This window comes from Streptomyces sp. GLSS-08, assembly GCF_056387915.1.
The window spans coordinates 110115-167785 of record NZ_JBWJAQ010000007.1; the positions used below are offsets into that span (position 1 = coordinate 110115).

The 57671-nt window shown below is 71.8% G+C and carries 45 protein-coding genes and 2 tRNA genes (1 of these 47 only partly in view); 12 read left to right on the top strand and 35 right to left on the bottom strand.

Annotation, left to right across the window (positions count from 1 at the left end):
* Window positions 1–647 carry the start of a catalase gene (locus tag AC0ZLC_RS14545; protein WP_476752357.1) on the bottom strand. Its footprint begins 805 nt before the window's first position, so the window shows 647 of its 1452 coding nt (coding positions 1–647); the start codon lies at window positions 645–647; its stop codon lies off the left edge, out of view.
* A 144-nt stretch (window positions 648–791) separates the two neighbouring features.
* Between AC0ZLC_RS14545 and AC0ZLC_RS14550 the strand changes: the two genes are divergently transcribed.
* Entirely contained in the window at window positions 792–1208 is a 417-nt protein-coding gene (locus AC0ZLC_RS14550; RefSeq protein ID WP_121405873.1) for a Fur family transcriptional regulator, read from the top strand.
* A 108-nt stretch (window positions 1209–1316) separates the two neighbouring features.
* On the opposite strand, the gene AC0ZLC_RS14555 is transcribed toward AC0ZLC_RS14550, so the two are convergent.
* Window positions 1317–1390 (bottom strand) — tRNA-Met (locus tag AC0ZLC_RS14555).
* A 36-nt stretch (window positions 1391–1426) separates the two neighbouring features.
* Between AC0ZLC_RS14555 and AC0ZLC_RS14560 the strand changes: the two genes are divergently transcribed.
* Window positions 1427–1555, top strand: coding sequence for a hypothetical protein (locus AC0ZLC_RS14560; RefSeq protein ID WP_476752358.1), 129 nt, complete (start codon window positions 1427–1429; stop codon window positions 1553–1555).
* 300 nt (window positions 1556–1855) lie between these two features.
* Here the strand turns inward: AC0ZLC_RS14560 and AC0ZLC_RS14565 are convergent, their stop codons facing one another.
* The 3 genes from AC0ZLC_RS14565 to AC0ZLC_RS14575 all read right to left on the bottom strand — a co-directional run bounded on the left by AC0ZLC_RS14565 (window position 1856) and on the right by AC0ZLC_RS14575 (window position 7109).
* On the bottom strand, window positions 1856–3670 hold the full coding sequence (locus AC0ZLC_RS14565) for a sel1 repeat family protein (protein WP_476752359.1): 1815 nt from the start codon (window positions 3668–3670) through the stop codon (window positions 1856–1858).
* Between the two features lie 364 nt (window positions 3671–4034).
* Window positions 4035–4108, bottom strand: a tRNA-Met gene (locus AC0ZLC_RS14570).
* A gap of 43 nt (window positions 4109–4151) precedes the next feature.
* A complete protein-coding gene (locus AC0ZLC_RS14575) occupies window positions 4152–7109 on the bottom strand; it encodes a UPF0182 family membrane protein (protein ID WP_476752584.1) in 2958 nt (985 codons plus the stop codon).
* Between the two features lie 137 nt (window positions 7110–7246).
* On the opposite strand from AC0ZLC_RS14575, the gene AC0ZLC_RS14580 reads away from it, so the two are divergent.
* The gene (locus AC0ZLC_RS14580; protein ID WP_476752360.1) at window positions 7247–7789 is read left to right on the top strand and encodes a PPA1309 family protein; all 543 of its coding nucleotides are present in this window, start codon (window positions 7247–7249) and stop codon (window positions 7787–7789) included.
* Between the two features lie 112 nt (window positions 7790–7901).
* Here the strand turns inward: AC0ZLC_RS14580 and AC0ZLC_RS14585 are convergent, their stop codons facing one another.
* The 4 genes from AC0ZLC_RS14585 to AC0ZLC_RS14600 form a co-directional block, all read right to left on the bottom strand.
* Window positions 7902–8999, bottom strand: a complete 1098-nt coding sequence (locus AC0ZLC_RS14585) for a YlbL family protein (protein ID WP_476752361.1) — start codon at window positions 8997–8999, stop codon at window positions 7902–7904.
* A gap of 67 nt (window positions 9000–9066) precedes the next feature.
* On the bottom strand, window positions 9067–9231 hold the full coding sequence (locus tag AC0ZLC_RS14590; protein ID WP_355781820.1) for a hypothetical protein: 165 nt from the start codon (window positions 9229–9231) through the stop codon (window positions 9067–9069).
* Window positions 9232–9476: 245 nt separating this feature from the next.
* Window positions 9477–9938 carry a molybdenum cofactor biosynthesis protein MoaE gene (locus tag AC0ZLC_RS14595; RefSeq protein WP_358850156.1) on the bottom strand — a complete coding sequence of 154 codons (462 nt, stop codon included), beginning with the start codon at window positions 9936–9938 and terminating at the stop codon, window positions 9477–9479.
* Between the two features lie 184 nt (window positions 9939–10122).
* Entirely contained in the window at window positions 10123–11235 is a 1113-nt protein-coding gene (locus AC0ZLC_RS14600; protein ID WP_476752362.1) for an SDR family oxidoreductase, read from the bottom strand.
* Between the two features lie 192 nt (window positions 11236–11427).
* On the opposite strand from AC0ZLC_RS14600, the gene AC0ZLC_RS14605 reads away from it, so the two are divergent.
* Window positions 11428–12933, top strand: coding sequence for a zinc-dependent metalloprotease (locus AC0ZLC_RS14605; protein WP_476752363.1), 1506 nt, complete (start codon window positions 11428–11430; stop codon window positions 12931–12933).
* Complete coding sequence (locus tag AC0ZLC_RS14610; protein ID WP_476752364.1) at window positions 12930–13451, top strand: NUDIX hydrolase; 522 nt, start codon at window positions 12930–12932, stop codon at window positions 13449–13451. The genes AC0ZLC_RS14605 and AC0ZLC_RS14610 overlap by 4 nt, the downstream gene beginning before the upstream one ends.
* Window positions 13452–13527: 76 nt before the next feature.
* On the opposite strand, the gene AC0ZLC_RS14615 is transcribed toward AC0ZLC_RS14610, so the two are convergent.
* From AC0ZLC_RS14615 to AC0ZLC_RS14630, 4 genes are all read right to left on the bottom strand, one after another.
* Window positions 13528–14283: an AIM24 family protein gene (locus tag AC0ZLC_RS14615; RefSeq protein ID WP_476752365.1), complete on the bottom strand. Its 756-nt coding sequence runs from the start codon at window positions 14281–14283 to the stop codon at window positions 13528–13530.
* 16 nt (window positions 14284–14299) lie between these two features.
* Window positions 14300–14980, bottom strand: coding sequence for an AIM24 family protein (locus tag AC0ZLC_RS14620; RefSeq protein WP_476752366.1), 681 nt, complete (start codon window positions 14978–14980; stop codon window positions 14300–14302).
* A gap of 11 nt (window positions 14981–14991) precedes the next feature.
* Entirely contained in the window at window positions 14992–16692 is a 1701-nt protein-coding gene (locus AC0ZLC_RS14625) for a TerD family protein (protein ID WP_476752367.1), read from the bottom strand.
* Window positions 16693–16831: 139 nt separating this feature from the next.
* Complete coding sequence (locus AC0ZLC_RS14630) at window positions 16832–17428, bottom strand: M48 metallopeptidase family protein (RefSeq protein ID WP_476752368.1); 597 nt, start codon at window positions 17426–17428, stop codon at window positions 16832–16834.
* 218 nt (window positions 17429–17646) lie between these two features.
* On the opposite strand from AC0ZLC_RS14630, the gene AC0ZLC_RS14635 reads away from it, so the two are divergent.
* Together AC0ZLC_RS14635 and AC0ZLC_RS14640 are read left to right on the top strand one after the other, a co-directional pair.
* Entirely contained in the window at window positions 17647–18939 is a 1293-nt protein-coding gene (locus tag AC0ZLC_RS14635) for a TOMM precursor leader peptide-binding protein (protein WP_476752369.1), read from the top strand.
* On the top strand, window positions 18932–20305 hold the full coding sequence (locus AC0ZLC_RS14640) for an ABC1 kinase family protein (protein ID WP_476752370.1): 1374 nt from the start codon (window positions 18932–18934) through the stop codon (window positions 20303–20305). Before AC0ZLC_RS14635 ends, AC0ZLC_RS14640 begins: the two co-directional genes overlap by 8 nt.
* Window positions 20306–20311: 6 nt before the next feature.
* Here AC0ZLC_RS14640 and AC0ZLC_RS14645 read toward each other — a convergent pair whose 3' ends face one another.
* From AC0ZLC_RS14645 to AC0ZLC_RS14665, 5 genes are all read right to left on the bottom strand, one after another.
* Window positions 20312–20536 carry a hypothetical protein gene (locus AC0ZLC_RS14645; RefSeq protein ID WP_476752371.1) on the bottom strand — a complete coding sequence of 75 codons (225 nt, stop codon included), beginning with the start codon at window positions 20534–20536 and terminating at the stop codon, window positions 20312–20314.
* Between the two features lie 115 nt (window positions 20537–20651).
* Window positions 20652–20975, bottom strand: coding sequence for a hypothetical protein (locus tag AC0ZLC_RS14650; RefSeq protein WP_476752372.1), 324 nt, complete (start codon window positions 20973–20975; stop codon window positions 20652–20654).
* Window positions 20972–21340 carry a WhiB family transcriptional regulator gene (locus AC0ZLC_RS14655; RefSeq protein WP_476752373.1) on the bottom strand — a complete coding sequence of 123 codons (369 nt, stop codon included), beginning with the start codon at window positions 21338–21340 and terminating at the stop codon, window positions 20972–20974. Before AC0ZLC_RS14655 ends, AC0ZLC_RS14650 begins: the two co-directional genes overlap by 4 nt.
* Before the next feature lie 175 nt (window positions 21341–21515).
* Complete coding sequence (locus tag AC0ZLC_RS14660) at window positions 21516–21836, bottom strand: hypothetical protein (RefSeq protein ID WP_476752374.1); 321 nt, start codon at window positions 21834–21836, stop codon at window positions 21516–21518.
* A 163-nt stretch (window positions 21837–21999) separates the two neighbouring features.
* On the bottom strand, window positions 22000–24195 hold the full coding sequence (locus AC0ZLC_RS14665) for an ATP-dependent DNA helicase UvrD2 (RefSeq protein ID WP_476752375.1): 2196 nt from the start codon (window positions 24193–24195) through the stop codon (window positions 22000–22002).
* 225 nt (window positions 24196–24420) lie between these two features.
* Here AC0ZLC_RS14665 and AC0ZLC_RS14670 point away from each other — a divergent pair, with 225 nt between their 5' ends.
* Complete coding sequence (locus AC0ZLC_RS14670) at window positions 24421–24663, top strand: mycoredoxin (RefSeq protein ID WP_476752376.1); 243 nt, start codon at window positions 24421–24423, stop codon at window positions 24661–24663.
* A 148-nt stretch (window positions 24664–24811) separates the two neighbouring features.
* Here AC0ZLC_RS14670 and nudC read toward each other — a convergent pair whose 3' ends face one another.
* The 5 genes from nudC to AC0ZLC_RS14695 form a co-directional block, all read right to left on the bottom strand.
* Complete coding sequence (gene nudC / locus AC0ZLC_RS14675) at window positions 24812–25762, bottom strand: NAD(+) diphosphatase (protein WP_476752377.1); 951 nt, start codon at window positions 25760–25762, stop codon at window positions 24812–24814.
* A 107-nt stretch (window positions 25763–25869) separates the two neighbouring features.
* Entirely contained in the window at window positions 25870–27282 is a 1413-nt protein-coding gene (locus AC0ZLC_RS14680) for a dipeptidase (RefSeq protein ID WP_476752378.1), read from the bottom strand.
* Between the two features lie 10 nt (window positions 27283–27292).
* Window positions 27293–30862, bottom strand: coding sequence for a UvrD-helicase domain-containing protein (locus AC0ZLC_RS14685; RefSeq protein WP_476752379.1), 3570 nt, complete (start codon window positions 30860–30862; stop codon window positions 27293–27295).
* A 309-nt stretch (window positions 30863–31171) separates the two neighbouring features.
* Window positions 31172–34753, bottom strand: coding sequence for an ATP-dependent helicase (locus tag AC0ZLC_RS14690; protein WP_476752380.1), 3582 nt, complete (start codon window positions 34751–34753; stop codon window positions 31172–31174).
* Window positions 34754–35079: 326 nt separating this feature from the next.
* Complete coding sequence (locus tag AC0ZLC_RS14695) at window positions 35080–35445, bottom strand: MGMT family protein (protein ID WP_476752381.1); 366 nt, start codon at window positions 35443–35445, stop codon at window positions 35080–35082.
* Between the two features lie 185 nt (window positions 35446–35630).
* Here AC0ZLC_RS14695 and AC0ZLC_RS14700 point away from each other — a divergent pair, with 185 nt between their 5' ends.
* From AC0ZLC_RS14700 to AC0ZLC_RS14710, 3 genes are all read left to right on the top strand, one after another.
* Entirely contained in the window at window positions 35631–38378 is a 2748-nt protein-coding gene (locus AC0ZLC_RS14700; protein WP_476752382.1) for a lysylphosphatidylglycerol synthase transmembrane domain-containing protein, read from the top strand.
* A gap of 159 nt (window positions 38379–38537) precedes the next feature.
* Window positions 38538–40085 (top strand): alpha/beta hydrolase, encoded by a 1548-nt coding sequence (locus AC0ZLC_RS14705; protein WP_476752383.1) that lies wholly within the window; start codon window positions 38538–38540, stop codon window positions 40083–40085.
* Between the two features lie 116 nt (window positions 40086–40201).
* Entirely contained in the window at window positions 40202–41758 is a 1557-nt protein-coding gene (locus AC0ZLC_RS14710) for an alpha/beta hydrolase (RefSeq protein ID WP_476752384.1), read from the top strand.
* Between the two features lie 110 nt (window positions 41759–41868).
* On the opposite strand, the gene moeZ is transcribed toward AC0ZLC_RS14710, so the two are convergent.
* The 12 genes from moeZ to AC0ZLC_RS14770 form a co-directional block, all read right to left on the bottom strand.
* A complete protein-coding gene (gene moeZ, locus AC0ZLC_RS14715; protein WP_476752385.1) occupies window positions 41869–43047 on the bottom strand; it encodes an adenylyltransferase/sulfurtransferase MoeZ in 1179 nt (392 codons plus the stop codon).
* A gap of 99 nt (window positions 43048–43146) precedes the next feature.
* A complete protein-coding gene (locus tag AC0ZLC_RS14720; RefSeq protein WP_476752386.1) occupies window positions 43147–43896 on the bottom strand; it encodes a spherulation-specific family 4 protein in 750 nt (249 codons plus the stop codon).
* On the bottom strand, window positions 43884–44843 hold the full coding sequence (locus AC0ZLC_RS14725; RefSeq protein ID WP_358850182.1) for an NAD-dependent epimerase/dehydratase family protein: 960 nt from the start codon (window positions 44841–44843) through the stop codon (window positions 43884–43886). The genes AC0ZLC_RS14720 and AC0ZLC_RS14725 overlap by 13 nt, the downstream gene beginning before the upstream one ends.
* Before the next feature lie 142 nt (window positions 44844–44985).
* On the bottom strand, window positions 44986–46473 hold the full coding sequence (locus tag AC0ZLC_RS14730; RefSeq protein ID WP_476752387.1) for a hypothetical protein: 1488 nt from the start codon (window positions 46471–46473) through the stop codon (window positions 44986–44988).
* Window positions 46473–48311 (bottom strand): DUF3492 domain-containing protein, encoded by a 1839-nt coding sequence (locus AC0ZLC_RS14735; RefSeq protein WP_476752388.1) that lies wholly within the window; start codon window positions 48309–48311, stop codon window positions 46473–46475. Before AC0ZLC_RS14735 ends, AC0ZLC_RS14730 begins: the two co-directional genes overlap by 1 nt.
* 172 nt (window positions 48312–48483) lie before the next feature.
* A complete protein-coding gene (locus AC0ZLC_RS14740) occupies window positions 48484–50340 on the bottom strand; it encodes a dipeptide ABC transporter ATP-binding protein (RefSeq protein ID WP_476752389.1) in 1857 nt (618 codons plus the stop codon).
* Window positions 50337–51353, bottom strand: coding sequence for an ABC transporter permease (locus tag AC0ZLC_RS14745; RefSeq protein WP_476752390.1), 1017 nt, complete (start codon window positions 51351–51353; stop codon window positions 50337–50339). Before AC0ZLC_RS14745 ends, AC0ZLC_RS14740 begins: the two co-directional genes overlap by 4 nt.
* Complete coding sequence (locus AC0ZLC_RS14750; RefSeq protein WP_476752391.1) at window positions 51350–52342, bottom strand: ABC transporter permease; 993 nt, start codon at window positions 52340–52342, stop codon at window positions 51350–51352. The genes AC0ZLC_RS14745 and AC0ZLC_RS14750 overlap by 4 nt, the downstream gene beginning before the upstream one ends.
* A gap of 4 nt (window positions 52343–52346) precedes the next feature.
* Window positions 52347–54068, bottom strand: coding sequence for an ABC transporter substrate-binding protein (locus tag AC0ZLC_RS14755; protein WP_476752392.1), 1722 nt, complete (start codon window positions 54066–54068; stop codon window positions 52347–52349).
* 170 nt (window positions 54069–54238) lie between these two features.
* Complete coding sequence (locus AC0ZLC_RS14760; protein ID WP_358850189.1) at window positions 54239–54331, bottom strand: Ms4533A family Cys-rich leader peptide; 93 nt, start codon at window positions 54329–54331, stop codon at window positions 54239–54241.
* 56 nt (window positions 54332–54387) lie between these two features.
* Complete coding sequence (locus tag AC0ZLC_RS14765; protein ID WP_476752393.1) at window positions 54388–56031, bottom strand: DUF3152 domain-containing protein; 1644 nt, start codon at window positions 56029–56031, stop codon at window positions 54388–54390.
* Between the two features lie 8 nt (window positions 56032–56039).
* Window positions 56040–57065, bottom strand: coding sequence for an alpha/beta fold hydrolase (locus AC0ZLC_RS14770; protein WP_476752394.1), 1026 nt, complete (start codon window positions 57063–57065; stop codon window positions 56040–56042).
* A gap of 310 nt (window positions 57066–57375) precedes the next feature.
* On the opposite strand from AC0ZLC_RS14770, the gene AC0ZLC_RS14775 reads away from it, so the two are divergent.
* Window positions 57376–57594, top strand: a complete 219-nt coding sequence (locus AC0ZLC_RS14775; protein ID WP_476752395.1) for a hypothetical protein — start codon at window positions 57376–57378, stop codon at window positions 57592–57594.
* Window positions 57595–57671 lie beyond the last annotated feature (77 nt).

Genomic DNA, 57671 nt, shown 5'->3' on the forward strand with positions numbered 1-57671 from the left:
TTGAAGTGGTACTTGACCCAGAAGGCCTCGCCCGCCTCGTTGTTCCACTGGTAGGTGTGCGAGCCGAAGCCGTCCATGTGGCGGTACGAGGCCGGGATGCCGCGGTCACCGAAGAGCCAGGTCACCTGGTGGGTGCTCTCCGGGCTGAGGCCCCAGAAGTCCCAGACGTTGTCCGCCTCCTGCGAGCCGGTGTACGGGTCGCGCTTCTGGGTGTGGATGAAGTCGGGGAACTTGATGGCGTCCTTGATGAAGAACACCGGGGTGTTGTTGCCGACGAGGTCGTAGTTGCCCTCTTCGGTGTAGAACTTCAGGGCCCAGCCGCGGGGGTCGCGCACCGCGTCCGCGGAGCCGAGGTTGCCCGCCACGGTGGAGAAGCGCAGGAAGGTCTCGGTCCGCTTGCCGACCTCGGAGAGGAACGCGGCACGCGTCCACTGCGAGACGTCACGGGTGAGCGTGAAGGTGCCGTACGCCCCGGCGCCACGGGCGTGCACGACGCGCTCCGGTATGCGCTCGCGGTTGAAGTGGGCGAGCTTCTCGAGGAGCAGCTGGTCCTGCACGAGGACGGGCCCGCCGACGCCCGCGGTCTCGCTGTTCTGATTGTCGGCGACCGGCGCGCCGGCCTCCGTCGTGAGCGGTCCCTGCGTCACGTGCGCCTCCTGCGTCATACCTGTCTGTTCCTGTCCCTGGGCCAATGCCGAACTCGATCCTACAATAGACAATGTCTAAGTCAAGGGATCTTCCAAAGTCACACCTGTTCGGGATCTGGTCCGCCGGCTGTTAGGCTGGTGCGCATGAGTGACCTGCTGGAACGATTGCGTGGACGCGGCTGGCGCATGACCGCGCAGCGCCGTGTCGTCGCCGAGGTCCTCGACGGCGATCACGTTCACCTGACGGCCGACGAGGTGCATGCCCGGGCCGTCGCGAAGCTGCCCGAGATCTCCCGGGCCACCGTGTACAACACGCTGGGTGAGCTGGTCTCGCTCGGCGAGGTGCTGGAAGTGGCCACGGACAAGCGCGCCAAGCGCTACGACCCGAACGCCCACCGGCCCCACCACCACCTGGTGTGCGCCCAGTGCGGCGCGATCAAGGACGTCCACCCGGGCGGCAACCCCCTCGCCGACCTCCCCGACTCCGAGCGCTTCGGCTTCACGGTCTCGGACGTCGAGGTGACGTACCGCGGCGTCTGCCCGAACTGCGCGGCAGCCTGACCCACCGGCTCACGCGAAAGCCCCGGCACCGATGGGCGCCGGGGCTTTCGCATACGAACACATACACCGAAGGCCCGGAACCATTGGTTCCGGGCCTTCGGCCTTCAGTAGCGGGGACAGGATTTGAACCTGCGACCTCTGGGTTATGAGCCCAGCGAGCTACCGAGCTGCTCCACCCCGCGTCGGTGAAATGAACACTACGTCAACCGTGTGCACGCATGCAAATCACTTCTTATTCCGGCGGGCTGGACGCCCAGCCCGTCCCGTCCGGCACCGAGGACGCGGCCGACCCGGCCCATCCGGTGCCTGACAAGTACGCAGGCCGATCCAGCCCGTCCGGCACGTGAGGACGAGGCCCCAGGCCAATCCAGCCCGTCCGGCACGTGAGAACGAGGCCACAGGCCAATCCAGCCCGTCCGGCGCTTGAGGACGAGGCCGCAGGCCGATACGGGGGTCTGGGGGCGGAGCCCCCAGGAACGGGACGGGAAGGGCGGAGGGGGCGTACAACCCCCGTCACACCCCCGCGGTGATGCCGGCCCCGCACCACCGCCGGCACCCCCCGTAGCCAAGACGGGCACCGCACCCCACACACCCGACGTGGCTCACGCGGGCCACGCACCCCTCGCGGCTCACGCAGACCACGCAACTCACGCCGTCAGCTCCTGCCGCAACGCATCCCGCAACCGAGCCGCCCGCTCGGACACCTCGGCCGGCCCCAGCGACACCGCACGGTCCGCCCACCGCTGCCCCTCCGCAAGCTCCCCACGACGCGCGTAGACGAGCGCGAGCCGAAGCGCGGCCCGCCCGTGCCCCGCGTCGGCCGCCCGGGTCCACCACAGCGCCGCCTCGGGCTCACTCCCCTCACGCGCCAGCAGCAGCCCGAGGTTGAACGCCCCGTTCCGCGACCCGGCCTCCGCGGCCTCGCGGTACCACCGGGCCGCCTCCACGACATCGCCCCGCGCGGCGGCCAGCATCCCGACGCGCACCTGCGCCCGCCGGTGCCCCTGGGAGGCCGCCCGCTCGTACCACTCCTCGCACTCGCTCTTCTCGTACGCCGGCTCCCCCAGCTCGTGCGCGGGCGCCGGCGGCCGCCGGGCGTCGAGCACGGAGGCGAGCCGGTAAGCGGCCTCCGCGCTGCCACCGCCCGCGGCGCACCGCAGATGCCGCTCCGCGGCCGGCTCGTCGCCCTCCCGCAGCCGCGCGATGGCGACCTGGAGCGCCGCCTCGGTGTGCCCGGCGGCAGCCGCCCGCTCGTACCAGCGCAGCGCGGCGGCCTCGCCCTCCTCGCCGCCCCGCCCCGCGTGCAGGATGCCCAGATTGAACGCGGCGTCCACGCTGCCCGCCTCAGCCGCCTTCGAGAACCAGGGCTCGGCCCCGGCCGCGTCGCCGACCTGGAGGAGCAGGATGGCCAGCGCGTTCGCCGCCTCGCGGTGCCCGGCGTAGGCGGCCCGCCGGTACCACTGCTCGGCCTGCGCCGTGCGTCCCTGCTCGGCGCAGAGCAGGCCCAGGTTGTACGCCCCGTTGACGTCACCCGCGTCCAGGGCCGCCCGGTACCACCGCTCGGCGGTCTGGTGCTCGCCGCGCTCGGCGTGCAGCGCGCCCAGGGCGTTGGCCGCGTTGCCGTCGCCGTCCTGGGCGGCCCGCAGCCACCACACGGCGGCGCTCTCACTGTCGCCCGCGTCCCGCAGCAGGAATCCGAGGGCGCAGGCGGCCCGGGCCTCACCGTCCTTGGCGGACGTCAGGTACCAGCGCCCGGCCTCCTTGAGGTCGCCGCGCTTCTCCAGGATCGCTCCGAGGTGTAGCGCGGCCCGCCGGTGCCCGCGCGCGGCGGCCTGCCGGTACCACTGGGCGGCCTCCTCCCCACCTGCGCCGATGACACCGTTGTCGGCGCCGACCTCGCCTGCGTCGACGGCCCTGCGGTCCAGGGTGCGCGCCAGCCGGTAGGCAGCCTCGCGGTGCCCCCGCTCCGCGGCGGCCCGCAGCCACCGCTCGGCGCCGACGTCGCCCCGGTGCTCCAGAAGGTCCGCGAGCGCGTACGCGCCCAGGGCGTGGCCCTGCTCGGCAGCCTGACGCAGCCAGTACTCGGCGGCGGGCTCGTCACCCCGCTCGCGGTGGTGACGCCCGAGCGCGTGCGCGGCGGCGGCGGAGCCGGCGACGGCGGCGATCCGCCACCAGCCCGCGGCCTCGTCGGCGTACCCGCGCTGATGCAGGAGGACACCCAGATTGTTGGCGGCGGCGCGGTCCCCGGCAGCGGTGGCCGCGCGCAGCTGAGGCTCGGCTCCGTCGAGATCACCACGGCGCAGCAGCATGGCTCCGAGGACGCTCATCGCCTCGACGTCGCCGGCTTCCGCGGCGAGCCGCTGACGTGCCTCCTCGACAGCTTCGCCGGTTTCGTCCCGGCCGGAAGGCTGCACAAAACGCCCTGTATCCAACAGAGTTGCCTTGTCCCCCATAACGTCCATCGTCGCACCACCTGCAACCTGGGTACACCTGGTATACCGCAGTCAGTGAGGTCACTTCAGCGTTTTGTCGACATGCCCACAGAGAGACAAGTCAAACACAGATCGGCCAACTCGCAGCACAGGAAGCGGCCTTCGCGCGCGTCGACAGCCAACTCCGTACGTACGTCCACATCTTCCGCACGCGCGTCCACGAGGCGCCCGTACAGGCACCCGACGGCCGCGCGCACGTCCAAGCGCACCTGCCCCGCCTACGCCCGGTCACGCGCACGTCCCGGAGTCCGGGCACGCCCGCTCCCCGCTCCCGTGCGCGCACGCACACACAGCGAAGGCCCGGATCCATAGGATCCGGGCCTTCGCCTTTCAGTAGCGGGGACAGGATTTGAACCTGCGACCTCTGGGTTATGAGCCCAGCGAGCTACCGAGCTGCTCCACCCCGCGCCGTTGTGTTGCAACCGTACCACGGCGCGGGGAGGGCTTCGGTTCAGCCGCCCCCGGGGTTCTTGTCGCTGCTCTTGTCGCCGTCCTTGGATGTGTCCTTGGATGTGTCCTTGTCGGCGCCGCTGCCGCCCGTGCCGCCGGCCTTGTCGGCCTTGGCCTGCGCGTCCTCGGCCTGTTGCAGCGCGTCCCCGAGATCCTTCTGCGCCTTGCCGTACGCCTCCCAGTCACCCTTCTTGAGGGCGGCCTGGCCGTCGTCGAAGGCCTTCTGGGCGTCGTCGAGGGCCTGTTGCACCGTCGGGTCCTGCGACGTCGGCGGCTTGGTCCCCTCACCCTCGCCCGGCGGCTCCTGGGTCGCGCCCTCGGATCCGAAGACCTTGTTGAGCGCCTCGCCCAGCGTGTCCTCGAAGGCCGTGGCGCCGCCGTAGGTCACCAACACCTTCCGCAGCAACGGGTACTTGAGGCCACCACCGCGTACGTAGACCGGCTCCACGTAGAGCAGTCCTCCGTCGAGCGGCACCGTCAGCAGGTTGCCGTACTCGACTTCCGAGTCACCACCTCTGAGAAGCCTGATGGACTCGGCGATGGACGGCTCGGAGTTGAACTGGCTCTGCACCCGCTTCGGTCCGTCGACCGTTCTGCCCGTGGGCAGTTTCAGGATGCTGATCTTGCCGTACTCTTCCGTGCCGGCCTCGGCGTTGACGGACATGAAGGCGCTCAGGTTGTCCCGGCCGTTCGGCGTGAGCGTCGTCGTCAGCGAGAACGCCTGGGAGTCCTTGCCGGGCAGCTTCATGCTCAGGTAGTACGGAGGCACGGCGTTGCCCGACTTGTTGGTCGGGTCGTCCGGGACCTGCCACACCTCACTGCCGCTGAGGAACGTCTGGGCGTCCTTCACGTGGTACCGGGTGAGCAGCTCGCGCTGGACCTTGAACAGGTCCTGGGGATAACGGAGATGGTCCATGAGGGCCTGCGGGATGTCCCCCTTCGACTTCACCGTCCCCGGGAAGGCCTTCTTCCAGGTCTTCAGGACCGGGTCCTTGGTGTCCCACTCGTAGAGCGTCACCTTTCCGGTGTACGCGTCGACGGTCGCCTTCACCGAGTTGCGGATGTAGTTGACCTGGTTCTGCTGGGCCACCACCGCACGCTGGTTGTTGGCGGCGGTCAGCGAGTCGGCCGTCGTGTCGCCGAGGGTGGTGCGGGAGGCGTACGGATAGCCGTTGGTGGTCGTGTACGCGTCGACGATCCACTGGATCCTGTCGCCGACGACCGCCGGGTAGGCGTCACCGTCGATGGTCAGCCACGGGGCGACCGCCTCGACGCGCTCCTTGGGCGTGCGGTTGTACAGGATCCGCGAACCCTCCCCGATCGCACCGGAGTAGAGGATCTGCGGTTCGCTGAACGCCACCGCGTACGCGGCCCGGTTGACCGGGCTGGAGAGGTTGACCCCGCTCTTGCCCTGGTAGCTGGTCGTCTTCTCGCCGTTGTCGTCGGAGTAGTCGATCTCCTTCTGCGGCCCGCCGACGATCGAGTACTGGGTGGTCTTCTCGCCGTAGTAGACCCGCTGCTGGTACTCACCGAGGTTGCCCTTGGACGGCAGGTCGTACTCGGTGAACTCCGGGCGGCCCTCGGCGTCGGCCGCGGTCCCCTTGGCGGCGACCACGCCGTACCCGTGGGTGTAGCGGAAGTGGTCGTTGATCCAGTTGTTCTTCGGGATGCCCTGGAGATTCAGCTCGCGCAGACCGATGACCGTGTCCTGGTCCTTGCCGTCCTTGCTGTAGCGGTCGACGTCCAGGTTCGACGGGAACGCGTAGTAGTTGCGCACCTGCTGTAGCTGCTGGAACGTGGGCGAGACGACGTTCGGGTCCAGCAGACGGATGCTCGCGGCACCGTCGGCGTCCTTGCGCAGCTTGCTCTTGTCGTCGGTGTCGCTGCGGCCCGCGTACTCCTTCACCTGGGCGCCGTCGATGCCGTAGGCCTCGCGGGTCGCCTGCAGGTTCTTCTCGACGTACGGCGCTTCCTTGGCCTGCTCGTTCGGCTGGACCTGGAACTTCTGGACGATCGCCGGGTACAGCCCGCCGATCAGGATCGCCGAGAGCACCATCAGGCCGAAGCCGATGACGGGCAGCTGCCAGGTGCGCCGCCAGAGGGTGGCGAAGAACAGCACGGCGCAGATGACGGCGATGCAGAACAGGATCGTCTTGGCCGGCAGGTACGCGTTCGCGTCGACGTACCTGAGGCCCGTCCAGTTGCCCGTGGCCTTGAAGTCACTGGACTTCACGGCGAGCCCGTACCGGTCGAGCCAGTACGCGACGGCCTTCAGCGCGACGAAGATGCCGAGGAGCACCGAGAGGTGCCCGGTGGCCGCGGCCGTGGCACGCGCGCCGGGGCTGGTGATCCGCAGGCCTCCGTAGAGGTAGTGCGTGAGCGCGGCGGCGATCAGCGAGAGCACCGCGGCGGCGAAGCCGAAGCCCAGCAGGAAGCGGTACCACGGCAGGTCGAAGGCGTAGAAGGAGACGTCGAGGTGGAACTGGGGGTCCTTCTGGTGGAAGGGGACTCCGTTCACCCACATCAGCCACGTGCGCCACTGGCCCGCGGCGGACGCGCCCGCGATCAGCCCGACGAGCGAGGTGACCCCGAGGAGCAGCCACCGCTTGTAGGGCGCGATGCCCATGCGGTACCGGTCGAGGCTCTGCTGCTCCATCGACATGGCGCTCAGCGGCGGGCGCAACCGGTGTGCCAGCCAGACGTTCACCCCGACCGCGGCCGCCATCAGCAGGCCGAAGACGAAGAAGAGCCCGATCTTGGTCCACAGCGTGGTCGTGAACACGGACGAGTAGTCGACCGACCGGTACCAGAGCCAGTCCGTCCAGAAGCCCGCGAACATGGTGAACGCCATGGCCAGTACGGCCAGGACGCCCAGCGTCATCAGCAGGGTCCGGACGCGCCGGGACGGGCGGCCCACTCTGATCCGTGGCCCCGTCGGGCCTCCGCCGCGGTCCGGCATCTGGAAAGCCAAGGTGCGCACCTCGAAGTTCGCTGTTGATCGGTCAGGCCCCCGAGATCGTGGACCCACACCTATGCAACTTACTCACGCTTTACTCGGTTCCCGCTTCCGGGTACTTCCGAGGCAGGATTGTGACCATGTCCAACACTCCCATGGCAGCGAGCCCGCTCACCCGGGCCGTACTCGAGATCGACGAGTACGCCTCCGGCCTCGGCTGGGACCAGCCCGCTCGCCTCTTCGCCCTCGTAGACACCGCGCGACTGCGCGCCCAGGAGCCCGGTCTCGCGGCACAGCTCGGCCTCGGGGACGAGCAGCAGACCACCGCTTTCACCCCCATCGAGCAGGACGAGGTTCCCGCCGACAAGCCGCTGGACGAGTTCCTCGGCACCATCGCCTGGCCGGACGCGGTCGTCGGCTGCGCGCTGACCGTGGAGCGGCTGATGCTGCCGCCGTCGGCGGAGGCCTCGGTCCCGGAGGGGCTCAGCGACAAGAAGCTCGCGCAGTGGGTGGCCGAGCACCCGGACCGGCAGGAGGTCCGGATGACGGTCGCGGTGCTGCGCGACGGCTCGCGCGACTCGGCGCTGCGGCTGCGTGCCAAGGACGCGCCCACGGAGGTGCTGACGGGCTCCGAGCTGGTGCCCGGTCTGGCGGAGGCCCTGTCGGCCACTTTCGCGGACTGACCGCCTCCCGCTCACGTCTGCACGAGGGTTTCCCGTACGGCGACGGGGGCGCGCCCGGTTCCGGGTGCGCCCCCGTCTGTGTACCCGTTCGTGTCCGGGGCGTTCTTCGCGGTCAGCCCCTGGCCGTGCACTTCGGCAGGCCGGCGGTGTCACCGGAGCGGATGTCCTTCAGGGCGTCCAGCGCGTCGTCGATGGTGTGCACCTTGACGAGCGTGAGGCCGTCGGGGGTGTCCTTGGCGGCGGCCGCGCAGTTCTCCTTCGGCGTCAGGAAGTACTGGGCGCCCTTGTCGCGCGCGCCGACCGTCTTCATCTCGATGCCGCCGATCGGGCCGACCGTGCCGTCGTCGTCGATGGTGCCGGTGCCGGCGACGAACCTGCCGCCCGTCAGGTTCCCCGGCGTCAGCTTGTCGACGATGCCGAGGGCGAACATCAGGCCGGCGCTGGGGCCGCCGACGTCGGCGAGCTTGATGTCGATGGTGAACGGGAACGTGTGATCGGTCCCGGCGGAGATGCCGACGATGGCGCGGGCCTCGCCGGTGTCGTCGGACTTGTCGGTGGTGATCGTGATGTCGTCGGTGCGGGTCGCCGTCCTGTTCGCCTTCTCGGCGGCGGCCTGTTCCTTGGCGGGCACGATCGTGAAGACGACCTTCTCGCCCGGCTTGTGCCTGGTGACCAGCTTCGCCACGTCCTCGGGGGCCTTCACCACCGTGCCGTCGACGGACTTGATGACGTCACCCGCGTGCAGCTCGCCCTCGGCGGGGGTGCCCTTGAGGACCGTCGAGACGATCACCCAGGAATTCACCGGGATGTCCAGCTCCTTGAGGGCCGCGACCTTGGCGCTCTCCTGGGACTGGCTGAACTCCTCGGCGTTCTCCTGCGTCGACTGCTCCTCGGTCTTGCCGTCCGGGTAGAGCGTGTCGTGCGGCACGATCTTGTTGTCGTGCGCCAGCCACCCGTAGACCGCCTCGACGAGGTTCATCTTGTAGTCGGCGCTGGTGACCCTGACCGTCGTCATGTTGAGGTGACCGGTCGTGGGATACGTCTTGCGGCCGGAGACCTGCAACACCGGCTCGCCCCCGTGCTCACCGAGCGTGTTCACCGTCGGTCCCGGTGACATCTCCGAGTACGGCACGTCGATGAACACTCCCGCGCACAGGAGTGCGATCAGCATCAGGGTGGAGGCGAGCATCGTCGCGGTGCGGCGTGGCATGGAACGACAGTACGGGACCGCGCCGACAGCGCACTGCGGGGGCCGCCCGTCCGTGGCGGGCCCTCGGTCACGTCCCGGAGTGGGACTTCTCCATGGCCTCACGGAAGCGCGTGTAGCCCGCCAGTTCGGTGCCGTCTCCCGTGGTCTTGCGGTTACGGCCGACCCAACTGCCCCACAGACCGGCACCGATCGCAGCGAACAGCGGAATCAGCAACCAGGCGAGCGCCGCCATACCGACCTCCCGACCCCATGAGCGACCGCGACTGAGTGATCAGCAGATTAACCATCCGCTTGGTCAACGCTCGTGCCAGGGGTGCGGTTACGCAACCGGAAGACCGGGCGGGGGTGGCGAGTTCGGGGACCGCCCCCTTGCCTCCGGCTGTGGGGGCCGTCTCGGTTCAGCAGGCGGCCGTAGCCGGACACGCTTCGGTCAGCCGGCTGTGCGCGGCCCTTCGGCTCGGCCGGCGGCCCTTCGGTTCAGCAGGCGCCGACCCATTCCTCCGTGCCGTCGGAGAACGTCTGGTGCTTCCAGATCGGCACCTCGTGCTTGAGGTCGTCGATCAGCTTGCGGCACGCCTCGAAGGCCTCGCCCCGGTGCGGACAGGACACGGCGACGACCACCGCGAGATCTCCGACGGCCAGGTCACCCACACGGTGGACCGCGGCCAGGGCCCGCACCGGATAGTCGGCGGTGACCTTCTCGGCGATCCGCCGCATCTGCGCCTCGGCCGTGGGATGGCACGAGTACCCGAGCCGGTCGACGTCGGCGCCGCCGTCGTGATTGCGCACGGTCCCGACGAAAAGCGCGGTCCCACCGGCGGCGTCGTCCCCGACGGCCCGGAAGACCTCGTCCAGGGAGAGCGGCGTCTCACGGATGGCGAGCAGCCTGATGGGATCCTGTGCCGCCTGCTCGCCCGGGTGGTCAAACGTAGGTGCCATGAGCCCATCGTGCCGCACGCCGCGGACAGGACGGAACTGCGCTTTCGCCCGGCACGCGCGCGTAGCCGTTCGGAGCCTCCTACAGGAGTAAGCCTCCCGAGCGGGCACGCTTCGACGCGATCCCCCGACGAGCCGGGCAACAACCGGAGGGACGCCGGACCGGGCCGGTTCCGCGGCACCGACGTCAGATCCGGCGCCGAGCCTTCCGGGCCCGGCGGACGAGGGCCGCCGTACCGAGCAGGGCGACCGTGGCTCCCGCGGCTCCCGCGGCGGTCGCGTCCTTGCGCCCCAGCCGCCGCCCGGCCAGCGTGCGCCTCCCGGTGACCTCCTCCAGCAGCTCGGCGAGGACCTCCTCGTTGCTCCACCGGGGCCGCCAGCCGGCGTCGTGCAGCCGGTTCCCGCTGACCACCCACGGATACATCGTGTAGGCCAGGTCACCGGCGGGCGAAGGGGTGAGCCCGATCCGGTGCAGCCGGGCGGCCGCCCCGAGCGCCACGGCGGACGGCAGTTCCATGCGCCGGATACCGCTGAGCTCCTCGACCTCCTCCTGCTCCAGCCACCCGTCGCACCCGACGACCAGCTCCCCTTCGACCTTCTCCAGGACCGCGTACTCCAGAGCGCTGCACAGGTCCTCGACGTGACAGAACTGCCACGCGGGCCGCGAACCGGCCACGACCAGCAGACGCGGCGACTCGAAGTACCTGGTCAGCGCCGTGTCGGTGCCACCGACCAGCACCGCGGGCCGGGCGACGGTGACGTTCAGGCCGGGGTGGGCGCGCGGGGCGCGCCGCGCGAGCCGCTCGATCTCCAGGAGGTCCCCGACGCCCGTGGCCTCGGCGGTCGCCCGCAGTTCGGCGTCCTCGGAGAGTGGCAGTTCGTTGTCCGGCAGCGCCCCGTAGACCATCGACGAGGTGCACAGCACCACCCGGTGCACCCCGGCGGCGGCCGCCGCCGTGAGCACCGTCTGCGTCCCCCGGACGTTGTAGGCGGTGCGTGCCGCCGGATCGCTCGCGAGGTCCAGGTCCAGCGCCAGGTGGACGACGACGTCCGCGCCGCGCAGCCGCTCGGCGATGGCCGGGTCCCGCACGTCGAGAATGTGCCACTGCGCGCCGGCGCACTCGCCGCGCCGCTCGTCGATGGCGATGACCTGCTTGATCTCCTCACTGGCGGCCAGCCGCTCGGTGAGCAGCGCGCCCATGCCGGACGCCGCGCCGGTGACGGCGACGACGGGCCCGCGGGCGGCCGGGCTGGTAGAAGGGTTTCGCGCTGCGCGAACCTGCGGATCTGGGGAACTCACCGGGCGTCTCCAGCGGTTGTCTTCAGTAATGAACGCGCGTGACGCGTGCGTACCAGGTGGCATCCATCCTGCCGCAGGCCGACAGTCGGCGGAGCACCGAGGCCCGATCGGCCCATGGTGTCTACGCTGGGTGGTGTTGTCGGGCAGCCGCCGTCGGGAAAGAACCGGCGGCCTTACCAGCCGAGGAATCCCGTGAGTGACACCCCATTCGGATTCGGCCTTCCGCCGGAGGAGCCGGAGAACGGCGACGAGGGCAAGAAGAAGGACCAGGAGAGCGGCGGTGGGCAGGGACCGGCCAACCCGTTCGGCTTCGGGTTCCCCGGCGCCGGCGGTCCCGGCGCCGACAATCCGCTCGCCGCGATGTTCGGTTCCCTGAACCCCAACGACCTGGGTGCCGCGTTCCAGCAGCTGGGCCAGATGCTCTCGTACGAGGGCGGCCCGGTGAACTGGGACATGGCCAAGCAGATCGCCCGCCAGACGGTCTCCCAGGGCACGCCGGACGGCACCAAGGACGCGAGCGTCGGCCCCGCCGAGCGTTCGGCGGTGCAGGAGGCCGTCCGGCTGGCCGACCACTGGCTGGACGACGCGACGTCCCTGCCGTCCGGGGCCGGATCCGCCGTGGCCTGGAGCCGCGCGGAGTGGGTCGAGGCGACCCTCCCGGTCTGGAAGGAACTGGTCGATCCGGTCGCCGAGCGCGTCGGCGCGGCCATGGGCGACGTGCTGCCCGAGGAGATGCAGGCCATGGCGGGCCCGCTGATCGGCATGATGCGGTCCATGGGCGGCGCCATGTTCGGCACGCAGATCGGGCAGGCCGTGGGCGTGCTCGCGGGCGAGGTCGTCGGCTCCACCGACATCGGCCTGCCGCTCGGCCCGGCCGGCAAGGCCGCGCTGCTCCCGCTGAACATCGAGGCGTTCGGCAAGGACCTGGGCATCCCCCAGGAGGAGGTGCGGCTCTATCTCGCGCTGCGCGAGGCCGCCCACCAGCGCCTCTTCGCGCACGTGCCGTGGCTGCGCTCGCACCTGTTCGGCGCGGTCGAGGGCTACGCGCGCGGGATCAAGGTCGACACGGCCAAGCTGGAGGACGTGGTCGGCCAGTTCGACCCGCAGAATCCGGAGCAGCTCCAGGACGCCCTCCAGCAGGGCATGTTCCAGCCGGAGGACACCCCGGAGCAGAAGGCCGCCCTCGCCCGCCTGGAGACGGCCCTTGCGCTCGTCGAGGGCTGGGTCGACGCGGTGGTGCACGCGGCGGCCAAGCCGCGGCTGTCGTCCGCCGACGCGCTGCGCGAGACGCTGCGCCGCCGCCGGGCCTCGGGCGGCCCCGCCGAACAGACGTTCGCAACCCTGATCGGGCTCGAGCTGCGGCCGCGCCGGCTGCGGGACGCCTCGCGGCTGTGGGCCTCCCTCTCCGACGCCCGCGGTGTCGACGGCCGGGACGGCCTGTGGGCCCACCCGGACATGCTCCCCACCTCGTCCGACCTGGACGACCCGGACGGCTTCGTGCACCGCGAGCAGCTGGACTTCTCCGAGCTCGACAAGATGCTCGGCGAGGCGGCGGACGGCCCCGCGAAGCCGGACCTCGGGAAGAACGAGGCAGCACAGGCCCCGGACGCCAGGGCCGAGGACGGAAACAAGGCCGAGGACGAGAACAAGGGCAAGGGCAACGGCGAGAACAAGGGCAAGGGCGACGACACCGAGTGACCCTCCACGACGACGCGGTCCTCGTACTGAAGGAGTACGAGGACCAGGAACAGCTGCGCCAGGCCTATCTGGACCATCTGGAGGCTCACCCGGACGGCCTGTGGAAGGCGTGCACGGCCGGGCACCTCACGGCGAGCGCCCTGGTGGTCGACCCCGGGCACGGCCGCGTGCTGCTGACCCTGCACAGGAAGCTGCGCATGTGGCTCCAGATGGGCGGCCACTGCGAACCGGAGGACACCACGCTCGCCTCGGCCGCACTGCGCGAGGCCGCGGAGGAGTCCGGCATCGCGGGCCTGACCTTGCTGCCGGGCGGTCCGGTGCGCCTGGACCGGCATCCGATCCCGCCGCCGTGCCACTGCCACTTCGACGTCCAGTACGCGGTCCTCGCGCAGCCGGGAGCCGTACAGGAGATCAGCGACGAGTCACTGGACCTGCGCTGGTTCTCGTACGACGAGGTCGCGGACGTGGCGGACGTGTCGGTCGTCCGTCTGGTGGAAGCCACCCGGGCACGGCTCTGAAGGCGTCCCGACGGACGGGGTAAGGGGCGCTCGCCACGGCGACCGCCCCTCACCCACGCCTTTGAGGAGGCACTTCTCAGCTCCAGGCGTTGCCCTGGTTCTGCGCGTGGGCGCCCTGCTGGCCCATGCCGTACTGCGCGCGCACGCCCTGGCCGATCTGGGCGTTCTGCGGCGGGAGCAGCTCACTCGGCTGGACGAGGATGTAGCCCTGTCCCATGAAGCTGAGCTCCCAGCCCTCACCGGTGTTGCCGCGGCGCCGCCACACTCCGGAGGAGTGCGTCTGGGCCTGCATCTGCACCCGCAGCCCGGTGGACCACGCGACGATCGCGTCGGCGTCGCAGTTGACGTACCTGTCCGGCGTGACCTGCATCATCAGCGGCATCCCCGAGGTCATCAGGGCGACCTTGCCCCGGCCCGTGATGTTCAGCTGGTACTTGCCGGATCCCGAGATGCCGTACTGGCTGTCCACGGCGATGACCTCGTGGTGCAGCGAGGAGTCCATCGCGAGGACGTAGCTGCTGTCGACGGTGAGACCCTCCTGGTCGATGTCGACCACGTGCACGTGCTGGGCCAGGTTCGCGAGATAGACCGTCCCCTGCCCGTGGCAGCGCATCAGGTCCAGGCCCTCACCGGTCACCGCACGCGAACGGCGCTGGCCGTTGTTCTGGTACTCGGCGTCGAACTCGACGAGCCCCTGGTAGGCGACCATGGTGCCCTTGCGGGCCAGGATGTCGTCGTGGCCCTCCAGGGCGACGCGCAGCATCTGCGAGTTCTGCAGGCTGTAGCGGTCCTGGGACTGCTGTTCGTTGTAGCCGAAAAGCGGGCTCTGCATGGTGTCCTGTTCCCCCTCAGCCCCGGATCCGGAGGCGGTCGGTGCTGTCCTCGCTGGGCTGGACGACGACGATGCCCTGCCCGGAGAACGCCATCTGGTACGCCTCGCCGCTGCCCCGCCCGATCAGAGACTGCGCCTTGAAGCTGCGCTTGCCCTTGACCTTCAGGTTCGGGGACCAGGCGACGAGCGCGTCCGGGTCGACGTACGTCTCGTCCTCGCCGCCGCCGCAGTCCACGACGATCGGCTTGCCCCGGGAGGTCAGCGCCACCCAGCCCTGGCCGGAGATCTTGGTGTTCCACAGCCCCTGCCCCGCGAACTTGGCGAGCCCCTTGACGCGCTCGACACCCCAGGTGAGGTGCGCGTCGAAGGCGAGCAGGTTGGTGGCGTTGACGGAGATCGCGTCCCCGTTGAGGTTGATGACGACCACGTTGGCGCCGTAGTCGGCGAGATAGAGCAGGCCGTCTCCGGAGCACTTCATGAGGGGCGCGCCCTCGCCGGTCATCCAGTCGCGCGCGATCTGGCGTACGGCCGGCGGGTTGGGCTCGTACTGCACGAACCCCTCGTAGGCGACCATCGACCCCACGCGCGCGAGGAGGTCGTTTCCGGTCTGCATGGCGACCTTCAGCATGTGGTTGCCGTGGTTCTCCATGCGGGCGGTGACGGGTGCCGGGGCGAAGCCCGCGAATGGCTGATTCATGACGGGCTCCCTCAGACCTCGTACGGCTGGACGACGATGAAATTGCCGGGCGCGCCCCGGAACTGCAGGTTCACGCTCTCGCCGGTGTCGCCCGGATAGGCGTTGCGGCGCATCCGCACCTGGCTGGAGACGATCACCTGGGAGGCCGCCGACCAGGCCACGACTGCGTTGCAGTCGGCGAACGTGGTGGGCGTGACCGGCAGCACGACGGGCGCGCCGTGGGTCTTCACCACGATCGTGCCGGTCCCCTGGAACTGCATCGTGAACAGCGCGCCCCCGGGGATGCCGTGTCCCTCGACGCGGCGCACCTCGTACTGGAGCGTCTCGTCGAAGGCGAGGACGTTCTCCGCGGACACACAGATCCCGTCGCCCTGGAGTTCGATGGGGTGGAGCATCGTCGAGTTGTCGGCGAGAAAGACCTGGCCCCGGCCGGAACAGCGCATGAGCTGCATCTCCTGGCCGGTCGCGTTGCCCACGATCCGTCCGGCGAAGCCCGCTCCCTTGTAGCTGAAGTCGACCTTGCCCTGGTAGAGCACCATGCTGCCCTGCCGGGCGAGGACTGCCTGGTCGCCGCCGGCGCCGAGGTCGACCCGGACCAGCTTCTTGTTCTGCTGGGTCCACCGCTGGCCGGTGGGCGTCTCCTTGAAGGCATGGAGCGCGGCGGCCACACCGGCGCCGCCCTGCGGGGCGCCCTGAGGAGCACCGTAGGACGCGGGCGCACCGGTCTGACCGGGGACCTGTCCGTACGGAGGCTGCTGACCGTAGCCGGGAGGCGGGGCCTGCTGGCCGTAACCGGGGGGCGCGCTCGGGGCCTGCCCGTAGCCGGGGGGCGCGCCCGGGGCCTGCCCGTAGCCGGGCGGCATCGGGGCGCTCTGCCCGGGCGGCGGCTGTCCGTAGCCGGGCGGCGGACCGGGCTGGCCGGGCGGCTGCGCGTACGGCGCGGGTCCGGGCGGCGGCACGGGGCCGCCGGGCGGCGTGAGCGGCGCGATGATGGTCGGTGCGGCGTGCACCGCGGGTGCCGGGGCGGGCGGCGGAGTGGCTCCCGCCGGCGGTGCGAAGCCCTGCGCGGCGGGCTGCGGCGCGGGGGCGGGGGCACCGAAGGCGGGCGGGGCGGTCGCCTGGGCGGGCGGTGCGAAGGACGGGGAGGCGCCGGTCTGCGGCTGCTGCGGGGCCGCGGGCTCCGCGTCGGCGACCTCGCCGCCGAAGTTCTTCAGCAGCGCGTCGAGTCCGCCGTCGAAGCCCTGTCCCACGGCCGCGAACCGCCATACGTCCTTGAGGTAGAAGTCGCCCAGCATGACGGCACGTTCCGTCGAGAACTCGGCGCCGCTGAACGCGTACCGGGCCACCTCCTCGCCGCCCGCGACGATGCGGAGGTATCCGGAAGCGATCTGCGACATCTGCCCGGCACCGTCGAGCGTCGCCGTGAACGACAGCTTGTGGATCTGCGGCGGGATCCTGTCGAGGGTGACGCGGAAGGACTCCGTGTCCCCCGCCTGGGCGCCGAGGAGCTGCACGGACTCCTCGGGGGACTTCGGCTGGTTGAAGAAGACGAAGTACCGGTCGTCCGACAGCCGCTCGTCGGCGTCCAGACCGAAGCAGCTGATGTCGAAGGTCAGCCCGGGGCCGGTGATCTGCACGCCTACGTACAGATCGGTGCCCGCGGTGAGGTCACTGATCTTGGCCTTGTGGCCGCGTTGGAATTCCCTGGCCATGCGTAACGACCGTCCCCCATCCCGAAGCGAGTGCGTCGCGTCAGGCTAACGGCAAACTTCAGGAGCGGACGAAGCCGGTACAGACCCGGTACACAATCCCGGCCCCGGGCTTCGCACGGACCGCCGGGGACGGGGGTCCTCAGTCCTCGGCCACGGCGGGCCGGTGGGGCAGCCGGTCGGCGGCGACCACTCCTTCGAGGTAGCCGCGGGCCCGCTCGGTGCGGGGATAGGCCTCGAGGAGCCGCCAGAAACGGGGCCCGTGGCCGGGTACGAGAAGATGCGCGAGCTCGTGGACCAGGACGTAGTCGACGACGTATTCCGGCATGCCCTGCAGCCGGTGCGAGAGCCGGATGCTGCCCTCGGAGGGGGTGCAGGAGCCCCAGCGCGTGTTCTGATTGGTGACCCAGCGGACCGACGTGGGACGGGCGCGGCCGTCGAAGTACAGGCCGGAGAGCCGCGCCGCGCGCTCGGACAGCTCCCGGTCACCGAGTTTCCGCTTGCTCTCCTGCGCGGCCAGCTTGTCGAGCATGACGCTCACCCAGCGCTGCTCCTCCGCCTCGGACATCCGGGCGGGGATGAGCACGACGGTGCGATCGCCCTCGCGGTACGCGGAGACCGTTCTGCGTCGGCGAGCACTCCTGCGGACCTCGATCGCGCTCGCCCCTGTGCCGCTCGGCGGCAGGCTCGTCGTGCTGCGCTGTGGCTTTCCGGCGCGGTGCAGTGGGTCGGCGGGCACGCCCCGACGTTACCCGTTGCACTTGGTGAAAGTCCCGCCTCCGGGACGGTTCCGTGGCGATCCGCACTCACTGCGCTGGATTCGTACGACGAATGCGGCAGCCTGTGGACAACTTTCGGCACCGCGGCGGGCAGGGCGGGCATGCTGGCAGTCGTCGGCGGAGCTGGGCCGCTGACCAGCGACACACGGGGACGATCCGAGAGTTACGGGGGCCGGTCATGCATCCAATGGTGAAACCCGCGCTGCGGCGCGGCTGGCGGGATCTCAACACCGTGCAGTTCGGCATGGCACCGGCGCACGCGATAGTGCTGGGCCCGGTGGACACGGCGACGGGCAGTTTCCTGACCCTGCTGGACGGGACGCGCGGACTGCCGCTGCTGCGCGACGAGGGACGCCGGATGGGTCTGCCGGACGGTCATGTCGACGGCCTGGTCGAGCGGCTGGCCCGCTCAGGTCTGCTGGACGACGCGACGGGCGGCGGTCCGGCGGCCGACGCCCTCCGTGGGAAGCAGGAGGTCCTCGACCGGCTCCGGCCGGACCTCGCCTCCCTCTCCCTGGTCACTTCCGCACCGGGCGAGGCGATCGAACGCCTGGCCGCCCGCCGCTCCCTGCGGGTGCAGGTGCGGGGTGCGGGCCGGGTGGGCGTCGTGCTCGCCGCGCTGCTGGCGGGCGCGGGGGTGGGCGAGGTCCACGTCCGTGACGGCGGCCGGGTGGAGCCGGGTGATGTGGCTCCCGGAGGGCTGTCCGCCGAGTGCGTCGGCGAGCGGAGGGAGGACGCCGCCCGGCGGGCGGTGCGGCGAGCGGCCCCCGACCGGCGCCCGCGCCATCGGCGGGAACCCGCACCGCATCCACCGGAGGACCGGACGCCGCCTACCTCGGATCCGGTCGGGCACACCTGCGCCCCGGTCGACCGGACCGCCGTCCCACCGGACGAGTCCGGCTGGTCGCTGGTGATCCTCGCGCCCCGGGACGGACTGGCGGTCCACGCGCCCGACCCGGCCGCCGTCGAACCGCTGATCGTCTCCGGGACTCCGCACCTCTATGCCGGAGTCGTGGAGGGGACGGGTGTGGTGGGCCCTCTGGTGCTGCCCGGCGAGACCGGATGTGCGGGCTGTCTCGACCGGGCCCGCACCGACCGGGACCAGACGTGGCCACGACTGGTCGCCCAGTGGCGGTCGGGCGGCCGCCGGCAGGCCCAGGCCTGCGACCTCGCCCTGTCGACTGCCGTCGCCGGACTGGCCGCCGGCCACGCGCTCGCCTTCCTCGACGGCATGCCGCCCGTCGGCGCCGGGACGCGCTGGGAGGCCTCGGTGCCGACCCTGACCTGGCACGCACGGCCGGTGTGGCCGCACCCCGCGTGTCCGTGCGGGGCGGCGGGGAGAGGTAACGAAGAACACACCCCAAAGGACACGGGACCGCACGAGACAATGGCGGAGCAACAGCCGTCGGCGGGGTCACGCCACGAGGCGCACGCCGCGCGGCTGTCTGGGACTTGGAGGGCGCATGTCTGATCTTCCGCGCAAGGCGGTCACCCGGACCGCCAAGCTCGCCGCGCTCCCGCTCGGCTTCGCCGGGCGGGCGACCTGGGGGCTGGGCAAACGCATCGGCGGGAAGTCGGCGGAGATCGTCGGCCGCGAACTCCAGCAGCGCACGGCGGAGCAGCTGTTCAAGGTGCTCGGCGAGCTGAAGGGCGGGGCGATGAAGTTCGGGCAGGCCCTGTCCGTCTTCGAGTCCGCGCTGCCCGAGGAGGTCGCGGGGCCCTACCGCGCGGCGTTGACCAAGCTGCAGGAGGCCGCGCCTCCGATGCCGACCCGGACCGTGCACTCCGTACTGGAGAAGCAACTCGGCGAGGACTGGCAGGAGCTCTTCCGGGAATTCGAGGACAAGCCCTCGGCGGCGGCCTCGATCGGCCAGGTGCACCGGGCGGTGTGGCACGACGGGCGCGAGGTCGCGGTCAAGGTGCAGTACCCGGGCGCGGGCGAGGCCCTCCTGTCGGACCTCACCCAACTCGGCCGTTTCGCGCGCCTGTTGGGTCCGCTCATCCCCGGGATGGACATCAAGCCGCTGATCACCGAGCTGCGCGACCGGGTCTCGGAGGAGCTCGACTACGGCCTGGAGGCCCAGGCCCAGACGGCCCACGCGGAGGAGTTCGCCGACGACCCCGACGTGGTGGTCCCCGTCGTCGTCCACCAGTGCGAGCAGGTACTGGTGACGGAGTGGATCGACGGGACACCGCTCTCGGAGGTGATCGCCGACGGCACGAGGGAGCAGCGTGACCGGGCCGGTCAGCTGCTGGCCCGCTTCCTGTTCTCGGGCCCCGCCCGCACCGGACTGCTGCACGCCGACCCGCACCCGGGCAACTTCCGTCTCCTGCCGGACGAGAAGGCGGGCTGGCGGCTGGGCGTCCTCGACTTCGGCACCGTCGACCGGCTGCCGGGCGGTCTACCCCCGACCATCGGCAGCTCCCTGCGCATGACCATCGGGGGAGAAGCCGAGGCGGTCTACGGACTTCTGTGCACGGAGGGCTTCGTCAAGGAGTCCATAGAGCTGGACCCCGACGCGGTCCTCGACTATCTGCTCCCGATCATCGAACCGGCCCAGGCGGACGAGTTCACCTTCACCCGCGGCTGGATGCGCAGCCAGGCCGCACGCATCGCCGACCCCCGGTCGCCCGCCCACCAGCTCGGCAGGCAGCTCAATCTGCCGCCGTCGTACCTGCTGATCCACCGGGTCACCCTCAGCACCATCGGCGTCCTGTGCCAACTGGGTGCGACGGTGCGGCTGAGGGACGAACTGGAGGAGTGGCTGCCCGGTTTCCTCCCCGAGGAGGACGCGCCGGACGGGCTGCTGGAGGAGGAGGCAGCCGCGGAGGCGTGAACGCGCCTACCACCAGGCCGAGTCCAGGCGGCCCTCGATCGCCCGGAGATTGGCTCGGGCGCACCCGTCGCAGAGGTAGTGAGGGGTGCCGTTCTCCACGGAGCGGGTCCAGGTGAGCGGTGGCCCTTCAGCGGAGCTGCCGCAGCGGGCGCACACGATGCTCACGGGCTCGGCCGTCTCGGCGGGCCGCGCGGAGCCGCTGTCGTCACTGTCCCCGGAAAGACTCGTCACCCGGCGACGATATCCCCGCGCCGAGCACTTCGGTGCCCCCACGCACCGCGGGGGCCGGTCCCTCCGGACCGGCCCCCGCGGTGAGGTGGTGTCTACTGCCCGCGACCGTCCGCGGTCACTGCATGACGGCCATGGCCAGCGCCCGGCGGGCGCGCATCGAGGCGCGCTCCGCACGGCGCTGCATCCGCCGGGCGGCGGCCAGGCGCACGGCCTGGCGTTCCCGCTCGGCTTCGTGCAGTCGCTCGTGCATATGCGCACGAGCCATGGCTTCTGGGATGAGTTGCATTTCTCGGGTCCTGTTCTGGCGCGAGTCGTGCGCACCGGTGGTGGAGAAGTCTGGGGTCGCGGAGCCGGCGGGCTCGGTGGTGGACGGCGTCATCGGGGCCTGCTTCTTGGGGTCGTTCGTGAGGGGGCGATCGATCGTTCCTACGGTGTTCATGCTGTGACCGGGTTCTTGCGCGGACGGCCACGCGGCCGCTTGCGGGCCACGACGACACCCTGGACGAAGAGCTCGCCACCCCAGACACCCCAGGGCTCACGCCGCTCCTTCGCCCCGGCGAGGCAGGCCTCGATCAGCGGGCAGGTGCGGCAGAGGGACTTGGCGTACTCGACATCGGCCGGCGACTCGGCGAAGAAGACCTCCGGGTCGTAGGAGCGGCAGGGGACGGGTACGCCGAGGTTCTCGATGGCGTCGTCGAGCGCGGTGAGCGCGGTGAGCGGAGTCACGGTGGAGTCCTCGGTGGGGCCGGGCGGGAGGATCGTCTCGGAAGGCGGTACGGACGGGGCGTGCGCTTCGAGTTGCACGGTTTGTTTTCCTCGTCTGGTCGTGCCGGCCGATTGGCCGGTTGGCGGCTTGGTACCGGGTTCTTTTCTTGTCCCGAGGCCCCTTCGCTCCGGCTGTCCCCGGTCGGGGACAAACAGAAGGGCCGCGGATCCCGGGTGGGGTTCCGCGGCCCTGAAGGCGCCGGCCTGATCGAGATCAGGCTGGATCACTCCAGGGTTCAGGCCCACGGAAGGCCCACATCGTGTGGTGCTGCTTCGTCTGCTCCAGGGATCCGGCACCGGCCGCCGCAAAGGCATAGGTCCGCACCTGTGCCGTTACTGCTTCCAGTGCCTGGATCGGTCGCTCATTGCGCTCACGGATGGGAAGACCCGCGAGAGAAACGACGGACGCCGGACGGACGGCGGAGATGCCGGACAGACCGGTGCCCAGGTCCGGGGCGCCGAGCGTGCAAGCGGAGACGACCGAGCGATCGGTCATTTTGGCGGTGCTGGCGGAGCTGAAGTTGATGCTGATCACTGGAATCGCCTCCTCTCGGCGTCTAGAGGGACCGGGATGAACCGGTCCGACGGTTGTTAAGTACAGCACGAAACCAGGGCCTCGGAGAAGGCCGCCGTTTCCGTGTTAAGAACCTATGGGGAGCGCTGGGGCATGCGCAAACTATTTTCTCGACGAGTTTGAATCAATCAACTTCGTTGCCCCCCGAGGGTTCACGACCTGCGCAGATGGCCAGAACGTCGGCTCCGAAGCGGTTGAGCTTGCGCACTCCGACGCCGGGGATCCGCGCCAGCACGCCCTCGTCGTCGGGCACCGACTCGGCGATCGCCATCAGCGTCTTGTCGGTGAAGACGCAGAAGGCCGGCTGCCCACTGCGCTGCGCCTGGACCGCCCGCCAGTCCCGCAGCCGCTCGTAGAGCCCCTCGTCCATGTCCGAGGGGCAGTCCTCGCAGCGCATCAGCTTCATCTCGCCGGCGTCCGTGAGCGTGCGGCCGCAGACCCGGCACCGGGCCGGGGTCCGGCTGGTGCGCCGCACCGCACTTCCACCGGCGCTCCCGACGCCGCGCTCGACACCTCCCGCTCCGGCTGCCCCACTGCGGCCGGCGGTGGCGACGGAGCCGGGGCGCAGCCCGTCGAGGAAACGGCTCGGCCGGCGGTTCGCACGGCCGCCGGGCGAGCGGGACAGCGCCCAGGAGACGAACAGCCGCTCTCTGGACCGCGTGACGCCGACGTAGAGGAGGCGGCGCTCCTCCTCGATCTGTTCGTCCGTCCTGGCGTAGGTGATCGGCATCATGCCCTCGGCGACACCGACCAGGAAGACGACGTCCCACTCCAGGCCCTTGGCGGAGTGCAGCGAGGCGAGGGTGACGCCCTGGACGGTCGGAGCGTGCTGGGAACCGGCGCGCTCGTCGAGCTCCGCCACCAGGTCGCCCAGGGTGGCGTCGGGCTTGGCCGTGGCGAAGTCCTGCGCGAGATTCACCAGGGCGGCCAGCGATTCCCAGCGCTCTCTGACCGCTCCGGATCCGGCAGGGGGTCGGCTGCTCCAGCCCTCGCCCGAGAGGACCGCACGGACCTGCGAGGGCAGGTCGACGACGTCGTCCAGGAGGGAGTCGTTGCCTCCGAAGCGGGCCGCGCCGCGCAGCGCGACTCCTGCCTTGCGCACCTCCGGGCGGTCGAAGAAGCGCTCGGCACCACGCAGCTGGTAGGGCACTCCGGCGTCGGCGAGGGCCTGTTCGTAGATCTCGGACTGGGAGTTCGTGCGGAAGAGGACGGCGATCTCCGCCGCCGGGACCCCGGAGGCGATCAGGTCGCGGATGCGGCGGGCCGCGCCCTCGGCCTCGGCGGGCTCGTCCGTGTACTCGGCGTAGACGGGATCGGGGCCGGGACCGCGCTGGGAGATCAGCTCCAGCCGGTGATCGGCCGCGCGGCCGCGAGCCTGGGCGAGCAGTCCGTTCGCGAGACGGACGACCTGGGGCGAGGAGCGGTAGTCACGGACGAGCTTGACGACCGTGGCTCCCGGGTGGCGGGTGCGGAAGTCGAGCAGGTGGTCGGGGGTCGCGCCGGTGAAGGAGTAGATCGTCTGGCTGGCGTCACCGACGACGCAGAGGCTGTCGCGCTCGCCGAGCCACAGCTCCAGGAGGCGCTGCTGGAGCGGGCTGACGTCCTGGTACTCGTCGACCACGAAGTGCTGGTACTGGGAGCGGACCTGTTCGGCGATGTCGTGCCGGTCCTGCAGGACGGCGACGGTCAGCAGCAGGACGTCCTCGAAGTCGATGACCGCGCGGTCGCGCTTGAGGTCCTCGTACGCCGAGTAGAGCTGGGCGATCTCCGCGGGGTCGCGCGGGGTTTCCCGACCGGCCTTGGCGGACGCGGCGGCATAGTCGCCGGGGACGGTCTGGGTGACCTTGGACCACTCGATCTCCGCGGTCACGTCCCGCAGCTCGCCCCGGTCGAGACGGATGCGGCAGGCGGCCGCCGCGTCCGCGACGAGCTGGATCTTCCGGTCGATGAGACGGGGCATGCTGCCACCGACGGCTTTCGGCCAGAAGTACTGCAGCTGACGCAGGGCGGCCGAGTGGAAGGTGCGGGCCTGGACGCCGGAGGCGCCGAGCTGACGGAGGCGGCCGCGCATCTCTCCCGCGGCGCGGTTGGTGAAGGTGACGGCCAGCACGCTGGAGGGCTGGAGGATCCCCGCGCGCACCCCGTAGGCGATGCGGTGGGTGATCGCCCGCGTCTTGCCCGTGCCGGCGCCGGCCAGCACGCACACCGGACCGTGCAGAGCGGTGGCCACCTCGCGCTGCTCGGGGTCGAGCCCGTCGAGCACCGCGTCGGCCGTGTCCGGTACCTGCGGGAAGAGGGTGGAGTGCGTTGCTGCTGTCACACCGCCATGCTGCCAGGTCGCCGGAGACGGATGAGCCGGTTGTCCACAGGGGGGCACTCGTAGTCGTACTAATGCGGCAGGCGTCACAGCGGTCGCGCGGTCCGGCGGTCCGAGGGCCCGCGGGGCCCGCGGGGCCCGCGGGGCCCCGCGGACGGGAATGGCGCCCGCGTCACGTACGTTCCACTCACTGCGAACCGCACCCTGCCGCGAAGGAGCACAACGAAGATGTCGGGCACTGTGACGATGTACAGCACCACGTGGTGCGGCTACTGCCGTCGGCTCAAGAGCCAGATGGACCGGGAGGGCATCTCGTACAACGAGGTCAACATCGAGCATGACCCGGAGTCCGCCGCGTTCGTGGAGAAGGCGAATGGCGGGAACCAGACGGTTCCGACCGTCCTCTTCCCCGACGGGTCGACCCTGACGAACCCTTCGCTGGCGCAGGTCAAGCAGAAGATCAACGCGTAGTCCGGGCGCGGCCGGCCCGCGGCCCGACGGCCGCGGCCGGTACGGGAACCGCCGTCTCCCCCGTACGCGGCGGGTGGCGGCTTCCGTGCCCGGCCCGCGCGGCGCGGCGGGCGACGGCCTCCGTGCCCGGCCCGCGACGCGGCGGACGTCAGAGTGCCGAGCCGCCCGGGCGGGGCAGCGGCTTGCCGTACCAGAGCTCGATCAGCCGGGCCGCGATCGAGATGCCGTACGGAGGCAGCACCTCACCGGACTCGAAGGCGGCCCGCAGGTCCTCGCGGGAGAACCAGCGCGCCTCCTCGATCTCCTCGCCGTCGACGTTGATCTCCGCCGACGTGGCGCGGGCCATGAAGCCCAGCATCAGGCTGGAGGGGAAGGGCCAGGGCTGGCTGGCGACGTACTCGACCTCGCCGACCGTGACACCGGCCTCCTCGAAGACCTCACGGCGCACCGACGCCTCGATGGACTCGCCGGGCTCGACGAAGCCCGCGAGCGTGGAGAAGCGGCCCTCGGGCCAGTGCACCTGGCGGCCCAGGAGGATGCGGTCGTCGTCGTCCGTGACCGCCATGATCACGGCCGGATCGGTGCGCGGGTAGTGCTCGGCACCGCAGGCCGGGCAGCGGCGGATGTGACCGGCGGCCGCGATGACCGTGCGCTCGCCGCAGCGCGAGCAGAAGCGGTGCAGCCGCTGCCAGTTCTCCAGGGCGACCGCGTGCACCATCAGGCCCGCGTCGCGGGGGGACAGCAGCAGCCCTGCCTCGCGCAGCCCCGCCGGGCGCGCGGACTGGTCCATACGGCCCGGCAGGGCGTCCTTCTGCAGGGCGAAGTAGCTCACGCCGTCGTCGTCGGTACCCAGGAAGTAGCGGTGCGCCTCGGTGAGCGGGGCCTCGAAGGACGGGGTCATGACGAGTTCGGTGGTGCCGTCCGCCGTCTCGTCGATGAGGACCTGACCGCCGGAGACCACGAAGGCGCGGGTGGTGGGGTGGCTCCACGCCGCCGCGAGCCAGGCCTCGTCGAGGCGGTGGTGGGCCGCCCGGTCGATGCCGCTCGGTGCGGTGAGCGAAATGGGTCGGTCGGCGGTGCGGTCGGTCCAGGTGGTCACGGGTGCTTCCAACTCCCCCGGTGGAACGGTTATTTCGACGGGCGGTTCGGCAGGGTCTGCGGCGGGACGGGTCCGGACGTCGTTCTTCAGCACGTGGCCGGGCCTTCTCAGTGTGCCTCGCCCCAGTTCTCGGCCAGGTCGCCCCACAGGTGGGCGGCGGTTTCGACGCCCTTCATCAGGAGATCGAGTTCCACCTTCTCGTTCGGCGCGTGCCAGCCGTCGGACGGGACCGAGATGCCCAGGAAGAGGACGGGTGCCCCCAGGACTTCCTGAAGGTCCGCGGCGGGCCCCGAGCCGCCCTCACGGGTGAAGCGGACGGGCTGCTCGAAGGCGCGGCCCATGGCGCGTACGACGGACTGCAGAGCCGGGTGGTCGAGCGGCGTCAGGCAGGGCCGGGTCGCCGCGCCGAACGTGATTTCGTACCGGATCCCGGCGGGCAGCCGGTCGGCCGCCCAGGCGCGTACGGCCTTCTCGATGTGGTCCGGGTCCTGACCCGCGACCAGCCGGAAGGAGAGCTTCACCGTGGCCGAGGACGGGATGATCGTCTTGCTGCCGGGTCCCTGGTAACCGCCGCCGATGCCGTTGACCTCGGCGGTCGGGCGGGCCCAGATGCGCTCCAGGGTGGTGTGCCCTGCCTCTCCGTGGGGCGCCGCCGACTTCGCCGTACGCAGCCACCGCTGCTCGTCGAAAGGCAGTTCGGCGAAGAGTTCCCGCTCACGGTCGGTGAGTTCGACGATGCCGTCGTAGAACCCGGGGACGGCCACGCGCGCGTGCTCGTCGTGCAGCGCGGCGACGAGGCGGGCGGCCTCGGTGGCGGGATTCGGCACGGCGCCGCCGAAGGAGCCGGAGTGGATGTCCTGCTCGGGCCCGTGCAGCTCGATCTCGCACTCGGCCAGGCCACGCATGCCGGTGCACACCGTCGGGGTGTCCTCGGACCACATGCCTGTGTCGGAGACGATCACCGCGTCCGCGGCGAGCCGGTCCGCGTGCCTCTCGACGAGGGCACGGAAGTGCGGCGAGCCGGACTCCTCCTCACCCTCGATCAGCATTTTCAGGTGCACCGCGGGGGTCGTGCGTCCCGTGGCGGCGAGGTGGGCGCGCACCCCGAGTGTGTGGAAGAACACCTGCCCCTTGTCGTCGGCCGCGCCGCGCGCGTGGAGCCGGTTCCCGCGGACGACCGGTTCGAACGGGTCGGTGTCCCAGCCGTCCTCGCGGGCCGCGGGCTGCACGTCGTGGTGTCCGTAGACGAGGACCGTGGGTGCCTGCGGGTCGTCGGACGGCCACTCGGCGAAGACGGCGGGGGCGCCGGGCGTCTCCCAGACCTCGCTGGTGGGAAAGCCGGTCTCCCTGAGTGCGGCGGCGAGCCAGTCGGCGCTGCGGGCCACGTCCGCGGCGTGGTCGGGCTGTGCCGACACCGAAGGGATCCGCAGCCACTCCGCGAGGTCGTCGAGGAAGGCGGCGCGGTGCGCGGCGATGTACGTGCGGACGGCGCTGACAGCGCTGTCAACGGGCTTGCTCATGGCCACGAGCCTATCGGCCCGCGCCGACACGCTCGTCCGGCGGATCCTCCGGGGCGCCTTCGGCGGGGTCGTCCAGGAGCAACCGCTCCAGTGCGGACCGGTCGGGGAGCCCGTCGAGGCGGACGGCCTCCCCGCTGCGGACGTACAGGAAGGTGGCCGTGACCGATGTGAGGGGTACGCCCTGCTGCTCGGCCCAGGCCAGCCGGTACACGGCGAGCTGGAGGGGATCCGCGGAGCGGGTGCGGCTCGTCTTCCAGTCGACGATCTCGTACGTCGTGCGGTCGCCGTCGTCCTCCCGGTAGACGGCGTCGATGCGGCCGCGCACGACGCGTCCGGCGATGGCCACCTGGAAGGGGGTTTCGACGCGGTACGGGGTGCGGTGCGCATACGCGCTGCGTTCGAAGGCCTCCTTGAGGGCCTCCAGGTCGTGCTCGTCGGCGATCTCGGCCTCGCTGCCAGGCAGCTCGTCCGGTTCCAGCATGGGCAGCCGCAGCGCTTCGAAGCGGGATTCGATCCAGGCGTGGAAGCGGGTGCCGCGGCGGGCCGCGGGCTGGGGCGGGCGCGGCATGGGGCGGGCGAGTTCCTGCGCGAAACCGTCCGGGTCGGCTGCCAGGCGCAGCAGCTGCGACGCCGTCAGCGACGCGGGCAGGGGTACGTCGGTGACGCTCGCGCGGGCCCGCAGGAGTTCGCCGGTGAGGGCCTCCAGGTCACGGTCCCAGGAGGCGAGGGTGCGGGCTTCCTCCGGGGTGAGGGGCGCGCTCGCGGACGCGAGTCCGTCGTCGGGATCGGCGGGGTGGGCACGCGCGTGGGGGATGACGGGCCGGTCACCCTCGTCCTTCTGTCCGTGCTCGTGGGTGAGCGGTACGCGCGCGTGCGGCGCCCGCGAGGGCCGGTCCGTGGTCCAGGAGTCCCAGTCGGAGGCGGCCTCTTCGGATGTGGAGAGGCCCCCGTCGTGGTCACCGTCCGGGTCGGGGAACTCGTCGTCGTCCGGTGGCGGCGGCCAGTTTGGGTCGTCGTGCGAGGAGGGGTCGTGGACGGCGCCGGGCCGCGCGGTCCCCGGGTGGGTTTCGTCATGGGCGGCGACGCGCTCCAGGTGGGCCAGGACGGTCTCCGCGGCGGCGCGCCGCCGGGTCAGCGCCACGTCGTCCAGCGGGAGCGGCCACGCGTGGTCGGCTGCGGCCTCGCGCAGGGCGGGGTTCTCCTCGTCCTCCGCGGGTTCGTCGGCCCAGACCTCCGTCTCGCCGTACCCGGACGCGCAGTGCTCGTACAGGGCCCGCAGGAAGTCCGAGGGGCCGCGCGGGCGCTTCTGCGAGGGCCCCCACCAGTGGCCGGAGCCGAGCAGCAGCGAGCGGGGGCGGGTGAACGTGACGTAGCCGAGGCGCAGTTCCTCGGTGTGCTGGTGGCCCTTCATGGCTTCGTGGAAGGCCTTCATGGCCCGGGCGTCCCAGGCGTCGATGTCGGGCAGCGTGTCGGCGTCGCCGCGCAGCTCGTGCGGCAGGACCTTTCCCTGGGCGGTCCACTTCTCGCGGCCCTGGGTGCTGGGGAAGGTGCCGGTGACCAGGCCGGGTACGGCGACGACGTCCCACTCCAGGCCCTTGGACTTGTGGGCGGTGAGCACCTTGACGGTGTTCTCGCCGCCCGGGAGGGCGTTGTCGAGGCCCTTCTCGTACTGCGCGGCCGTCCGCAGGAAGCCGAGAAAGGCGAGCAGGGTCGCCTCCCCGTCGCCGGCCGCGAAGGAGGCGGCGACGTCCAGGAAGTTGGAGAGGGTCTCGCGGCGGCGGGCGGCCAGGGCGTGCGGGGACGCGGACAGTTCGACCTCAAGGCCGGTGACGGCCAGCACACGGTGCAGGACGTCCATCAGGGGGTCGGACAGCGAGCGCCGCAAGTCGCGCAGCTCGGCGGCCAGCCGCGCGAAGCGCACCCTTGCGTCCGGCGAGAACGGCAGCCCGTCGTCCTCGGCCTCGGCGCCGAAAGGCGTCTCCAGGAACGTGTCGAGGGCGTCGGCGAGCGATATCACCTCGGCGGGGTCGACTCCTTCGACGGCGGCGGCGAGCCGGCGGTCGGGGTCGCCGTCGTCCCCGCGCGCGTGGGACACGAGCAGACGGGCACGCCGCCCCAGGAGCGCGAGGTCGCGCGGGCCGATCCGCCAGCGCGGGCCGGTGAGCAGGCGGACGAGGGAGGCGTTGGCGCCGGGGTCCTGGAGGACTTCGCAGACGGCGACCAGGTCGGCCACCTCGGGCAGGTGCAGCAGGCCGGAGAGGCCCACCACCTCGACCGGGATGTCACGGGCGACGAGGGCGCCCTGGATCTCGGCGAAGTCGGTCGCCGTGCGGCACAGCACGGCGATCTCGCCGGGTGCCTTTCCGGTGCGTACGAGGTGGGCGATCGAGTCGGCGAGCCACGCCATCTCCTCGGCGTGGGTGCGCAGCAGCGCGCAGCGGACCATGCCGTCGCGCTCGGCTCCGGGGGCGGGGCGGAGGGCCTCCACGCCCGCGTGCATCGCGCGCAGGGGTTCCGCGAGGCCGTTGGCGAGGTCCAGGAGGCGGCCGCCGCTGCGGCGGTTCTCGCTGAGTGACTGACGCGTCGCGGAGCGGCCCTCGGCGTGCGCGAAGTGTTCGGGGAAGTCGTCCAGGTTGGCGACGGAGGCGCCGCGCCAGCCGTAGATCGCCTGGCAGGGGTCGCCGACCGCGGTCACCGGGTGGCCGGTGCCACCGCCGAACAGCCCGGCCAGCAGGACGCGCTGGGCCACCGACGTGTCCTGGTACTCGTCGAGCAGGACCACGCGGAACTCGTCGCGCAGGATCGCGCCGACTTCCGGACGGGTGCGGGCCAGGGTCGCCGAGAGGGCGATCTGGTCACCGAAGTCGAGCAGGTCGCGCTCGCGCTTGGCCGTGCGGTAGCGGCCCACCAGTTCGGTGAGCTCCCGCCTGGCCGCGGCGGCCTCGGGGACCTTGCGGAGATCGGCGTTGGTGAGCTTGGCGCCCTCCAGCGAGCGCAGCAGCTCGGCGTCGTACGCCCGCAGGTCCTCGGGGCGTACGAGGTGTTCGGCGAGCTCGGAGTCGAGCGTGAGGAGGTCGCTCACCAGGTCGGGGAAGGAGCGCGTCAGGGCGGGGTAGGGACCCGGGGCCTCTCGGAGGACCCGCGCGGCGAGCTGGTAGCGGGTGGCGTCGGCGAGGAGGCGCGCCGTGGGTTCCAGCCCGATGCGCAGGCCGTGGTCGGTCAGCAGCCGGCCGGCGAAGGCGTGGTACGTGGAGATGACGGGTTCACCGGGAGGGTTGTCCGGGTCGATCACGTCGGGGTCGGTGACCCCTGCCTTGATGAGTGCCTTGCGGACGCGCTCGGCGAGCTCACCGGCCGCCTTGTTGGTGAACGTCAGGCCGAGCACCTGTTCCGGGGCGACCTGGCCGGTGCCGACGAGCCACACGACGCGGGCCGCCATCACCGTGGTCTTGCCCGACCCGGCTCCGGCCACGATCACCTGCGGAGCGGGCGGTGCGGTGATGCACGCCGTCTGCTCCGGGGTGAAGGGGATGCCCAGGAGCTCCTTGAGCTGCTCGGGGTCGGTGATACGGGCTGGCACGTCTGAGAGGCTAGCGGCGCCCACTGACAGCGAGGACCGCATCGGCCGACGGGACGGAAGAAGCGCTGGTCAGCCCGGGGGGTGCGGTACGTCACTCGGCCGCGTCGGACGTACCGACGCCGGGCGCCAGGTCACCCGGAGCGCGTCGGACGTATCTACGCCGTGCGGTACGTCACCCGGGGCGGCGTCGGTCCGACGCCGAGCGGCACGCCACCCGGGCCCGCGTCGGACGTACCGACGCCGCGCGGTATCTCACCGGGGCGGGTCACTCCGGCACGACACCCCTGGGCCCTTGCGGAGCGGCTCCCGTCATTCGATCACCTGCCGGCCCTCCGGCCGCGCGCTGCACGACGCCCGGAACGCGCAGTGCGTGCAGTGCTGCCCGGCGGCCGGGGTGAACCGCTCGTCGAGGACCTTGCCCGCGGCGGTGGCGAGGAGGTCGCCGACCCACTCCCCCGCCAGCGGCTCCTGGGCCTGCACCTTGGGGAAGGTCTCGCCGCCGTTCTTCTTGGCGGCGCCCTGTCGCAGCTGGACGAGTTCCGCGCCGCCGGGCTCCGGACGCACGCCGTCGAAGACCTCGTCGACCGCCCCGTGCTTCACGGCCAGCTGGTAGACGGCGAGCTGCGGGTGGCGGGCCACGTCGGCGGCGCTCGGTGCCTGCTTGCCGGTCTTGAAGTCGACGACGTAGGCACGGCCTTCGGAGTCCGTCTCGACGCGGTCCATGGAGCCGCGGATGCGCACTTCGTAGGAGCCCGCTTCCAGGGTCACGTCGAAGTCCTGCTCGCTGGCCACCGGCGTACGGCCGGTGCGGTCCATGACGTGCCACTTCAGGAAGCGTTCGAGCGCCACGCGCGCGTGCTCCTTCTCCTGCGACGACTTCCAGGGCGCGTCGAAGGCGAGCGCGTTCCACACGGAGTCCAGCCGCTCCATGAGGACGTCGAGGTCGGCGGGGGTGTGCCCGGAGGCCACCTCGTCGGCGAGGACGTGCACCACGTTGCCGAATCCCTGGGCGGCCGTCGCGGGGGCGTCCGCCTTCACCTCGCGGCCCAGGAACCACTGCAGGGCACAGGTGTTGGCGAGCTGGTCCAGGGCGCTTCCGGAGAGCACGACGGGGTGGTCGCGGTCCCGTAGCGGCACCTTGCTCTCGGTCGGCTCGTACATGCCCCACCAGCGGTAGGGGTGCGCGGACGGCACCAGGGGGCGGCCGTCCTCGTCGCCGAGCGCGGCGAGCCTCGCCAGGCGGCGGGCGGCGGCCTCCCGGAGGGTGTCGGACACGCGCGGGTCGACGGTGGTCGCCCGCAGTTCGGCCACCAGGGCTGCCACGGACAGGGGGCGGCGCGGGCGGCCCGTCACGTCCTTGGGCTCGACGCCGAGCTCGGTGAGGAAGCGGGAGGGCTGGTCCCCGTCGTCCGCCGGGGCCTTCACCGCGGTGACGACGAGGCGTTCACGCGCGCGCGTGGCGGCCACGTAGAACAGCCGGCGTTCCTCGGAGAGCAGCGCTCCGGGGGTCAGGGGCTCGGCGAGGCCGTCGCGTCCGATGCGGTCGGCCTCCAGCAGGGAGCCGCGCCGCCGCAGGTCGGGCCACAGCCCCTCCTGGACGCCGGCGACCACGACGAGCCGCCACTCCAGGCCCTTGGAGCGGTGCGCGGTCATCAGGCGCACGGCGTCGGGGCGCACGGCCCTGCGGGTGAGCGTGTCGGCGGCGATGTCCTGGGCCTCGATCTCCTCCAGGAAGTTGAGGGCGCCGCGGCCGCCGATGCGCTCCTCGGCGCGGGCCGCGGTCGCGAAGAGCGCGCACACCGCGTCGAGGTCGCGGTCGGCGTTGCGCCCCGCCGCGCCGCCGCGCCGGGCCGAGCGCTCCAGTCGCTGCGGCCACGGTGTGCCCTCCCACAGGTCCCAGAGGGCCTCCTCCGCCGTGCCGCCGCCCGCGAGTCGTTCGCGTGCCTTGCGCAGCAGCGCGCCCAGGCGCTGGGCACCCCGGGCATACGCCGGATCGTGCGCCACCAGCCGTTCCGGTTCGGCGAGTGCGCGCCTCAGCAGTTCGTCGGAGGGCGGGGGCACGTGATTGCCCCCGGCGCGCTCCTCCTCACGCAGGGCACGGCCGAGGCGGCGCAGGTCGGCGGCGTCCATGCCGGCGAGGGGCGAGGTGAGCAGCGTGAGCGCGGTCTCGGTGTCGAGCCAGGTTCCCACCCGACCGGAGGCGGCCGTTCCGGAGTCCGCCGGGGTCGACGGCGCGGGCGCCTTCGGGTCCGTGAGCTCCGTGGGCTCGGTGGGCTCCGAGGAGGGCATGGACTCCGTGGGATCCGCAGGCTCGGTGGGCTCCGCGGACGGCACGGGCTGCACGGGCTCCGACAGCACGGGCTGCGCGGGCTCCGACGGCACGGGCTGCGCGGACAGCACAGGTTCCGTGGGCTCGGACAGCAGAGGCTTCGTGGGCTCCGCACCCGCTTCCGGGGCGGACCGGTCAGCGGCCCCAGAGCCGACGCCCACCGTCTCCGCCGCCGCCGTCGCCACCGCCCTCAGGGCCACCAGCAGGGGTGCCACGGCCGGTTCGTGGCGCAGCGGCAGGTCGTCGCCGTCGATGTCCAGGGGGACGCCTGCGGCCGTGAGGGCGCGCCGGACGGCGGGGATGGTGCGGGAGCCCGCGCGCACCAGGACCGCCATCTCACCCCACGGGACGCCGTCCTCCAGGTGCGCCCGGCGGAGGATGTCCGCGATGTTGTCCAGTTCCGTGCCCGGTGTCGGGTACGTGTAGACCTCGACGCGCCCGCCGCCGCGGACCGGCGTCAGCTCACGGTGGGCGCGGACCTTCTCCGCGGGCAGGCGGGTCAGGGGCATGCGCTGGGTGACCAGACGCGTGGCACCGAGCAGGGCCGCTCCCGAGCGGCGGGACGTGCGCAGGACCGCCACCGGCGCCGGGTGGCCGTCCACGCGCGGAAACGCGTGCGGGAATTCCAGGATGCCGTTCACGTCGGCACCGCGGAACGCGTAGATCGACTGGTCGGGATCGCCGAAGGCCACCAGGGTGCGGCCTCCTCCCGCGAGGGCGTGCAGCAGCCGTACCTGTGCGGGGTCGGTGTCCTGGTACTCGTCCACATAGACCGCGTCGTACTGGGCGGCCAGCCGTTCGGCGACCTCCGCCCGGCCGGCGAGCAGCACCGCGCGGTGGACGAGTTCGGCGTAGTCGAGCACTCCCTGCATGTCGAGTACGTCGAGGTACTCGGCGAGGAAGGCGGCCGCCGCCCGCCAGTCCGGGCGGCCGATGCGGGAGGCGAACGCGTCGAGGGCGTCCGGGCTCAGTCCCAGCTCGCGGCTGCGGGCCAGCACCGCGCGGACCTCGTCCGCGAAGCCGCGGGTGGTCAGGCAGGCCCGCAGTTCGTCCGGCCAGCGCACGTGCGCGAGACCGAGCCGCTCCAGGGCGGGCTGCCCCGCGAGCAGCTCACGCACCGCCACGTCCTGTTCGGGACCGGACAGCAGCCGCAGGGGCTCGACGAACAGGTCGCTGTCCTGGTGGGCGCGGACCAGGGCGTAGCAGTACGAGTGGAACGTGGTCGCCCGTGGGGCGCGCGCGGCTCCGATGCGCAGCGCCATGCGGTCACGCAGCTCGACGGCCGCCTTGCGGCTGAAGGTCAGCACCAGGATGCGCTGCGGGTCCCCGCCCCGGGCGATGCGTGCCGCCACCGACTCCACGAGCGTGGTCGTCTTGCCCGTACCGGGACCGGCCAGAACGAGCAGCGGGCCCCCCTTGTGGTGAACCACGGAGCGCTGCGCCGCGTCCGGACGAGGGGGGTCCGGCCGGGCCGGCGGGGTACGTACCAGCCGATAGGCGCCACGGGTCCCCTGGCGCACCTGGTGGTGCGACAGGCGCCTGGTGGAAGAGGAGGAGCTCACGTGGTTCGCCGGTCCTGGTGGTTGTGCGTTCGGTCACTGCGGGCGCTGAGCGCCTTCGTTCAGGGGTGGTCGGGCGTCCGGTACGAGGGCCGGCGCGTGCGGGAGGGGGTGGCAGCGGGGTGAGGGAGACGTACGTCGCCGATGCCACACCGGTGGACACCCGGGAAGACGCTACGCCGGTGGACACCGTGGAAGGAGGGCTTCCCCCTCTTCCCCCGTGCCCCGTGCGTCCCTCGCTGCTCGAACGTACGGCATCCCGCGCGGGTGCCCGACTTCCCCCGTACGGGCCACAGGTTCCCCGTTCGCCCGTCCGATGGCGGAAGCTGTCAGGTGTGACCTTCCGCGCGCTCGCCCCCGTCCCATCTCGCCCGTCCCATGTCGACGCGCGGCAGATGACCTTCGGAGGTCCGGCCGGCTTCCTTCAGGGGCGTGCCCTCCGCGCGGTAGTGGCTCAGCGCCTCCAGTTCGTGTCCGGGGACCAGCACCCCGTCCGCGCGGATGACGCGCCACCACGGGACCGCTCCTCCGTACAGGGCCATCACCCGGCCCACCTGGCGCGGGCCGCCCTCGTCCAGCCATTCGGCGACGTCCCCGTACGTCATGACGTGCCCGGACGGGATCAGCTCGGCGACGTCGAGCACCCGCTCCGCGTACTCCGGCAGGGCGTCCGCCGGAAGGCTCTCCTCGCTCATCCGACCCATCCTGCCCCACCCCACCGACAAAGCGACGCGGCGGTCACGGGGCGCAGCACTCGCCCCGGGGGCCTGCTTCCGGCAGACTGTGCGCCCCCGTATTGCACCCTCCTGCCCCCGTGTCCCGGCCGGGCATGCCACCATCGTGCGGGCGGTGACAGGTGATACGAGATCAAGAAGAGACGATGAAGCAGCAGGGTGTGCACCCCGAGGACGCGGAGGGCACCTCTGAGGCGTCGTCGCGCCCGGACACCGCTCAGGCAGGCGACCGAGCGCCCACGAACGCGGCTGCGGACGACGTGAGCGGGCAGAGCGCCGACTGTGCCGAGGACCCGCACAACGACGAGGTCGAGGGCGACGAACCGCTGCTCCCCGCGCGCGTGCACCGCCCCTCGGACCTGATGCGGCTCCTCGTGGGGTTCCTCGCGATCGTGCTGCTGCTCGCTGTCGCCGCCTTCGCCCACGGCACCACGTCGGGGCTCGAACAGGACATCAACAAGGGCACCGGCCAGGCACCCGACCTGCTGATCAAGATCGCCGGCCTGGTGTCGAGCATCGCGATCCTCCTGGTGCCGGTCGCGTTCGCGATCGAGCGGCTGATCAAGCGGGACGGTCTGCGCATCGCCGATGGTGTGCTCGCCGCCGTCCTCGCCCACGGAGTGACGCTCGCCACCGACCTGTGGGTCGCCAAGGCCGCGCCGCATTCCATCCAGGAAGCGCTCACCCAGCCCTCGCCCGGCGATGTCCACGCCCTCACCGACCCGGTGCACGGCTACCTCGCGCCCGTCATCGCCTACATGACGGCCGTCGGCATGTCGCGCCGGCCGCGCTGGCGTGCCGTGCTGTGGGTGGTGCTGCTCCTGGACGCCTTCTCGATGCTGGTCACCGGCTACACGACACCGTTCTCGATCATCCTGACCGTGTTGATCGGCTGGACGGTCGCGTACGGGACGCTGTACGCGGTCGGCTCGCCGAACGTGCGTCCGACCGGCCGGACGCTGATGGCGGGACTGCGGCACGTCGGTTTCCACCCGGTGAGCGCGGCCCGCGACGAGGCGCCGGACACCACGGACAACGGTGACCGCGGCCGGCGCTACTTCGTCACTCTGGAGGACGGCCCACCCCTGGACGTCACGGTCGTCGACCGGGAACAGCAGGCGCAGGGCTTCTTCTACCGCGTGTGGCGCCGGCTGACGCTGCGCGGCATCACCACGCGCCGCAGCCTGCAGTCCCTGCGCCAGGCCCTGGAGCAGGAAGCACTCCTCGCGTACGCGGCCATCGCGGCCGGTGCCAACGCGCCGAAGCTGATCGCGACCTCCGAACTCGGCCCCGACGCGGTGATGCTGGTCTACGAGCACACGGGCGGCCACACGCTCGACTCGGTGCCCGACGAGATGATCACGGACGACCTCCTGCGGGACACGTGGCATCAGGTCCAGGCGCTCCAGTCGCGTCGCATCGCGCACCGCAGGCTCGCGGGCGACGCCATCCTGGTGGATCGTTCAGGCACGGTGATCCTCACCGACCTGCGCGGCGGCGAGATCGCCGCCGGTGACCTGGTGCTGCGCATGGACATCGCGCAACTGGTGACGACGCTCGGACTGCGCGTCGGCGCCGAGCGGGCGGTCGCCTCGGCGGTCGGCGTACTGGGCCCGGACGCGGTCGCGGACTGCCTCCCGCTGCTCCAGCCCATCGCGCTGACGCGCTCCACGCGCGCGACCCTGCGGAAACTGGCCCGTGAGCGTGCCCAGCGCGAGCGCGACGCGGTCCTGGACGCCTCCCGGCAGGACAAGCTCGCCCGCACCGAGGAAGCCCACGAGCACACCGGGCCCGTACTGGAGAAGCCCGACAAGAAGGCCGTACGTGCCGAGCAGCGGGCGGAGAAGCGGGCGATAGACGACGCTCTGGAGGAGGCACGCGAGGAGGATCTGCTCACCCAGATCCGCCACCAGGTGCTGCTGATCAGGCCGCAGGCGCCGGTCGAGCCGGCCCGCCTGGAGCGCGTCCGGCCGCGCACGCTGATCAGTTTCATCGCCGGCGCCATCGGCGCGTACTTCCTGCTCACGCAGCTGACCCACATCGAGTTCGGCACCCTCTTCGACAGCGCCGAGTGGGGCTGGGTCGCCGCGGCCGTGCTGTTCTCGGCGCTGAGCTACTTCGCCGCGGCGATGAGCCTGCTCGGCTTCGTACCGGAGCGGGTGCCGTTCCTGCGGACCGTGGCAGCGCAGGTCGCCGGTTCGTTCGTGAAGATCGTGGCCCCCGCGGCCGTGGGCGGAGTCGCCCTCAACACCCGCTTCCTGCAACGCGCGGGCGTCCGCCCCGGGCTCGCGGTGGCCAGTGTCGGCGCGTCGCAGCTGTTCGGACTCGGCTGCCACATCCTGATGCTGCTGTCGTTCGGATATCTCACCGGCACCGAGAAGACGCCCTCCCTGTCGCCGTCCCGTACGGTCATCGCCGGTCTGCTGACGGTCGCGGTCCTGGTGCTCGTGGTGACCTCGGTGCCGTTCCTGCGCAAATTCGTCGCCACGCGCGTGAGGTCGCTGTTCGCCGGGGTCGTGCCGCGCATGCTCGACGTGCTCCAGCGGCCGCAGAAGCTGATCACCGGCATCGGCGGCATGCTGCTCCTCACCGCCTGCTTCGTGATGTGCCTGGACGCGTCGATCAGGGCCTTCGGCCACGAGGAGACGACCATCCTCAGTCTCGCCAGCGTCGCCGTCGTCTTCCTCGCGGGCAACGCGCTCGGCTCGGCGGCGCCGACCCCGGGCGGCGTCGGCGCGGTCGAGGCGACGCTGACGGTCGGTCTGATCGCCGTAGGGCTCCCCAAGGAGGTCGCGGCACCCGCGGTGCTGCTGTACCGGCTCCTGACGCTCTGGCTTCCGGTGCTGCCGGGATGGCTGTTCTTCAACCATCTGACCCGCAAGGGCGCGCTCTAGCCCACGCGCGGGCAGTCCCCACGAGCCCGCTGGGCATCCGTACGGACCGTCGGGTGATCCTTACGAGCCTTCACGTGATCCGGACGAACCACCGGCCGCTCCTCACCCGCACGGCCCGCGCCCCGAGCGTCCCGCCGGGCGCGACCTCAGGATGGGATCATGCCGAAGCCGCCCCGACTGCGCGCCGCTGCCCTCACCGCCGCCGCCCTACTGCTGTCGTCGCTGACGACGGGCTGCAGTGACGACGACTCCAAGGACGAGGACCTGACGGCTCAGAAGCTGAGCTGGAAGGAGTGCCCCGCGCCGTCCGCGTCCGAGGGCGGCGGCAACGCACCCTCGCCGCTGCCGGGGGGCACCAAGTGGCAGTGCGCCACGATGAAGGCGCCGCTCGACTGGGACAAGCCCACGGGCGACACTATCGGCATCGCCCTGATCCGGGCCGGGACCAGTGGCGACAAGAGCAAGCGCATCGGCTCGCTCGTCTTCAACTTCGGCGGCCCCGGCGGCTCCGGAATCACCGCGCTGCCCGCCTTCGGCGAGGACTACGCGAAGCTGCGCACCCGCTACGACCTGGTGAGTTTCGACCCTCGCGGGGTCGGCCGCAGCGCGGGCGTGAAGTGCGAGGACGACCAGCAGCTCGACGAGTACTTCGAGCAGGACGCGACGCCGGACGACACGGCGGAACGCACCGAGCTGCTCGACAACACCAAGCAGTTCAATGCGGCCTGCGAGAAGAACTCGGGTCATACCCTGCCGCACGTGCGGACGACCGACGCGGCCCGTGACATGGACCTGATGCGGCAGGTGCTCGGCGACGACAAGCTGTACTACTTCGGCATCTCGTACGGCACCGAACTGGGCGGCGTGTACGCGCACCTGTTCCCCGGGAAGGTGGGGCGCGCCGTCTTCGACGCGGTCGTCGACCCGACGCAGACCCCGGAACAGGGCTCTCTGGGACAGGCCAGGGGTTTCCAGCTCGCCCTCGACAACTTCGCCGAGGACTGCACCTCGAAGACGGAGGACTGCCCGGTCGGCGACTCCCCACAGGACGTCAGGAACCGCATCGCGAAACTGCTGGCGGACCTCGACCGCAAGCCGATTCCCGGCGTCTTCCCCCGCGAGCTGACCCAGACCGCGGCGACCAGCGGCATCGCCCAGGCCCTGTACTCCAAGGACTTCTGGGAGTACCTCACGCAGGGCCTCGATGAGGCGTACGCCGGTGACGGCAAGGTGCTCATGCTGCTGTCCGACTCGATGAACGGGCGCAACGAGGACGGCGAGTACAGCAACATCACCGCGGCCAACGTCTCCATCAACTGCGCCGACGACAAGCCGCGCTACACCACGGCCGACGTGGAGGCGAAGCTGCCTGAGTTCCGGTCCGCCTCGCCGCTGTTCGGCGACTACCTGGCCTGGGGCATGGTCAGCTGCAGCGACTGGCCGGTGGCGGGCGCCGCCGACCACCCCGACGTGAGCGCGCCCGGATCGGCTCCGATCCTCGTCGTCGGCAACACCGGCGATCCGGCCACACCGTACGAGGGTGCGAAGAAGATGGCGGACGCGCTGGGCCGGTCGGTGGGCGTCCAGCTGACGTACAAGGGCCAGGGGCACGGTGCCTACGACAGCGGGAACAAGTGCGTGCACAACGCGGTCGACGGCTATCTGCTGCAGGGGACCGTGCCCTCCGCCGGAACCGTCTGCTCCTAGAAAACAGCAGGTCAAAGCGTTATCCACAGGCTCCGACGGTGGTCGGGCGCAGGCGCCTACTATGGCCTGCAGGTGATCGGCGACTTCGAGCGGATCACTGCTGAGGGGGAGAGCGCATGACACGTTTCGCACGATGGGCGGCGGCGGCCGCCGCCGCTCTGCTGGTGGCCGGCTGCAGCGGGGGCTCCTCCGGCGAAGGCAAGAACACGTCCGGTGGACAGGACCGCTCCGACTCGTCGGCCACGACGCCCTCGTCCGGCGCCTCGCCGCGACTGCCCTCGTCGCTGACCTCGCAGCGGCTGGACTGGGGCGGCTGCAATGGCACGTCGGACTCCCCCGCCCCGGGCGACGCCTGGCAGTGCGCGAAGCTCAAGGTGCCTCTCGACTACGCGCAACCGGACGGCAGGACCATCGACCTCGCGCTGATCCGTGCGAAGGCGACCGGCGGCGGCAAGCGACTCGGTTCCCTCGTCTTCAACTTCGGCGGCCCGGGCGCCTCGGGCGTCGCCACGATGCCGTCGTACGCGGGTACGGTCTCGAAGCTCCACCAGCGCTACGACCTGGTGAGCTGGGACCCGCGCGGAGTCGCCGCCAGCGAAGGTGTGCGCTGCCGCAGCGACAAGGAGATGGAAGCCGCCGAGTCGGTGGACGCGACCCCGGACGACGCGACCGAGAAGACGGCCTACCTCAAGGACGCGACGGACTTCGGCAAGGGCTGCCTGAGGAACGGCGGGAAGCTGATGTCGCACGTCTCGACGACGGACACCGCCCGCGACCTGGACCTGATGCGCCAGGTCCTCGGCGACCCGAAGATGCACTACTTCGGCATCTCGTACGGCACGGAGCTGGGCGGGGTGTACGCCCATCTGTTCCCCGAGCACGTGGGGCGTGTGGTGCTGGACGCCGTCGTCGACCCGAGCGCCGACACGGTGGGTCATGCCAAGAACCAGACCCGTGGCTTCCAGCGCGCTCTGGACGCCTACCTGAAGTCGACGGGTCAGGATCCGAGGCGGGGCTCCCAGAAAATCGTGGACCTGCTGGAGCGGATCGACGCGAAGCCGCTCGCGGCGTCCTCCGACCGCAAGCTCACTCAGTCGCTGGCGCTGACCGGCATCGTCCTGCCGCTGTACAGCGAGCAGTCCTGGCCCACCCTGACCAGCGCCCTGAAGGCCGCCGAGGGCGGAGACGGTTCACAGCTGCTGACGCTGGCCGACGGCTACAACGAGCGGGACGCCTCCGGGCACTACGGCACGACGACCCATGCCCAACGAGTCATATCGTGCCTGGACGACAAGCAGCGGCTGACGCCCGAGGAGGCGGAGAGGCTGCTGCCGGAGTTCGAGAAGATCTCGCCCGTCTTCGGCGACTTCATGGGCTGGGACACAGCGGGCTGGTGCCACGACTGGCCGGTCGCCGGGCAGTACGACACGCCGGAGGTCAGCGCGCCCGGGTCGGCTCCCGTCCTGCTCGTGGGCAACACCGGGGACCCGGCGACGCCCTACGAGGGTGCCCGCAAGATGGCGGACGAGCTGGGGAAGGACGTCGGCGTGCTCCTCACCTGGAAGGGCGAGGGGCACGGGGCGTACGGGAGCGGCAGCGACTGCGTCGACTCCACGGTGAACGGCTACCTGCTGGACGGATCGGTGCCGAAGGACGGCATGGTCTGCTCGTAGCGCGCCGGGATCCGCCCGTAGCAGGGCGGGACCCCGCGGAGAGGGACCCGGCACACGCGGTGCCGGGCCCCTGCCGAAAAGCCGGACGTCCGACGGACCGGCGTGGACGCCTAGTAGATGGGCTTGTCCGGCTCGATCTGGTTGACCCAGCCGATCACGCCGCCGCCGACGTGCACCGCGTCGGAGAAACCCGCCGACTTGAGCACGGCGAGGACTTCCGCACTGCGGACACCCGTCTTGCAGTGCAGGACGATCTTCTTGTCCTGCGGGAGGCTCTCCAGAGCGGTGCCCATGAGGAACTCGTTCTTCGGGATCAGCCGGGCACCTGGGATCGAGACGATCTCGTACTCGTTGATCTCGCGGACGTCGATGATGTCGATGTTCTCGCCGTCGTCGATCCACTCCTTGAGCTGCTTCGGAGTGATCGTCGCGCCGGCGGCCGCCTCCTGGGCCTCCTCGGACACGACGCCGCAGAAGGCCTCGTAGTCGATGAGCTCGGTGACGGTGGGGTTCTCACCGCAGACCGCGCAGTCCGGGTCCTTGCGGACCTTGACCTGGCGGTACTGCATCTCCAGGGCGTCGTAGATCATCAGACGGCCGACGAGCGGCTCGCCGATGCCCGCGAGGAGCTTGATGGCCTCGTTGACCTGGATGGATCCGATAGACGCGCACAGCACGCCGAGGACACCGCCCTCGGCGCAGGAGGGGACCATGCCGGGCGGCGGGGGCTCCGGGTAGAGGCAGCGGTAGCACGGGCCGTGCTCGGACCAGAAGACCGAGGCCTGGCCGTCGAAGCGGTAGATCGAACCCCATACGTACGGCTTGTCGAGCAGCACGCACGCGTCGTTGACCAGGTACCGGGTGGCGAAGTTGTCCGTGCCGTCCACGATCAGGTCGTACTGGCTGAAGATGTCCATCACGTTGTCGGCTTCCAGCCGCTCCTCGTGAAGGACCACGTTCACGTACGGGTTGATGCCCAGCACCGAGTCACGCGCCGACGCGGCCTTGGAGCGGCCGATGTCAGCCTGGCTGTGGATGATCTGGCGCTGCAGGTTCGACTCGTCGACCTCGTCGAACTCCACGATGCCGAGCGTGCCCACGCCCGCGGCGGCCAGGTACATCAGGGCCGGCGATCCGAGGCCGCCGGCGCCCACACAGAGCACCTTGGCGTTCTTCAGCCGCTTCTGCCCGTCCATTCCGACGTCCGGAATGATCAGGTGGCGGGAGTACCTGCGGACCTCGTCTACGGTGAGCTCGGCAGCCGGCTCGACCAGGGGTGGCAGCGACACGGTTACTCCGTTAATCGGTCAATCAATGGGTGTCCCCCTGCTCGGGCACAGCCGAGACCGAGGGAGGTCGTTCTCCCCGTAACACTGCCACGCCCTTCTTCATTCCGAGACACCCGTTCCGACTCGCGAGACGATCTCGTCCCAGTAGCCGGGCATGGTCGACCAGGGGTCGGCGCGACCGCCGTCGGCGGTGCGGTCGGTGAAGTAGATCGTCGACGCGCCCTGCCAGCGGGCGATGCGCAGGGCCTCTTCGAGGTGGCCGCGGGGGACGCCGTGCACGAAGTGGCAGAAGCGCTCGGGCGGATGGTCGGCGGTCCACTCCGCCGCCTGCGACCAGCGGTAGTCGCCCCAGGAGCCGGAGAACGTGACCAGCTGATCGGCGTCCTCGGCGTATCCGGGGTACGGGTGCGTGCCGTGGCCGAGCACGATGTGACCTCGCTCGCACAGCGCCCGGAGCGTGGTCACCGTGCGACGGACCTCGGGGAGCGCGGCGCGCTCGGTGGGACAGCGGTCCAGGAAGAAGCCGTCGGCGCGGTACCAGTCGAGGTAGCGGTGGGCGTCGGAGACCAGTTCGCGGAAGGTGCGGGCACCGTGGGCGGTGTCCAGGTGTCCCAGCACCCGGACCCCGGCGTTGCGCAGGCGTCCCGCCGCTTCCAGGCAGCGGGGGTCGGGGCGCGTACCGGGCCCGTCGGCGACGTTGAGGACGACCCAGTGCAAGGGGGTGCCGGGGCGGGCCAGCTCACCCCACTCCAGCGGAGCGACGAGGGGGTGCGCATAGCCGGGGATGCCGAAGCCGAGTCCCACGCCGGTGCTCGCGGTGCCCGCCGCGGAGCGGGTCAGATACGGCATGCCGCCTCCATCCAGATGTCGGCGAGGGATTCCTCGAGATTGATGCGGGGCCGCCAGCCGAGGCGGTCGCGCGCGGTGCGGACGTCGGCCTGCTGCCAGCTGCCGCAGCCGTCCGGGTAGGGGAAGGCGGTCGGGGGCACGTGGTCGGGTTCGTTGCGGGGGTGGATGATGGACGGCCTCATCGGCCCCGGCGGCCCGTCGAGTTCGTGCAGTGCGCCGCCGTAGCCGGCCACCCGGGCGAGGACGGCGGCGGCGTCGCGCAGGCGTACGGCGCGGCCCGAGCCGATGTTGATGACGCCCTGGGCGGCGGAGAGGGAGGCGGCGTGGACGGCGCGGGCGACATCGCGGACGTCGATGAAGTCGCGCTGGACGCCGAGGCCGCCGAGTTTGAGTTCGCCGTCGCCGGACTGGATGGCGCGGCGCATGGCCTCGGCGAGACGGCCGAGCGGGGATCCGGCGGGGGTGCCGGGGCCCGCGGGCGAGAAGACGCGGAGCACGACGGCGTCCAGGCCCGAGCCGAGGACCAGTTCGGTGGCGGCGAGTTTGCTGACGCCGTACGGGCCGCCGGGGCGCGGTACGGCGTCCTCCGCGGTCGAGGAGCCGGGCTGGCTCGGCCCGTACTCGGCGCCGCAGCCGATCTGCACGAGTCGTGCGCCGCAGCCGCTGCGGCGCAGGGCCTCGCAGACGGTGGCGACGGCGACGGTGTTGTGCCGGATGAGTTCGCGGGCGCCGCCGCGGGTGGCGCCCGCGCAGTTGACGACGACCCCGGGGTGCACCGCGTCCAGGAAGCGGGTGAGCGCGCCGGGGCTGCCGGAGGCGAGGTCGAACCGTACGTCGGCGTCGTCGCCGCGGCCGAGCGCGGTGAGCTGGACGGCCGGGTCGGCGAGCAGCCGGTCGGCGACGAAGCGGCCCAAATATCCGTTGGCTCCGATCAGCAGGACCCTCATCGGGCGGCTCCCGGGGCGGACTCTCCGGTTCGGGAGGTGATCATCTGGCGTTCTCCTTCAGGGGTGGTGCCGTGGATCGGGAGTGGGGCCCGCGGTGTCGGCCCCGCGGGAGAAAGGGGGTGCGCGGACCGGCAGCCGGTCCTCACGGGGTGGCTCCGGCCGGTGTGGCGTGGGCGGAGGCCCGGGTCAGGGTGCGGGTGGCGTGGACCAGAAGCACGAGGGCGGCCGTGCCGCACACCACGGCCGGGACGGCCCCCGGACCGCCCGCCTGGACGAGGGTCTCGACCGGCGTGGCGAGGGACGAGCAGCCGGGGAGGCGGCTCGCGAAGACCGTTGACAGGGCGGTCGCCTCGCTCGCGCCCGCGGCGGCGAGGACGACGGCAGGGGCGTGGGTGAAGCCGTGCGTGGTGAGCAGGCGGGCGAGCAGGAGCAGTGCTCCGAGAGCCCCGGCTCCGCCGAGGGCGGCGGGCTCACCCAGGACCGTCCCGCACAGGGCGAGCAGCGCGGCCAGGGAACAGAGGAAGAGCCCGAACGTCCCCAGGAGCAGCGGCTTCACGGAGGCGGTGAACTCCTCCAGCCCGCGGCTGACGGTCAGCCTGCGCCGGGCGCGTACGGAGAAGAGGTGCGTGCACCAGGCTGCGGGGGCGCAGGCCAGCGCGAGGGCCAGGAGCGGCGCGACGGCCAGGGGCCAGGCGCCGTCGGGACCGCCCGCGAGGCCGGCGCTCAGCAGTCCGTCGCCGAGGAGCGCGTACGCGAGGAGCCAGCAGGTCCACGCTCCGGGGGTGCTGCGGTTCGGGGCGCTGAGGGGTCCGCGGCGCAGTGCCGCCCGGAGGCCGAGCACCACGGCCAGGACACCGGTCGCGGCCACGGCGAGGTGCGGCCGGCCGTCGGTGAGGCGCAGGCCCGCCACGGTGGCGGCGCACAGGATGCCCGGCAACAGGGCGAGTGCGGCCCAGCGGGCGGGCGCGCCGGAAGCGTCGCTCCGCTCGGGCTGCGCCGTCGGATCACCGTCGCGCGGCACGCGGGCGTACATCTCCTCCGCGAGCGAGAACACGTCCCGGTGCCGGAAGCGCGCGGCGGTCCGGTCGGTCACGCCGTGTGCCTCCAGGCCCGCGGCGATCTCCAGCGGGTCGACGGCCCGTGCGCACAGTTCGCGGTGCCGGTGCATCAGCGCCTTCACGGGGTCGACGGCGCCTCGACGGCCCACCGCCCTGTGCGCGGCGCCCCAGGCGCCCTCGCTCCGGCCGCCCCGGCCCACGCGCCCCACATCCGGCACGCCCTGACCGGCCGCATCCTTCCCATCCGGCACGCCCTGACCGGCCGCACCCGTCACATGGGGCAGGCCCTGACCGGCTGCACCCTGCGCCTCCGGCACGTCCTTGCCGTTCCGGCCCACGCCCTCCACATCCAGCGCGCCTTGGCCGTCCTGACCCGCACCCCTCACATCCGGCACGCCCTGACCGGATGCACCCGCCTCCGGCACGTCGTGGCCGCGCCGGCCCACGCCCTCCGCGTCCAGCACGTCCCGGCCGCCCCCGCCCGAGCCCCTCACATCCGGTTCGGCCACTTCGTCCCGCGTGTCCCTCACACCCGGTTCACTCAGGCCGCTCACTCCGCCGTGTTCGCTCATCACACGCCCTCTCCCGCGGGGACCGCCGGGACGGCGGCAACCGGGACCGCCGGGACGACGACGGAAGCGGCGGGGGTCGCGGCGAGCGTCGGCGCGGTCACCGTGGCCCGTACCGGCGCTCCGGCCGCCCAGCGCGGCCGGCCCGCGGCCATCAGGCGGGACTCGGTCCAGCGGCCGGGTACATGGGCCTCGGCGGGCATGCCGAAGGGCAGGGGCTCACCGGCCTCGTCGACCACCATCCGGCGCACCGGGGAGTGCGAGACGATGTCCAGGTAGATGTCGTGAAAGGCCGCGACGTTCTGCTCGACGGTGAACAGTTCGAGGGCCCGGGCGCGGGCGGCGGCACCGAGGCGCTCACGGCGTTCGGGGTCGCGCAGCAGCGCCACGCACGCCTCGGCGAGCGCCCGCGGATTGCGCGGGGGCACCACCAGCCCCGTACCCCCGATGACCTCGACGACCGCGCCGACGTCCGTGGAGACGGTGGCGCGTCCGCAGAACATGGCTTCGACCAGGCTGATCGGGAAGCCCTCGACGACGCTCGACAGGACGACCACGGCCCCGGATGCGTACGCCTCCGCGAGGTTCGGGACCTCGGGGCCGCCGATCTCCTCGAAGGAGACGGCGTTGTCGCCGACCGCGTGCACGCCCTCCGCCTCGTCGGGGAAGAGCTGCGCGGCCAGGGCCTTGCAGTGACCGAGGTAGGCGGCGCCCTCGGCACCGGCGGCGGCACCGACGATCCGCAGCCGCGTCTTCGGCTCCTCCCTGCGGATCTCGGCGAAGGCGTGGAGCAGGGCGATCAGGTCCTTGGCCGGTTCGATGCGGCCGACCCAGACCAGTGTGTCCGGGTCGGCGACCGGCGTGTCCGGGTTCACGCACGCGGCGCCCTCCGCGTTCTCGCCGACCCGCGCGAAGCGGGAGGCCTCCATGCCGGGGTAGACGGTGCGCAGCTTGGCGCGGTCGGCGCCGCAGCGCTCCTGCCAGCGGCGGGCGTGCGTGTTGCCTGGCGTGATGACGGCGGCCCGGCGGTAGACCTCGGCGGCGAGAGCGCCGTGGAAGGCGGCGAGGAGCGACCGTACGGCCGGGGGCGCCTGACCGGAGGCCAGGTAGTGGGCGCGGAGCTGGACTCCGTACTCGGTGACCAGCAGGGGAACGCCGGAGAAGTGACGGGCGAGCAGGCCGGGCAGCGCGGCAGAGCCGCCGGCCGCGGCGTGGCACAGGTCGACCGAGCCGAGCCCGTCGTCCTCGTACCAGTCGAGGGAGAGGGGGCGCAGCGCCCGCTCGAAGTGGGCGGCGACGGCGAGCAGGTCCGGCACCCCGGCCGTGCGGGCGGCCCTGAGAGCACCCGGCGCACGACAGGCGCATTCCAGGGCGCGTACGGCGGTCTCGGAGCGCAGGGCGCCGACCAGTCCGCCCTCGTCGCGGGCGAGTTCGGCGAGGGCGTACAGGGCACTGCCGAAACGGTCCGCCTCAAGCGCTTCGCGGGTTCCGGAGGCGGCGGGTGCCTCCGTGCCGGCGGCGAGTGCAGGCACACCGGCGGCGATTGCAGACCCCGCGCAGACCACCGCGGCCAACTCTCCGTACGCCTCGGCGAAGCGGCGGCGCGCCCGCCGTCCGAGGACCGCGCCGTCGTCCTCGGACGTCCACAGCGGCGCCGTGCGTACCCGGCTGACCTGGGGCGGCAGCGCGACCCAGCCCTCGTCCTCCTGGTGCTGGCTGCGGCTGAGCGCGTAGATGTCGAACTCGTGCTGCCGGAGCCCGCGCACGAGCCGGTCGCACCAGAGCGTGGCGTCACCGCTCACATACGGATAGCCGCCCTCCGTAAGCAGTCCGATGCGCACGAGTGCACCCCCGATCTCCCGTGTGGGGAGCCGCCGTTGGTCGGGCGGCTCGCAGCGGGACGAACGTATGCGGACATGACGGTGGCGCGACGGACGGTTGTCCGTCGCGCCACCAGAAGGGGTGAACGGGCGTGACTTTCCCGCACGGGCGGCGTTCCGTCGCGCTAAGGGATCACGACGCCAAGCTCGCTGACGCTGCGGCCAGTTGTCGGCGGGCCGCCCGGCGCCGGGCGGCGGTCTGCGGGTCGAGCGCCGGTACGGCGGCCAGCAGTTGCTTGGTGTAGGGGTCCCGCGGGGATTCGTACACCTCGTCGACCGGTCCCTGTTCGACGATGCGACCGCGCCGCATCACCGCCACCCGGTCGCTGACCCGGCGCACGACCGCGAGGTCGTGCGCCACGAACACCAGTGCGAGCCCCAGTTCCCGTTGCAGCTCGCCGAGCAGGGCGACCACCTGGGCCTGCGTGGTGACGTCGAGCGCGGAAACCGGTTCGTCGCAGACGATGACGCGCGGTTCGGCGGCGAGGGCCCGCGCGATGCCGACGCGCTGGCGCTGTCCGCCGCTGAACTCGTGCGGATAGCGGTCGTAGTGCGCCGGTTCGAGACCCACGCGCTCCAGCAGGTCCCGTACGCGCCCCCGGATCCGGTCCTCGTCCCGCTCGCCCCGCGCCCGTAGCGGATCGGCGATCGACTCGCCCACGCTGCGCCGGGGATTGAGGGAGGAGACCGGGTCCTGGAACACCATCTGCACGGCCGGGCCGACGCCGGAGCGGGTACGCCCCTCGTAGCGGACGGACCCGGCCGTCGGCTCCAGGAGGCCGACCAGCATCCGGCCGAGCGTCGTCTTCCCGCTGCCGCTCTCCCCCACGATCCCCAGGGTCTCGCCCCGGTGGACGGCGAGCGACACGTCGTCCACCGCCGTGACCCGGCCCCTACCGCGGCCGAACTCGCGCCGCAGTCCCACCGCTTCCAGCACGGCCTCTTCCAGCGCGACCTCGCCGGCCGGCGCCGGGCCGACGGCAAGTGGGGCACCGGACGGCGCCGGGACACCCACGCGCCCCTCGTCCGCAGGAGGAGCACCCACCCCCGGCTCGTCGAGAGAGGCGCCCACCCGCAACTCGCCCACAGAAGTGGCACCCACCCGCAGCTCGTCCACAGGTGAGGCGCTCGCCCGCAGCTCGCGCCCCCGCGGCTCGTCCACCCGCGGAACCGCCCCCAGCAGTTCCCGGGTGTACGGCTCCCGCGGCGACCCCAGCACCGCACCCACCGTGCCGCGCTCGACGGCACGTCCGTGGCGCATCACGAGGATGTCGTCCACGCTCTCGGCCGCGACGCCGACGTCGTGCGTGACCAGCAGCAGCCCCATCCCGGTCTCCTCCCGCAACGTGTGCAGCAGGTCCAGGATCTGGGCCTGGACGGTCACGTCGAGGGCGGTGGTCGGCTCGTCGGCGATCAGCAGGTCCGGCTCGCAGGCCAGGGCCATGGCGATCAGCGCGCGCTGCCGCATGCCGCCGCTGAACTCGTGCGGGCGGGAGCGGGCCCTGCGTGCGGCGTCGGGAATGCCGACCCGGTCGAGCACGGCGACGGCACGCGCGCGTGCCGCCCGCCGGGACGCCCGCGTGTGCACCCGGTACACCTCGGCGATCTGGTCACCGACGGCGTAGTACGGGTCGAGGGAGGACAGCGGATCCTGGAAGACCATGGCGGCCTTCCCGCCCCGCAGCCGGCGCAGCTCGCCGTCGGAGGCCGTCTCCACGTCCACACCGGCCACGCGGAGGACCCCGCCGACCCGCGCCCCCGTGCCGCGGTGCAGCCCCAGCAGCGCGGACGCGACGGTGGACTTGCCGGAGCCGGACTCGCCGACCAGGCCCAGCGCGGCGCCCTTCTCCAGCCGGAAGGAGATGCCGTCGACCGCCCGCAGCTCCCCGAACGCGACCGAGAGGTCTCCGACCTCGACGAGGCTGCCGTCCGCTCCTCCTGGACTCCCGCCGGTCCCGGCTGGACGCCGGTCCGTCTTCTCCAGGCTCATGCGAGCACCACCCGTCGGTCCGCCACCGCGAACAGCACGTCCGCGACGGCATTGGCCGCAATCACGAAGAAGCCGGTCACCAGGACCATGCCGACGACCACCGGCAGGTCGACGACGTTCACCGCGTGCACGAGTTCGCGCCCGAGTCCGGGCAGGCCGAACATCGTCTCGGTGAGCACGGCGCCGCCGATCGCCGAGCCGAAGTCGTTGGCGCTCAGGGCGATGACGGGCGCGAGCGCCCCGCGCAGGGCGTGCCGCCCGATGATCGACTTCTCTCCCACGCCGTACGCGCGGAAGGTGCGCACGTGGTCCTCGGCGAGCGTCTCCAGCATCGAGGCGCGGGTCAGCCGGGCGTACTTGGCGGCCTCGATCAGCGCGAACGCGAGCCACGGCAGCAGCAGGTTCCAGGCCCACTGCTCGGGGTCCTCGGTGAAGGGCACGTACTGCGGGAAGGGCAGCAACCGCAGCTGCCCGCACACGACGATCATCAGGACCAGACCGATGACGAAGACGGGCGTGGCGGTGCCGGCGAGTGTGATGCCGGTCAGCAGCCGCTCGCTGAGGCGGCCACGCCGCCACGCGGAGAGGACTCCGGTGCCGACGCCGAGGATCAGCCACAGCACCATGGCGCCCAGCACGAGGGAGAGGGTGACCGGCAGCTTCGCCCGGATCAGTTGCGTGACCTGCTGGTCGCTCTGGTACGAGAGTCCGAGGCAGGGCGCGTCGCAGTGCTGCACGGACGTGCCCGTGGAGTAGTCCTGACCGGCGAGGACGCCCTGGAGGAAGTGCCAGTAGCGCAGGTAGAGCGGGTCGCCGAGCTTCAACTGTTCCGCCACCTGGTGCACCTGGGCGGGCGAGCAGCGCGGGCCGCAGGTGATCTGCGCGACATCGCCCGGAGCGACGTAGAACACCGCGTAGATGATGACGGTGATCGCGAGCAGGGTGACGGCGGCACCGGCCAGCCGCCGTACGGCGAATCCCGCGAAGCCGGACGAGATGGTCGGGCCGCTCATGCCTTGGCCTCCCGCCTGCGTCCCGTGCCGACGCGCAGCCGGGAGGCCGCGCGCGGGTCGAGCGCCGTCCGCACGCCGTCCCCGAACACGGTCAGGGCGAGCACGGTGACGAACAGCGATCCCGCGGGCAGCAGCAGGTACTGCGGTGCCGCCTGGTACCAGACGTCCGCCGCGGTGAGCATCTGCCCCCACGACGGCGTCGGCGGCTTCACGCCGACGCCGAGGAAGCTGAGCGCCGCCTCCACGGTGATGTTCATGGGGACGAGCAGGGCGGCGTACGTGATGACGGGTGCGCCGAGCGCGGGCAGCAGCTCGCGGCGGGCGACCCGCCAGGAGCCCCAGCCGCTGAGCCGGGCGGCGGCCACGTGGTCCAGCTCCTTGAGCGTCAGGGTGTACGCGCGGACGATCTTCGCGATCGAGCCCCAGGCCACCAGACCGATGATCAGCGCGACGAGGACGGGCCGCGGGAAGCTGCCCGGCACGATCGCGAGCAGCGCGAGGGACACGATCATCAGCGGCATCGCGATGATGACGTCGGCGGCGCGGCTGAGCAGCTGGTCGACCCAGCGGTTGCCGAGGGCGGCGGCGACGCCGACCACGACGCCGATGAGGACCTGCACCAGGGTCGCCGCGAGCGCCACCCCGAGCGAGACCCGGGCGCCGTACACCAGCCGGGCGAACAGATCGCGTCCGGTCTGCGGCTCCACGCCGAGCCAGTGGCCGCCGCCGACACCGCCGAGGGAGCCGAGCGGAACGCCGCCGCGCGCCGAGTCGATCAGCGAGGGGTGGTAGGTGGTCGGGTCCTGGCCCTCGACGGCCGTGAGGAGCGGCGCGGCGAGCGCGACCAGGACGAGCAGCGCCACGACGGCCGCCGCGACGAGGGCGGCGCGCTGCGCACGCAGCCGCCGCCAGAACTGTCGGGCCCCCGAAACCGCCGGGACGGACGGATCCGTCCCGGCGGCCTCCGAGGCCACCAGGGCCTCACTCATGCTTCTACTTCACCGCGACCTGGGAGATGTCCAGCACGCCGGTCCAGTCGCTGATCACGATGTTCTTGACGTCCTTGCCGTACAGCCGCTTGTAGACGGGGTGGAACAGCGGCACGGTCAGCGCCCGCTCGCCGATCTTCTTGTCCAGTGCGCCCCAGCGCTCGGCGGCCTCGTCGAGGTCGGTCAGCTTGTTGATGGCGTCGATCTCGTCGTTGACGGACTTGTCGTTGAGGAAACCGGTGTTGAAGTTGGCGCCGTCCTTCACGATCTGGCGTCCGTCGAAGATCGGGGCGAGGAAGGGGCCGCCGGAGGGCCAGTCGGCACCCCAGTGGGCGAGGAAGAACCCGGGCTCGGTCTTCGCGCTGTGGACCGTGTCCGAGTAGTCGTTGTCCTCCAGGCCCTGGAGCTTGACCGTGATCCCGGCCTTCTTCAGGGCGTCCTGGACGGCGGTCGCGATCTCCGGGCTGGTCTCGAAGTCCTTCGCGTTGGAGTGCGTCAGCGTGACCGTGAGCCCGTTCTTGTAACCGGCCTTCTCGAGCAGCGCCTTGGCCTTGGCCGCGTTGCCGGACCGGCCCGCCGGGAAATGGTCGTACGGCGTGTAGCCGAAGGACTTCTGGTCGGGCAGGTAGGTCGTCGCGGCCTCGGCGAGCGAGGAACCGCCGGCCGCGTTGATCACCGAGGAGCGGTCGACGGCGTACGAGATCGCCTGGCGCACCTTCGGGTTGTCGAACGGCTTCACCTTCGGGTTGAAGGCGATGTAGTCGGTGTAGCCGAAGTGCCCGGTGCCGACGCGCGAGGCGAGTTCCTTGTCGCCGGAGACCTTGGCCAGTTCGGCGGGACCGAGGTTGGTGTCCGTGGTGACGGCGGCGCCGTCCGCGCCCTGGGACGCCGACAGCCGCTGGTTGATCACGGAGGAGTCGAGTCCGGACCGTACGTCGATCCTGTCGGGGTAGGCCTTGCGCTCCTCGTCGGTCGCCGCGGACCAGTGCGTGTTGCGCTCCAGGACCAGCCGCTCGCCGTCGTTCTCGTTCTTGACGACCTTGTACGGGCCCGAGGAGACCGGGTGCTCCTCGTACTTGGTGCCGTTGTCCTTGGCCTTCGGCACGGGCGCGAACTGGGTCTGCGTGGCGAGGTAGGGGAACTCGCCCTCGGGCTTGTTCAGGTGGAAGACGATGGTGCGCTCGTCCGGGGTCTCGATCGAGTCGAGCCCCTTGCCCTTGTCCTTGTACGGCCCCTGGTAGTCGGCGCCGCCGATCAGCCAGTCCCTCAGGTACGGCGCACCGCCGGAGAGTTCGGCCGCGAAGGAGCGCTCGATGCCGTACTTGATGTCGGCGGAGGTGATCGCGCTGCCGTCCTCGTACGTGAGGCCCTTCTTCAGGGTGTACGTCCAGACCGTCGCGTTCTTGCTCGGGCGGCCGGTGTCGGTGGCCAGGTCGGGGACGACCTCGGCGCCGGCGGCGCCGTCCTCGCGGTTGCGGGTGGTGAGGGTGCGGAAGACGAGGGAGGGGACGTTGCCGCCGCCCGAGGTGTAGAGGCGCGCCGGGTCGAAGTCCTCCTGCGGGTTGGCGTTCAGGACCGTCAGCGTGCCTCCCTTCTGCGGCTTGGAGTCGCCTCCGCTGCTCTTGGCATCGTTGTCCTCAGGGCCGCAGGCGGCAGCACCCGCTGCCACGACCAGGCTGACGGACACCGCGGCCACACGGCGCGCTATGAGGGACGGTTGACGCATCGGAAGACGACCTCTCGGAAATTGTCTCGCATGGCGAGACGACACGACACAGAGTGAGACGAACCTGAGCAGAGCTCGCCCCGGGCGTCGAGAAGCGCGTCGAGAGAACAGCCGTGAAGGACAGACGAAACCCAGAAGGGGAAACGCGACGCACGCGCCGGGGGCGGGCGTCAGCGACAGTGAATGTCGGCCACGCAGAGCGCGGTCACACCGATGAGCGCCAGCTCAAGGGCGGCGCATCCGGAGGTGTGACGAGGCGACATGCGGAGAAATATGAACGAACTTTCGCCTGATGTCAACGCGACCCGGGCGCCCCCTGTCAACTCCCGGGATACTGCCAGGGATTGGCTTTGCAGTGGATTCCGTCATGGTCGAGGAACTTGGTCTGCTGCTGCATGACGGGAGCGAGGTCGCCGTCCTTGCCGCAGGTCACGTGGCCGAAGCCGAGCCGGTGACCGACCTCGTGGTTGATCAGCATCTGCCGGTACGAGTGAATCCGGTCACCGTAGGTCTTCGATCCCTGGGCCCACCGGTAGGCGTTGATCATCACGCGTTCGGTGGCCGCCGAATCGCACGACACGTTGTCCTCGGTGGTGTCGAGTCCGGACTTCGCGCACCACTCGGCCGTGGTGCCCGGACTGGCCAGGGTGATCACGAAGTCGGGCTTCCCGGAGGAGATCCGCTCGAAGGTGCGGGCCCCGCCGTGTGCCCAACTCCGTTCGTCGTTCAGGGTTTTCTGCACGGCCTGGGCGAAGAGTTCGGGGTCGAGCCCCAGTCCCTGCTCCACGTCCACCCGGTAGGTGTACTTGCGCCCCTTGCCCGGCGCCTTGTCGAAGCCGAGGACCGCGTCGAACTTCCCGGATCCCTTGAGCTTCGCCCCGAGCGTGTACTTCTCACCCATCTTCTGGTCGTACGTCAGCGGTACCACGCTCGGCGTCACGGAGGGCGTCGGGCGGTGGTCACCACGGGAGGCGAAGTCCCTGGCGTCCCGGTCACCGCCTCCGGCGGCCTGCGGCCGCACCCTGCCGTCGTCGCGTCCGGCGGCGGCCTGTCCGGCGACGACGACCGCCAGCACGGTCGTGACGGCGGCGGCCGCGATCCCCGCGAAAGTCCACCCCTTGCCGTTCCTGGTCTTCTCCGGCAGTGCCGGCTGGTCGGCACCGGTGTCCGGTCCGGCGGCCCCGGCCGGGGGCCCGCCGGTTCCGCGCGGCGCGGAGTCGCCGTCGTCCCCGCCGAAGGCGTCGAGGTAGGCCTGCCGCGGGCCGCCCCTGCGGGCCTCCCGCCGCGGTGCCGGTACGCGGGGGCCGGACCGTCCGGGGGGCGGCTCGTCCTGCGGCATGCCGCGGGGGACGCCCAGGGGTGCGGTATGCGGTACGGCAGGAGCCGTCCCGTGCCCGGCCGCGACAGCGGCGGCCGCCGCGCCCATCCTCAACTCGCCCCACCCGCCGCCGGTTTCCCGGGACTCGGGATGCCCGCCCCGCGCCTGGGGCACTTTCTGCGCGGGTGTGCCGCCGGGAAGGCGCGGCACACCGTGAGCGGGCGTCCTGTCGGGGAAACGCGGCGCCCCGCGAGCAGGCGTCCCCTCGGAAAGGCGCGGCACATCACGCGCGGGGGTGCCGTCGTCGAGGCGCGGAACCCCACGGCCGGGCGTCCCTTCGGAGAACCGCGGCACCCCGTGCGCAGGCGTGCCGTCGGAGAACCTAGGCACTCCGTGCGCAGGCGTGCCGTCGGGAAAACGAGGTACCCCGTGGGCGGGCGTACCGTCCGGGAGGCGCGGCACCCCCTGTGCGGGCGTGACCTGCGGCATCCGGGGCATTCCCCGCGGCGGAGTCCCGGCCCCCGGGGCCTGCGCCGCCGCGCCGGCCACCGGCACGGTCACTCTCGGAGGGGCCGGCTGTTCGCCGGCTTTCCCGCCGGCGGCGCCGTCCTTGTCGGCCCGCCCGCGGCGGCTGTGCCGTCCCACGCCCCGCCTCAGCTCCCCGCGCCCGCGTTGCCGACCCCGTCCTTCGCGGCCGGGGCGTCCGTGACCGAAGACCCGTCCAGCTCGCCCGAGTCGACCAGAAGTTCACGGAATGCCGTGGCCACCGTATCGGGATACTCCATCATCGCGACATGCCCGGCGTCGGGCAGCGTCAGCAGCCGCGAGTCGCGGAAGGCGCGGGCCGCCCGCCGGGCCATGCGGAATCCCACCAGCTGGTCGCGGCCGCCGTAGACGAGCAGCGTCGGCGCGAGCACCCGCTCGGCCTGCCGCCACAGCCCGTGCTGACCGCCCAGCGTGTACGCGTTGACGATGCCGCGTGTCGACCGCGCCATGGCGTCCCAGAAGTAGGGAAGGGCCAGACGCCGCTCCATCTCCTCGACCGCGTTGCGGAAGCCCTCGGGCGTGACCACGGTGGGGTCTCCGTAACAGAGGGCCGTGACCCCGCGTACGCGCTGCTCCGCGGTCCAGCCCCTGGTGAACCGGGTGAACAGGGGCGCCATGCCGGGCAGCGCCAGCAGCGCGGTCGGCCACGCCGAGCGCTGCGCGCGGATCTCCGGGAGCGCGGGCGAGACCAGGGTGAGGGTGCGGACGAGATCGGGACGCACGGCCGCGACGCGCGTCGCGACCGCGCCGCCCAGCGAGTTGCCGAAGAGGTGCACCGGGCCACGCCCACAGGCGTCGAGATAGCGGATGACCGCGCGCGCGTGCCCGGTGAGCGAGTAGTCGCCGTCGTCCGGCGGCGGGGAGTCGCCGAAGCCCGGCAGATCGAGCGCCTCGCTGTCCACGACGCCGTCGAGCAGCGGCATCAGCGCCGACCAGTTCTGGGAGGACCCGCCCAGTCCGTGCACGTACAGGGCGGGCGGCAGCCCTTCCCGGGCCGGCGGCCTCGACCGGACGGTGAGGGTGACGCCCGGCAGGCCGACCGAACGCAGCCGCTCCCCCTCGGCGACCCGCACGGAACCGACCCTCGGCGTCACGGTGTTGGCCAGCACGGACGGCAGCTCGGTCGAAGACATGCGGGCAATGTTACGAGACGATCACGCAGTGGCTCACGTGTTCGCCGTCACAGCTCCCGAGGTTCCGGTTCCGGGCGTTCGGGGCGAGCGGCACCGTGAGACCGGCACGACCGCACGACCGGCACCTGGCATCCGGCGCGACCGGTCCCCGAATCGCATCGTGACCGGGTCACGAATCGCATCGTGACCGGGTCCCCGAATCGCATCGCGTTCGGATCAGGTGTCTCCTAGGCTCGAAACAGGGCACCCATATGTCGCCCCTGCTTCGCACCGCAGGGCGTTCGAGAAAGCTTCAGGAAGGGAGCCCGCCATGGCCATCGACCCCACGGATCCGGAGACGTTCGAGGACGAGCAGTCGACCGCCCGGATCCACGAGGAGACCCCGGAGGCCGACGCCGCAGAGCAGCACACCGAGGTGGCTCCGAGCCGCGACGAACCGCTGACCGGTGCCGATCCCGGCAGCGCCAACGAGGCCGACCTGGCCGAGCAGGCACGCGTCGTCTCCCTCGACGAGGACGACTACCGGTGAGAGGGAGGTGGGTCCCCTGACCGCCCTGCCCCCGTTTGACGAGGTCTGCGCGGCTATCGCTCCTGTCCGGTCCGTGA

Excerpts from the sequence above, each read along its gene's own strand:
- AC0ZLC_RS14550 (WP_121405873.1), top strand. The coding sequence starts at position 792 with ATGAGTGACCTGCTGGAACGATTGCGTGGACGCGGCTGGCGCATGACC.
- AC0ZLC_RS14560 (WP_476752358.1), top strand. The coding sequence starts at position 1,427 with ATGCAAATCACTTCTTATTCCGGCGGGCTGGACGCCCAGCCCGTCCCG.
- AC0ZLC_RS14565 (WP_476752359.1), bottom strand. The coding sequence starts at position 3,670 with ATGGACGTTATGGGGGACAAGGCAACTCTGTTGGATACAGGGCGTTTT.
- AC0ZLC_RS14575 (WP_476752584.1), bottom strand. The coding sequence starts at position 7,109 with ATGCCGGACCGCGGCGGAGGCCCGACGGGGCCACGGATCAGAGTGGGC.
- AC0ZLC_RS14580 (WP_476752360.1), top strand. The coding sequence starts at position 7,247 with ATGTCCAACACTCCCATGGCAGCGAGCCCGCTCACCCGGGCCGTACTC.
- AC0ZLC_RS14585 (WP_476752361.1), bottom strand. The coding sequence starts at position 8,999 with ATGCCACGCCGCACCGCGACGATGCTCGCCTCCACCCTGATGCTGATC.
- AC0ZLC_RS14590 (WP_355781820.1), bottom strand. The coding sequence starts at position 9,231 with ATGGCGGCGCTCGCCTGGTTGCTGATTCCGCTGTTCGCTGCGATCGGT.
- AC0ZLC_RS14595 (WP_358850156.1), bottom strand. The coding sequence starts at position 9,938 with ATGGCACCTACGTTTGACCACCCGGGCGAGCAGGCGGCACAGGATCCC.
- AC0ZLC_RS14615 (WP_476752365.1), bottom strand. The coding sequence starts at position 14,283 with ATGCAGAGCCCGCTTTTCGGCTACAACGAACAGCAGTCCCAGGACCGC.
- AC0ZLC_RS14620 (WP_476752366.1), bottom strand. The coding sequence starts at position 14,980 with ATGAATCAGCCATTCGCGGGCTTCGCCCCGGCACCCGTCACCGCCCGC.
- AC0ZLC_RS14625 (WP_476752367.1), bottom strand. The coding sequence starts at position 16,692 with ATGGCCAGGGAATTCCAACGCGGCCACAAGGCCAAGATCAGTGACCTC.
- AC0ZLC_RS14635 (WP_476752369.1), top strand. The coding sequence starts at position 17,647 with ATGCATCCAATGGTGAAACCCGCGCTGCGGCGCGGCTGGCGGGATCTC.
- AC0ZLC_RS14640 (WP_476752370.1), top strand. The coding sequence starts at position 18,932 with ATGTCTGATCTTCCGCGCAAGGCGGTCACCCGGACCGCCAAGCTCGCC.
- AC0ZLC_RS14650 (WP_476752372.1), bottom strand. The coding sequence starts at position 20,975 with ATGAACACCGTAGGAACGATCGATCGCCCCCTCACGAACGACCCCAAG.
- AC0ZLC_RS14670 (WP_476752376.1), top strand. The coding sequence starts at position 24,421 with ATGTCGGGCACTGTGACGATGTACAGCACCACGTGGTGCGGCTACTGC.
- AC0ZLC_RS14680 (WP_476752378.1), bottom strand. The coding sequence starts at position 27,282 with ATGAGCAAGCCCGTTGACAGCGCTGTCAGCGCCGTCCGCACGTACATC.
- AC0ZLC_RS14695 (WP_476752381.1), bottom strand. The coding sequence starts at position 35,445 with ATGAGCGAGGAGAGCCTTCCGGCGGACGCCCTGCCGGAGTACGCGGAG.
- AC0ZLC_RS14700 (WP_476752382.1), top strand. The coding sequence starts at position 35,631 with ATGAAGCAGCAGGGTGTGCACCCCGAGGACGCGGAGGGCACCTCTGAG.
- AC0ZLC_RS14705 (WP_476752383.1), top strand. The coding sequence starts at position 38,538 with ATGCCGAAGCCGCCCCGACTGCGCGCCGCTGCCCTCACCGCCGCCGCC.
- AC0ZLC_RS14710 (WP_476752384.1), top strand. The coding sequence starts at position 40,202 with ATGACACGTTTCGCACGATGGGCGGCGGCGGCCGCCGCCGCTCTGCTG.
- AC0ZLC_RS14720 (WP_476752386.1), bottom strand. The coding sequence starts at position 43,896 with ATGCCGTATCTGACCCGCTCCGCGGCGGGCACCGCGAGCACCGGCGTG.
- AC0ZLC_RS14725 (WP_358850182.1), bottom strand. The coding sequence starts at position 44,843 with ATGAGGGTCCTGCTGATCGGAGCCAACGGATATTTGGGCCGCTTCGTC.
- AC0ZLC_RS14730 (WP_476752387.1), bottom strand. The coding sequence starts at position 46,473 with ATGAGCGAACACGGCGGAGTGAGCGGCCTGAGTGAACCGGGTGTGAGG.
- AC0ZLC_RS14740 (WP_476752389.1), bottom strand. The coding sequence starts at position 50,340 with ATGAGCCTGGAGAAGACGGACCGGCGTCCAGCCGGGACCGGCGGGAGT.
- AC0ZLC_RS14745 (WP_476752390.1), bottom strand. The coding sequence starts at position 51,353 with ATGAGCGGCCCGACCATCTCGTCCGGCTTCGCGGGATTCGCCGTACGG.
- AC0ZLC_RS14750 (WP_476752391.1), bottom strand. The coding sequence starts at position 52,342 with ATGAGTGAGGCCCTGGTGGCCTCGGAGGCCGCCGGGACGGATCCGTCC.
- AC0ZLC_RS14755 (WP_476752392.1), bottom strand. The coding sequence starts at position 54,068 with ATGCGTCAACCGTCCCTCATAGCGCGCCGTGTGGCCGCGGTGTCCGTC.
- AC0ZLC_RS14760 (WP_358850189.1), bottom strand. The coding sequence starts at position 54,331 with ATGTCGCCTCGTCACACCTCCGGATGCGCCGCCCTTGAGCTGGCGCTC.
- AC0ZLC_RS14770 (WP_476752394.1), bottom strand. The coding sequence starts at position 57,065 with ATGTCTTCGACCGAGCTGCCGTCCGTGCTGGCCAACACCGTGACGCCG.
- AC0ZLC_RS14775 (WP_476752395.1), top strand. The coding sequence starts at position 57,376 with ATGGCCATCGACCCCACGGATCCGGAGACGTTCGAGGACGAGCAGTCG.